We start from the raw sequence: 57,671 nt of genomic DNA, 5'->3' as shown, positions 1-57,671 counted from the left end.
ATGTAAAAGTAAAAACCTTCAACCCTTACACTTTTGAAGCTGAAGTGGTAATCCTGGCTAAAGCCAGAATGAGCGGCTATTTCAACGCCAAAGCCAAGGATATACAGATAGAAGATTACAAGCCTGGAGACAAGTTGATCCCTTACCATGTGGAAGAGGAACTGAAAGGATCAGACCTACTGGGCATGGAGTACGAACCGCTTTTCCCGATCGAGGGAATCAAGTTGCCACATCCTGCCTACACCATCATCTCTGGAGATTACGTGACTACCGAAGACGGTACGGGTATCGTGCACTTGGCCAAAGCATTTGGTGCGGATGACTTTAGAACATTGAAGCACCACAACATTCCAGGTGTGTTTGTGAAGGATGAAAACGGAACAGATATCCCAGTGGTGGACAGACAAGGAAAGTTTCTACCAGTAATAGGGGAGTACTTGGCGGCCAAAATGAAGGAGCATAACATCGCGGCCCATAAGGAATTTGGCGCCGATGATTTTTATGTAAAGAATTACACCAAAGATGATGAGAGTGCCGCGGATTATAAAAACACCGACATCGTCATTTCCATCATTCTAAAAAATGAAAATAAGGCCTTTAAGGTAGAAAAATACGAGCACAGCTATCCACACTGCTGGAGAACAGACATGCCTATCCTTTACTATCCTTTGGAAAGCTGGTTTGTAAAAACCACGGCCTACAAGGAAAGATTGGTTGAGCTAAACAAGACCATCAACTGGATGCCGGAATCGACCGGGATCGGTAGATTTGGTAACTGGCTGGAAAACCTGGTTGACTGGAACCTTAGCCGTTCAAGGTTCTGGGGAACACCTCTTCCGATCTGGAGAACAGAGGATGGCTCTGAGGAAAAATGCATTGGCTCTATCGATGAGCTAAACGCAGAAATCGCAAAATCAATTGAGAAAGGATTTATGAGCGCCTCCCCATTTCCCAATGGGGAAGCGGACCTGCACAGGCCTTATGTAGACGATGTGATCTTAGTTTCTTCCAACGGAGAAAAAATGCTAAGAGAGCCAGACCTAATTGACGTATGGTTTGATTCTGGAGCCATGCCTTATGCGCAATGGCATTATCCATTCGAAAACGAGGATATCTTTAAAGCCAATTATCCGGCTGATTACATCGCGGAAGGCGTGGATCAGACTAGGGGCTGGTTCTTTACCCTGCACGCACTGGCAGTGATGCTATTTGACAGTGTGGCGTTCAAAAACGTAATAGCCAACGGCTTGGTGCTGGACAAAAATGGCAACAAGATGTCCAAACGTCTTGGCAATGCCATTGATCCTTTCAAAACCCTGAAAGAATTTGGACCGGATGCTTTGCGCTGGTATATGCTTTCCAATGCAAATCCCTGGGACAACCTGAAATTCAACCTTGACGGTGTGGGTGAGGTACAGAGACGTTTCTTTGGAACCCTCCAAAACACCTATAACTTCTTCGCCCTGTATGCTAATCTGGACTCTTTCACCTACGACGAATCCAAAAAGATTGCCGTGGCGGAGAGACCTGAATTGGACAGGTGGATCATTTCTAGACTCCAGTCATTGATCCAAGAGGTGGAAAACGCCATGGACAACTATGACGCTACTAAAGCCACTAGAGCTATTATGGGCTTTACCGTTGACCAACTTTCCAACTGGTATGTAAGGCTGGCAAGAAAACGATTCTGGAGAGGCGACCTCAACCACGATAAGCAGGCGGCATATGAAACACTTTATGAATGTCTATTGACTCTTTCCCAATTGATGTCCTCATTTGCACCATTCTATTCGGACTGGTTGTTTAGAAACCTAACGTCCGGAGCCCGTGATGCAGGACAAAGCATCCCTGAATCCATCCATCTTACCGAGTGGAACAAAGCTGATGAGGAATTGATCAATGAGGATCTTTTACAAAGTATGCAGCTGGCTCAGGACATCTGCTCGTTGGTTCACAGCCTAAGAAAGAAGGAAAAACTCAAGGTAAGGCAGCCATTACAAAAAATCCTTGTACCGATCTTGGCTGAAAAAACCAGAACCCAGATCCAGCATGTGGAGGAATTGATCAAAGCAGAAGTGAACATCAAACATATCGAATACATCGATGATACTTCTGGTATTTTGGTAAAAAATGTTAAACCTAACTTTGCTAAGCTCGGTAAGCAGTTCGGCCCTAAAATGAAGCTGGTAGCTGCGGCGATCGGCAAGTGGGGCAAGGATGAGATAGCTGAAATTGAGAAAAACGGTGCCATTTTCATTGATCTGGATGGGGATAAAGTCACCCTTACCTTAGAAGACGTTCTCATTACTTCTGAAGACATTCCGGGCTGGTCTGTGGCTACAGAAAATGGGGTTACAGTAGCTTTGGACGTAACTTTGACGGAAGAATTGAAGCAGGAAGGCATAGCCAGAGACTTGGTCAACAGGATCCAAAATTTAAGGAAAGATATGGGCCTTGAAGTGCAGGACAAGATTAACATCAAAGTCGCTAAGCATGAGGACCATGTAAATCAGGCGTTGGAAAACTTCTCCAAATACATTCAGGAGGAAACTCAGGCCCTGTCTTTGAGTGTAAATGGCAACCTGGAGCAGGGAACCATTTTGGACATGGATGACTTTGAATTAACGGTTAAGGTGGAAAAGGCTTAGGTCTTTTCCGCATTTGATAAAATAAAAAAGTATATTGGCCCTGCATCCCTGAGAAGCACGCAAAGAGACCTTATGAAGTATTTAAAATATTTTGGCATTGCCTTGTTGGTGATCATCATCGACCAGGTGGTCAAATTACTAGTCCACTACCAAATGGATTTTGGTACCCCGGGCCAGATCAAAGTGATTGGCGACTGGTTCAAGCTCCATTACACCACAAACCCGGGCATGGCATTCGGCATGCAGCTTGGATCCGAATATGGCAAGTTGATTCTTACCAGTTTTCGATTAGTTGCCATGTTCGGCATAGGGTATTACTTATATTATTTGATAGATAAGAAGGCTCACGTGGGCTATATTGTCTGCATAGCCATGATCCTAGGTGGAGCCATTGGCAACCTGATTGACAGTATATTTTACGGCGTACTACTTCAAAACGCCCCTTACAATGCACCATCCCCGTGGTTTCACGGGCAGGTGGTAGACATGTTCTACATTGATATTTGGGAAGGCTTTATCCCGGAGTGGGTTCCACTATGGGGAGGCAGCTATACGGCGCTTTGGCCGATCTTTAACGTGGCGGATGCAGCCATTTTTGTAGGAGTAGCCATAATCCTGATCTTCCAAACCCGATTCTTCGAACACGAAAAGGCACAAGCCGAAAGAGATGTAGAAGAAGAAGATGAAGTCCAGAAACAGTTTCTTAAAGAATCTTGATCAAAATAGTAAACCTCAGCAGAAGCTGAGGTTTTTTTATCCCTTATTTTGTCCAGTTTTCTACCCTTATATTTTGAAGGCGATTGAAATGCTTTTCATTATTTGTCACTAAGGTCAAATTATTCCCAATTGCCGTGGCCCCTATAAGAAGATCCAATTCATCAATGGTTCTCCCTTCTTTATTTAACCTTACTTTTTCTTTGGCGTAAATATCCAAACAACTGATTATTGGAAGAATTTTGAATCTGGCTATAAGTCCGTCAATAATAGGCTTATTTCTTTCTGGATTAGAGCTTTTCTCTACACCATATTTTAATTCCGCAACAGTTATTTCTGAAATAAAGAGATTTTCAAATCCTACCAGCTCCATTTTGTCAACTAGCTCATATCTTCCCTTTAAAAAATAAATACAGATGTTAGTGTCTAACAAATACATCCTTATAAATCTTCTATATCACGCTTCGTATACCTATTCGCTCGAATACCCTCAATTATTTCTTCCGCACTCTCTTCCGATTTCCAAGCCCCAAATAAATTCTTCCAAGAATCATCTGTTTTATCCGAATCTTTTAAAGACTCTTTAATTTTATTAATTAAATCAAGTTTGACATCAGGGCCCAAATCTTTAACCATTTTAAAGATGTTTTCCGCCATATCTATTTTATCTGTTTCCATAATCAAACACATTTAAACTACCTTAAATTAACAAATAATTTTGAGATTTAGATTCTTGAATTAATAAACCCTATCTCTTAGGCCCCCAAAAACATTTAAATAAAAAAAAACACCCCGGTTTCCCGAGGTGCTTTCCTAACTAACTCATCTAAATTGAGGATAATCTTAATGCTTGAAATGTCTTACACCTGTCAGCACCATGCTCATTCCTGCGCCATCGCAGAAGTCTATGCTGTCTTGATCCTTAATAGACCCACCTGGCTGCACCACGGCTGAAATCCCTTCTTTGGAAGCAATCTCCACACAGTCAGGGAAAGGGAAGAAAGCATCAGAGGCCATCACCGCGCCGTTGAGATCAAACCCGAAGTGCTTGGCTTTTTCGATAGCTTGCTTAAGTGCATCAACTCTTGAAGTTTGTCCAACACCGCTGGAAAACATCTGGTTGCTATTGCTAAGAATAATTGTATTTGATTTGGTATGCTTACAAACTTTCGCTGCAAAAACCAATGCGTCCTTTTCCTCTTCAGTTGGCGCCTTTTTGGTCACCACCTTGAAGTCTGCTTTGGTTTCGGTCTGAAGGTCCTTATCCTGCTCAATTATGCCGTTTAGCAACGTCTTGATCTGCTTGGTACCTTCCAGTTTGGCCTTCTGCTCAAGTAGGATTCTATTTTTCTTTCCTTTCAGCAGATCCAGGGCATCCTGATCAAAGCTTGGTGCAATAAGCACTTCAAAGAAAAGACTGTTCATCTCCTGCGCAGCAACCAAATCAACCTTTTGGTTGGTAATCAACACCCCGCCAAATGCCGATAAGGTATCGGCAGCAAATGCTTTTTTATATGCGTCCTGAACAGATGACCCGGTGGCCACGCCACAGGCATTGGTATGCTTAAGAATGGCAAAAGCAGTTTCCCCCTCAAATTCAGCGATCAAGTTAACCGCCGCGTCCACGTCCACCAAATTATTGTAAGAAAGCTCCTTGCCGTTCAACTGCTCGAACAGGTCTTCCAGTTTTCCATAGAAATGAGCCTTTTGATGGGGGTTTTCACCATACCTCAAAGCTTTCGCATTGGATTCTGAAACCTTGAGGGCCGGAATTTCCTCTGATTGGTTGAAGTAATTGAAGATATGGGTGTCATAATGGGATGACACTTTAAATGCCTGTGCGGCAAAATACTTCCTGTCTTCCAGAGTGGTCCCGCCACCGTTGGCTTTCAACCTCTCCTCCAACTCCCCATATTGGTCTTTGGAGGCGATGATAGTCACATCCTGGAAGTTTTTGGCTGCAGCCCTGATCAGGGAAATACCACCTATGTCAATTTTCTCAATAATATCCGCATCAGAGGCACCAGAGGCAACTGTTTCCTCAAATGGGTACAAATCCACAATGACCAAATCGATAGGAGGAATGCCATATTCGGCAGCCTGATCTTTGTCCCCATCATTATTCCTACGGTGTAGAATCCCCCCAAAAACCATCGGGTGAAGCGTTTTTACTCTTCCTCCAAAGATGGACGGATAACCGGTAAGGTCTTCAACTGCGGTAACCTGGGCTCCCTGCTCTTCGATAAACTTCTGGGTGCCACCCGTAGAGTAGATTTTCACCCCTTGCTCTTTAAGCAAAGCCACGATGGGCTCAAGGTTGTCCTTATAAAAAACAGAAATGAGTGCGGATTGGATTTTTTTAACAGCCATGTTTCTTTTATTTACCGCAAGGTGACAAAGGTTCTAAACCTTAATCAAGCGGTCTTTTTATTTATAAATAGAAATAACTTAACGCAGTGCCTCTGCGGTTAAATTTTAAGATGCAAAGGTAAAAAAACCAACTCATTAAAGCAGGCTTTCTATGACTTTCGGGAAATATTTGTGTTCTAAGGCATGGACTTTTTCGGCAATGGACTCCGGATCGTCATTTTGGCTAAGTTCCACGCTTTCTTGAAAGATCACCCTTCCCTCATCATACTTTTCATTGACATAATGGATGGTGATGCCAGTCTCAGCGTCACCCGCTTCTTTTACGGCTTGGTGCACCCTCATGCCATACATACCCTTCCCACCATACTTGGGCAATAGGGCCGGATGGATATTAATGATCTTATCGGGAAAATCCTGGACTAGCTGATCGGGTATTTTCAAAAGAAATCCCGCCAGAACAATCAGATCCACGTGCATCTTGGCAAGTTGATCGCCTACGAGCCCTTCCTCCAAATCGGATTTATCGAAATGAAAAGTGGGGATGTCGTATTTTTTTGCTCTTTCAAGCACAAAGGCATCTTTCTTATTGGAAGCCACTACAGCCACCTTGGCCTTTTCGGAATCCTGGAAGTATTGGATGATTTTCTCGGCATTAGTGCCGCTGCCCGAGGCAAGGATGGCTATTTTTTTCAAAACGTAAGGATAAAAAGGTTTATAGAGACAAATTTAAGAAAAATGGGCACAGGAGAGAAACTTATCATCTTTATCTAATATCAAAGCAACCATCTTACAATTTAAATTTTGTACCAATTTTTAAATCAAATTTTGGTAAATTAAAGTAATGAAAACAAAGGGTGAGAAAAATATCCTCAAAGAACCTGACGCCTCATACAGCAGGTATACTTATGCCGATTATTTGACATGGGAAATGGATTCAATGGTGGAACTGATCAAGGGTAAAATTTTCAGGCAAGCTGCTGCACCTAGAAGGATTCATCAAGAGGTGGCCCTAGAAACTGCAAGAAAGCTAGCAGATTTCCTTGATGATAAAGCCTGCAACATTTTCATTGCACCGTTTGATGTAAGGTTGCCAATCAAATCCCAAAAAGCCGAAGACATCACCACTGTGGTCCAACCTGATATCTGTGTGGTCTGTGATCCTTCAAAGCTGGATGATTTAGGTTGCATAGGTGCTCCTGACTTGATCATTGAAATCCTTTCTCCCGGAAATAACCAAAAGGAACTTATTCATAAATTTGATATCTATGAGGAATGTGGTGTAAAGGAATACTGGATAATCCACCCCACAGAACAGACTTTATTGATTTATACCCTCACTGATGGCAAATTCATACCTTCAAGGCTTTTTACCATCGGTCACACGGTGAGTTCAACAACAATCCATGGTTTTCAACTGGATTTAAAGGATATTTTTAAATATACAGAGGGTTGAAATCATAGCCCTTCAATAAGACTTTTTCTTATACGTCTAAGCGTCTGCGTGACCCTTATCTCAAAGAAACGCCATGCTCAAAATCCCCGTCAGCATCAAGATTTTAGCCAGGAGGCTGAGTTGGGTAAAATGCTTCTTCCTATCCGCATAATATATTCTATACATAAAATAAAAAAACAGGATGCTCAAGCCACCAAAGTAGAAATACAGCAGGTCACTGCCCACCTTGAAGGTGACCACAAGTATAGACATCACGAATAATCCCGCAATGGCAAATATCACCTTTTTGGTAGCCCTGAAGCCGATTACAATGGGCAAGGTGCGGCAGCCATGTTTCCGGTCGCCCTGTCGGTCCTCGATATCTTTGATGATTTCCCTGATCAGATTGATGAAAAACGCAAAAATAGCGTAGGTGAGCACATATAGCTTGGTGGTTTGGTAATAATACCCGATGATCCAAATGGCCATCCCTCCCAGCAGCGCCACGGTCAGGTTGCCTATAAAAGGCATTCTCTTAAGTGTGTTGCTGTAAAGCCAGAGCACAAATGCCGCAAAGAAATTGATTATGGCGATCCTGGGACTGACTAAAAATCCAATCCCTATCCCGGTAAAATTAAAGATGGTGTGCAAGGTCATCACTACCCGTCTGCGCATTCCTTTGCCCACCACCACTTCATGGGGCCTGTTTACATAATCAATCTTTACATCGTAATAATCATTGATCATATACCCTGATGCCGTAAGCAAAACAGTGGAAATGATGATAAGATAAAGATTTGGATCTTGAAGTATAGGTATGCCCGTCCGGGTTTCTTCAATTAGGAAATAGGCGGTCAAAAGCTGCGCCAACGCCACTATCAGCAGATTGGCAGGTCTAATGATCTTCCAAAATGCCTCCATCGTAAACTTCTTAGCACGCCGCTGTACTTTCATGCCCGTAAATTACAAAAAACCCTATTTGAATCAGCGGGTTACCAAAATTAAAATATCCAGTAAGGTCCAATCCAAGGCTCACGGATTTGCACGAAAACCAATCACAATTATATAAAAACCCAAGAGGGCTAAAAATAACGCCATTTACTATATGTACATAGTACTCATACAATATCAATTGCTATCAATAATATCCTGACTCACTACCCTATAAATTTCAGCTATGTTTTCATTAAAGGCCAAGAACCTATGGTGATTTTCCAAAGTATCCATATCCTCCCTTTTTGCGGGACCTGTCTGGGCCCGTTTGGCACCGAGTTCAAGGGTTTTGGTCATAGATTCTATGATAAGGGGTTTGAGCATTTCAAAATCCAATCCCTGCCGGTTCATCAACTCCTCGGCAATCCGAACCATGTGGTTGGTAAAATTACTGGCAAAAACAGCCGCAATATGCAAAGCCTGCCTGTCTTTTGATTTCACCACATACTGAAGCGGGGAAATGGACCGCGCCAGTTTCTTGAGTTTGCGCAAAGTATCCGAGTCGTCAGATTCCAGCAAGATGGGCACTTGGTGAAAATCAATTTCTTTGCCTTTGGTGAAAGTCTGGAGCGGATAAAAAATCCCGGTATAGGCTGCAGAACTGTAACCAAGTACCTCCAAAGGAACACTGCCTGAAGTATGCACCAAAATGCTGTCTTCAGGGAGAATGATCTGATCTGCAATATCCGAAATGGCACTGTCACTTACTGCCAACACAAATATTTCGGCTTGGCTATCCGTAAAATCCAGGCTATCCGTAGCCTCTCCCTGGTACACCCGCTCTGTCCACAGTTCGGCTTTGTCGATATCTCTGCCATAAATTTCGGTGATCTCATGTCCTGCATCCTCAAAAGCCGAGGCCAAATGCCAAGACACATTTCCTGTACCTATAATTGCTATCTTGAAATTCATGGTTGAATTTAGGGAATTTTCTGTTGTGAAATACATTTTAACAGCCCCTAGGATGCCAAATTAACTTTAAAACTCGATAAAGAGGTGATAGAAAGAGCTAAGGAGAATGCTCAGGATCATCAGGTGAGTTTGCCAAAAATGGTTAAATCTTATCTTGATGCGCTTACCCAACCAAAAGACCTTCCGACCCCATCCCAACCTACATTCTATTCTCCAGCATATTTGGCTATATGTAAAACCTACTATTCAATAACTATTAAGAATATATTCCTTTAATCCAGCCCCATACCACTAGGCCTACAACCCATTTCCACTTCCAATCCTCTCCGTTAAAATACCGAGTGGAAACGAAGAGGAATGGGAGTGGATACGGAGTGGGTCGGGAGTGGATGGCCTTAAAGCTTCTCTAAGACCTGTTTTTGGGTTGTCGTCAACTCTTCTAATACCACAGCAAAACTTCCCTAAATCCTTACCCTTACCCCAATAAATAACCTCCGGGGACGCCGGAGGTTTTCATTTATCATTTGATTGGAGGTCTATTCCAACCCTTTGTCGCGCATTTTCACAAACTCATCATATCGCCGGTAGATGGCCACTGCAAATCCGATCAACATGAGGATGGTACCTGCCCAAAGCACGTTTATCTGAGGCTTGACCATGGCTTTCATCACCACATAATCTTTCTGGTAGCGATTTACCTTAAAGCTGAATTTGTTCTCTTCAGGGATGATATTATTCAACTCCACCTTGATACCAAGCTCTTGGTCAGTCACGGGAATCCGCCCCACTTGGTTGCCGCTGATGATGAAAATCGGCTTGATCCTCTTTTCTATATCGTTGTCATAAATCAACAGGTTAGCCTGGACGGCAACATCTCCTTCTTTGAGATCAATGCCTTCCACTTCATCCAATACCTCTCCGCTTTCAAAGGTGGTCACAAAATCACTGATGTGAAACTGCTCCCCTGGCGAAACTTCGTAGAACTCATCGTCTTTCCATTCCGGCTCATCATAATCGTTGATGGCAGAAATGTGGGTGTATAGATCCTTTCCTAAAAACCACTTGGAGTCTGGTGAGGATATCAATCCCATGGTAGGGTTTGGCTGCGACATTGGGTAAAGCGTGAATTGATAGTCATCGCCTTTGTAGTACTCAATCTCAAAATAGCTGTTTTCCTCCAGGACAATTTCAACCTTTTCACCCTTCTTATAATAAGTTTTTCCTTTGGCCTCAATGTCCGCCAATGCAATGGCTTCATTTACTTTTTCAGTACTTTGCAGCTTATTTACGCTAACATAACCGGGAACACCCACCACTTTTTTATGACGGCCCCTATAGATTACATCGTATTCCTTCATCTGGATAGGTTTGTTGATCCAAAGAAGCACGTTCTCCTTGTTTAGCTCATCTTCCCAGTCTTTCTTGTAGGTCAAGCCTGACATGTTGGTAGAAATCACCTCGGAATATCCGGATGAGAACATCACCCCAATAAGGATCATCCCCAAACCGATGTGGGCAAGCGAGCCCCCAGTAAGCTTGAAGCTGGACTTTTTCAACAATTGGAAGAGGATGGTGGCATTGGCAACAATGGTAAAGGCACCTGCTACCACAATGACGATATAGCTAAGGTTATAGACTTTGCCTAAGGTAATAATCACCGCAGCGGCTATCATGGCCAAAACATAAGGAACCGTCAAGGCATCCTTCAGGGCTTTTGTATCCATTTTCTTCCACCAGAAAAACTGGCCCACACCTGTCAAGATCGCCAGGGCCACGGCAAACCACAATTGGAATTTGCTGTAAAACTCTTCCTGATCGGCAGGAGGAGCCATGTTGGAAATACCCCCGAAGCTTTCGATGATGGCATTGAAAACCGGTATTGAAGTCGGCAATATTACCTGGAAGGCCATAAGCCCCAATGTGGTGGCACCGATGAAAATCCAAAACTCTCTAGAATATACCGAAGCCTCTTTTTCCGAAGTTGGAATATGTTTCCAATGCTTGGCTGAAATAAAAATGGCTATGAAGAGGAAAAACAATAAGTAGATCAGCAACTGACCAGAGAGCCCCAAGTCGGTAAATGAGTGCACGGAAGTATCTCCCAACACACCACTTCTTACCAAGAAAGTCGCATACAATACCAAAATAAAAGAAGTAATCACCAGCACAATGGAAGTTTTCAAAGCTGTGCTGCTCTTCTTATAAGTGATCATGGTGTGGATAGATGCCACTAGGATCAGCCAAGGCACATAGGAGGCATTCTCCACGGGGTCCCAGTTCCAGTAACCACCAAAATTAAGCGTTACATAAGCCCAGTAAGCACCCATCATAATTCCCATTCCCAAAATAAAGGCGGAGAAAATTGTCCATGGAAGGGCCGGACGGATCCATTCTTTATATCGGCCAGTGGCTAAGCCGCCCATCAGATAGGCAAATGGGATTAATGTAGAGGCATAGCCTAAAAACAACGTAGGTGGATGGATTACCATCCAGATATTTTGAAGCAAAGGGTTAAGCCCTGTACCGTCTTCAGGTACGAAGTTGGGGTCAATGCTGAAGATCGGTGCATTGGATACATCTCTCAATAGGATAAACGGGGAGCTACCGATTTTCAGGTCGCCGATCACTACGCCCAGGATCATGGAAACCAAGAAAGCCTGCACCAAGGCAAAAACGACCATTACGGGTCCTTCCCAAGTTTTATTGGTATGGACGAGCACAATCCCCAATACAACATTCCAGAAAATCCAAAGAATAAAACTACCTTCTTGGCCTTCCCAAAAACTGGAAATCATATAGTGGACCGGCAGGGCACGGCTGGCGTGTGAGTAGGCATAAAAATACTCAAACCGGAAATTATAGATGATGTTGAATAGAATAGCTACTACTGCAAAACTTGCTAAGGCGTGCACATAAAAGGCAACCCTACTGAATTTCCGCCAACTCGCTTTCTCAAGTTCATTAGCCAGGGTGTACTTATAATAAGAAAAGGCCGTCACGATCGAACTTACAAATGCTAAGATCACCATGAAGTGGCCCAGGTTACCAACAAAGGTATTAATCATAATTATATGGGATATGCCTCAGGTTTGGGAATGCCCTGAGATATTTTTGACCAATATTAATTTTAAACTTCCTCCTGATACTTGGAAGGACATTTCATCAAGATCTTGTCTGCCACAAAAAGGTCGTCCCTTTTGTAAGACCCAATTACCACCACCTGTTCGGAACGGTGAAAATCTGCGGGAACAGGCTCGTTGTAAAACACCTTTTGCTCCACACCGTCATTGTCCACCATCATAAAATGGAAAGAGGTCTTGTCCTCCCCCACTTCGATGCCTACCACATTGCCGGAGGTATTTTTCTTCAATTCTCCTACCACGTGGATAGCCTTGTCATTGCCATTGATGGCCATGGTGCGGGCGGTGGTGAAACTCTCATAAGTACTGGCGCTGCCCATCATGGTGATGATGATGACAATTGCGATAGCGATGACGCCAATTCCTAAAATATGTCCTTTTTTCATAATTATACTGGGATATAAAAACCTCTAAAGGCCTCAATTATTCAAATGCTCTTCAAGTTTGGCGATCTTTCTTTCGGTGTTGATCAGATATAGGAGTATGCCCCCCATAATGATTCCGATGATGCCCACTACTACGTAGATTTTACCTTCAGAACGCATCACATCGGCCATTTCGATGCGGTCGTTCTGGTAATCTTCTTCTGTAATTCCGATCTTTTCCTGTGCCACTGCGTTCAGGCTAAAACATAGGAAAAGGATTATAAACCACTTTTGCATTTATACTTGGTTAATAAGTTTGTCTTCTAATTTCCTTTCAATTCTTCTGTACCTTACCCTCACCGTGGCAATCCATGCCCCAAGAAGCGTCCATCCAATGATGGCCGGATAGAAAACCATCCTCAGCTTGCTGTCCAGGTCATAAGCATTAAATCCCGGGTTGCCGCCATTGCCAGGATGAAGGCTGTCGGTGAGTCTTGGAAGAACGAAGATCAATGGGATATAAGCCGCAAAGGCAAAGATGTTGTACACCGCCCCAATACGGGCGCGCTGATGAACATCGGTAAGGGAATTGCGAAGGATGAGGTAAGCAAAATACATCAAAAGGGCTATAGCGGAACCGTTTTGCTTTGGATCACCGCTCCAGTAGTCGCCCCACGTATATTTGGCCCAAAGCATGCCGGTAGCAATCCCCAACACCCCAAAAAGGATTCCTGCAGAGGTGAATTCAATGGCTAAATCATCGTCACGAAGATCCCCTTTGCGGAGATACTTGATGCTGTAATAAACAGCCACCACGAGCATGATGATCATTCCAAACCACATCGTGACATGGAAATACAGAGCCCGGATCGTTTCATTGAGAATGGCCAAACGGGGTACGTCTAAGAGTAGGCCGGCAATCAGGGTATATGCCAGAAGCACAATTGCCAACACTTTCCACCAGTATGCTTTCATTGTATTTGTTTTGCTTACTAATTGCAAAAGTACGGCATAAGTTCCTGATTTCAGCCCTTTTTGGCTAATATATTACCAATCAACAACTTACCATAAATATCTTAATTTTTGCATTTACTTATGGAAAGTATTTAGGGCTATTCTAATTTAAATCTCTAAATCCATGGGAGCAGGAAAATCAATAAAATCTTCTGATTTTGAGTTTACCAGCCACTTTTCTTAATGTTCTTTAAAAATTTTAACAGAAATGAAAATATAATAATTTATTCTACAAATATTTCTAATCAGCTTCGCCAAATGTAGGGAAAGAGAATATAAGCTACCGCAGTGACAATGGCATTGATGGCCAGAAGGGTGATCAGTTTGTCGTAACTCACTCCCCGATCCAGACCATCGATGGCATTTTTCGATATACTGATTGCCATCAAAAGAATCGGGATGATGATGGGAAAACTCAAGATTGCCATAAGGGTGGCATTGTTGCCGGCTTTGGAGGCAATTCCCGACACCATGGTCAGGCAAGCGGAAAACCCAATTGCCCCTAAGGCCAAGTTGACGATAAAGAGCCCCTGGTCCTCCACCGGGTTTCCCAGGATAACAGAAAACACCAAATACCCCAAGAGGGCCAGTACCAATGTGAGAAGGGTGTTGTAAATGATTTTGGAGACGATAATAGCTTCAGGTGATGCGATCATGTAATAATACAGCTGCCTACCCTGATGCTCTTGCACAAAGCTTTTTGCCACCGCATTGACAGCCGAAAAGAGTATAATGATCCAATAAAGGGCATTCCAAGTGGGGATAGAAAGCGCCCCCTGTACGCTTAGGTAGGTGATAAAAACAGCACTGACCACATAGAGCAAAATACCGTTGAGAGCATATTTTTGCCTCCACTCCAGAGTCATCTCTTTTTTGATCAATACGGTTACCTGATTCCACATGGGTGCAAAGATAAGAAAGTACGGGGTGGTGACAAACCAAAAAATTCCCCGCCAAAGGAACAGGACGCCTCCTAATATTTGACCGTCCATATAATAAGCAAAGGAAAAATATTAGCTGACAAAATTAATCATTAGTTTGTATTTGCATGGCTAAACTAGTAGTTTAGCCAACCCCATGTCCGGTTTAAGCTCATTTTGATGAATAGAATAATTTTTACCCTCCTGTTTTTCGGTCTTTCTTTCAGTTCCCTTTTTGCCCAACACATTACGGATGAAAAGGAAAAAGATTTTATCAAAGCCGTCCAATTGCTGGAATCCAGTACCGGAATCAAAGTATTGTTTCGCAAAGATTACCTCAGAAGGCTCAACCTGGAACAGGAACAATTCTCCGTATCCATGGAGTTGTTGGACCAAGTGACGGAAAACACATCCATGTCCTATTTTTTGATTGAAGATGCCTATGCTGTAATTTATCCCCGTGCCATGCGTGACCGGTATTTGGCAGGTCGGGCAAGGCGGAGAGCAGACCCTACGGCTTTGCATCAATTTCAGGGAAGGATAATGGATGAGGAAACAGGCCTTCCCATTCCGGGAGCTTTGATGTACATTCCTTCGATGGAGCTGGGTATCACTACGGATGAGCGGGGGCGATTCAGCACAGATCTGCCGGAAGGTACCCATGTGGCGGTATTCAGTGCCATGGGAAAGGAGACAGAGAGACGAATAATCAGGGCCTACGATCCGGTGGAAATGTCCATTTCCCTTTTTGAATCCATGACCCAAATGGATGAATTTATCGTAACCGATCGTTCGATTGACCACAACGTAAGAAGTATAGAATTGGGAGTAAACAGACTCAACATCAGTGAGCTCAAACTCATGCCTCCACTTTTGGGAGAGGTGGACATCATCAGAAGCATTCAGCTGCTCCCGGGCGTTTCTACCGTTGGTGAAGGCGCCTCTGGATTCAATGTACGAGGTGGTGGTGTAGATCAAAACCTGATCCTGATGGATGGGGCGCCAATTTTCAACCCTTCACACATGTTCGGTTTCTTCTCCATTTTCAATGCCGACATGGTTGAAAATGTGGCCCTTCACAAAGGAGACATTCCTGCCAATTATGGGGGCAGACTTTCCTCGGTGCTGGACGTGACCATGCAGGAAGGTAGCAGGGAGAAAATGAAAGCCGAGGGTGGAATAGGTTTTCTCAGCAGCCGACTGAAACTGGAAGGCCCGGTAAACAAAAACACTACCGTGGCCGTGGCCGGTCGTGTGGCCTATCCCAACTGGATCATGCACCGGATCAGAAGTTCTACTTTGCAGTCTAGCAGTTCCTACTTTTACGATGGCAACATCAAGATCAACCATCAGATCAACGACCGCAACAACCTGAAGCTGTCAGGATATGCCAGTAATGACTATTTCAGAGTTGGCGCCGATACAGCATATAGCTGGCAGACCCATTTGGCTTCCCTCAAATGGTCCAGCATAATCAGTGAAAGCCTTGCTTCGGATCTCACGGTGGCTTATTCCAATTACACCTACAGTGTAGAAGGTACGGGAGCACCGCTTCAGTTTCAGATGCAGTCAGATATCGACTACATGGGTATTGACCATAATTTTGAGTGGAACCAGAGCGACCACGCCAACTTTATCTTCGGCTACAACGTGAGCCATTACGCCATGGGCATGGGAGCCATGGAGCCCACCACGGAAAATTCCACGATTCTACCTGAAGTGATCCCCACCGAAAGGGGGCTGGAAGCAGCCCTCTTCGCCACCTCAGAAATCTTCCTCACCGATAAATGGGCAGCCCAACTAGGGTTGAGGTATTCCAACTTTTTCGCATTGGGCCCCAATGAAACCGGCATGTATGAGGAGGGACAGCCCAGAAACCAAAACACCTTTATAGGAAATAGAACTTACGAAAACAACGAGGTAATTACCCGCTATGGAGGTTTGGAGCCCCGATTGGGAATCCGATTTGCGACCGGCGAAAACAGTTCATTGAAACTTTCTTTCAACAGAAACCTTCAATACATCCACTTACTTTCCAATACCATGGCTTCCGCGCCAGTGGATTTGTGGAAGCTTAGCGACTACCATGTCGGGCCACAGGAAAGTTTACAGTATGCATTGGGCTATTACCAGAATTTCAAGGAAAACATCATTGAAAGCTCTGTGGAAGTATATTACAAAGACTTCCCAAACATTTTGGAGTTTAAGGATGGGGCCACTTTGCTGATGAACCCCAACTTGGAGCAAGAGCTTCTCGGAGGCATCGGCCATGCATATGGCGCAGAGTTTTTCCTGAAAAAACGCCACGGTAAGCTTACAGGCTGGATTTCCTATGGATTTAGCCGTACCATGAGACAGGTTGTGAGTGAATTTGAAGAAGAGACCATCAATCAGGGAGAATTCTTCCCGTCCAATTGGGACCAGCCGCACGACCTAAGCGTGGTAGCCACCTACCAGTTGACCCGAAGACTTTCCTTTTCGGGTAATTTCAACTATAGATCCGGCCGTCCCATCACCCTTCCAACGAGCATTTACACCATCAATGACAATATTGTAATCGATTATAGCCACCGAAACCAAGGAAGAATCCCGGATTATCACCGTATGGATCTTTCTCTTACCTATGATGGCAACCAGAGAAAAAGCAGTACTTACAAGAGTAATGTAACTTTAGCTCTTTACAATGTTTACGCTAGGAGAAACCCGTTTTCCTGGTTCTTCAGCCCCACTGGTGCAGGGACGGTTCCAAGATCTTACCGTCTAGCGGTGATCGGAACGATGATCCCTTCGGTGACTTACAACTTCCAATTTAAGTAAGATGAAAAAGTTGCTTTATACAATTGGGATTATTTGCCTTAGCATGACTTCCTGTATTGATGAGGTCAATTTAAGGACCGAGACTCAGGACACCAAGCTGGTCATTGACGCGTGGATTTCAAATGATCCGGAGATGTCCTATGTCAAGGTATATGAATCCACCCCATTTGTGTCTGGCGATTTTCATTTGCCACTGGAGGATGTACCCATTAGCGGCGCTTGGGTGGAAAACCGGAATGGCTTTGTGACAAGCTTCAGACCGCCGAGTTATCCAAGCCATGGGTTGACAGTCTATTCACCTTTCGAGGAATACGACTTTGAGCCTGGGGATCAATTCAAGCTGATTGTAATTCTTTCAAATGGAGACCGAGTGGAATCTGATTGGCAGGAAGTGCATAATCCAGCAGGTAGAATAGCATTTGATTATGAGTTGTCTTTTCAAACCGTTTTTATAGACAGATGGAACGGGGAGCCCTTTCCCCAACGAAGGGAGTATTGGGATTTCAATGCTAGGATTGAAAAAGCCAATGCGCAAGAAAACCACAATTATTACGTAAAAGCCTCGGGAATTGAGCAGCTTTACACAGCAGGACTAGTGGAAAATTGTACCTGTACTTGCTATTTGTCATACCCAAATCTAAATTATTCGCTTACAGCGGTCAATTCGTCCTCGCCTGCGAGTACTTATACTGTACCCATGGGCCGCATGGAGGCCGGAAGAAATACCCGGTTTTACCTCAAAGCTGATGTTTACTCAGTATCGGAGCAAGCCGCGGCCTACCTTTCCAGCATAGGGGTGCAGCAGACCAATACGGGGAGCATTTTTGACCCCATGCCATTTAAGATTTCTGGTAATCTCCGAAATACAGACAACCCAGAACAAGAAATCTTGGGGCAATTTTCTACAGCCTATCATACCTCATTTGATGAAATGATCAATAGGGCCACCTTATTTTCCGAAAATAGAGATAAGAACATCAAACTCATTTATCCAGCCTCCGTTACAGGGTCTTGCTTAGAGGAATACCCTGAAGCTGACACCAGTCCGCCGGCCCCTTTTAGAATGCAATAGAATGAAGACCTTATGAAATTACGAAAGATAAATATCCTCCCCCTAATTTTCCTTTTGGCTATGACCATGGCAGAAGCCCAGACTTCCAAACCTACAGGTTTTGAAGACATGGCCGAAACTATGAAGATCATGACTAACCAAGACCTCTATTTTGCAGGAGATAAGGTGTGGTTTGGGATGAAGCTGCTCAAAAACCACCATAATTATAAGTACAGCAAACTTTCCTATGTAGAAATCTACGATCCTGAAAACACGATGATCCATAGGGAAATGCTACTTCTGGATGATAAGGAGATGGCCTACGGTGATTTTATCTTACCCGATAATTTGGAACCTGGGGAATACAAAATTTTTGCTTATTCCCAATGGATGACAAATTTCCCCTCTTACAGAATCCCCCAGAAATCTATTTTGGTCACCCAGCTGGGACAGGACCATGAATTGAAAGAAGGCCAGCTCTACTATACCACCAAAGGAGGCGATATGGCAGAACTTACAGTTTTCCACACTTTTGAAACACCTTTAGTAATTGAGGTCGAAGAGTTGGACGGCACGGGCAAGTTGGTGCTGGAGGAGATAGCGCCTTTCGAAATGAAAGATACCAAGGTGATATTTGAGACACCCAAAAGGCTGAAATTTGGAAAGCAAACCATCACCATCCAGCCTGAAAAAGTCAATTTTGACCCCTCCAGGTTTTCGTTGAGTATGATTGAAAAGAATACCCAGGCCACCTATCTGGTAACACATACTGACTTAATGGTTATCGACACGTTAAAAAAAGCCGACTTTTTAGAGAATAAGCTGGCCCTGAAAAGAGAGAATTATACTCGATATCCAGAGTTTCAGATAAGTATTTTTGACAAGGACGACAAGTTGCTAGGCCATCAGCACTTTAACTTGGAAGGCCAAAACAACCTTCAGGTGAATGTAAGTCGTAGCGTTGCCACAGGAAATAAAAGCTCAGCTGTGATAAAGGACGAAGACGCCCAATTTGGCCATGCATTCGCCTGGGTGAAAAGACCAGAACTTCCAGAAGTAGAAAAACTGGCTCAAGTCATAAATGGTCCTCAATGGCATTTGGCAGAAAGAAAGCAGGATTTAAAACAAAACTACTTACTCAGCAGAAAAGAAATTGAGCAAAATGCCAACCCCGAAAAGCAAAAAGATTATTTGCCTCTACTACATTATAACCCTCTAAAAACCAGCCTAAAATCACTTAGACCGGATTTATTTACCTCCAGCTCGGGGGTAAATCTTCCCATGATCGAGGATTATGAGGATTTTGAAATTAAAAGAAGGGTCTTTCATGAGCATTTTGAATATGACACCCGAGTGTCGGTGCCAGTATCCCCTTATAGGGTTGATTTCAGTTACCTGGTCCCCGATTACGAGGGGTATCGGGACATGGAAACATTTTTGAAAGAGATAGTCCCTCAGGTGAGGATCAGGGCAGATAAGGACGGGAATACGGAAATCCGGATGTTTAATCCAAATATGGACAAGGTACATTTCAAGAATCTTCCCCTACTGATGATCGACCTCCACAGGGTAGACGATCCCGATTTCCTGCTCAATTATGATTATGCGCAAATTGAACGGGTGGAAGTAATATTCCTCAGAAACACCATCGATGAAACCAACTTGGGAAGCAAGGCGGAAAACGGGGTTTTAGCCCTTTTCACCAAGCAGAATGATTATAAGATCAAGCACAACCCCGATGCATCCAAATATATTCTAAGGGAGCTAGAGGTCTCAAGGATCCCGGCAGGCAACGTGCCCCACTTAGAGGCCAACTCAAATGTGGCCCTGAGCAAGCCGCAGTCTTGGAACCCCAGTATAAGACTGACTAGGGGACGCTCAAGAATTAATTTCCAATCCTTGGAGGAGCCTGGAAAACTCCAAGTAGAGGCCTATTTCTTCAACAATGCCAATTGGGGAAGAAAATTTAACCAGGTAAATGTAAATTGACCCCACTGATGAAGTACAGGATTATTTGTGCGCTGCTGGCCATCCTTGTTTTTGGCTGTATTGATGAAGTTCATATACCTAACGATCAAATAGAACCTAAGCTGGTGGTGGACGCATGGGTATCTGATGATTGGAACATGTCCTATGTGAAGATATATCATTCCGCGGTGTTTCAGTCGGGAAGTCGCCATCTACGCTTTGGCCATCCCAAAGTGTATGAGGTTTATGTAGAAAACCAGAATCATGAAAAAACCAGCTTTGTCTACATGGGCCAAAGCTCCTACGACCGAGAGCTGAAATTCCAGCCAAGACCCGATTGGGAATTCCAGGAAAGTGACCGGTATCGATTAAATGTCATCATGGAAAATGGGGACCATATACAATCTGAATGGCAAGCGGTGATGCCAAAGGTCAATATTGGCAGATTTGAGGAAGACATTGTGGAACGGACAATATTCATTACCCCACTCAATGGCAACCCCTTCCCCCAAAAACACCATTACCTTAGGTTAAGGGTAGATATTGAGGTGGACAACCCGCACAACGGGCACAATTATTTTGTAAAAACAAGAGGGATTGAAGAACAGGCCACCATAGGGGAAGGTGACTTCTGCACTTGCACCTGCTTTCAAGAAACTGACAATATAATGGGGTACTTAAACATTCAGCATGCGCCCAACCTGGGCAGCTCGGTAGCCCAGATTAATTTTGCAGAAATGACTTTATTTCGATTGACCCGGTTTTACCTTGACCTGAATGTATATGCAGTCACAGAACCAGCCGCGGCCTATTTGAAAAGAATTTCCGATCAGCAGACCAGCACCGGAAGTATATTTGACCCCATGCCTTTCAAAATCACTGGCAACCTGAAGAATCTCACAAATCCTGAGGAGGAAATATTGGGTAACTTCTTTACGGCAAACAGCAGTAGAAAGGAAGAAATGATAAGAAGAGTGGAGTATCATGCCAAATACCGGCACCTTAATATGCGTAGAGAGAGCCCGCCAACCGTGGAGTCCACCTGCCTGGAGTATTACACGGACAGTTATACCGAAATCCCAATTCCGTTTAGAATGCGATAGGCTGCATTAATGCTTTTTGCACAAAAATAGTCTGGGCTTGCCATCTGAGGTGGTGGTTCCAATCAGGAAGTCATCGCCTCCATCCTGAAGCCTAAACTTCTTCTTGATCTCTTCGGGCTTGAGAGGATAGTTGCGGGTGCTGATGTTTACTTTTCCGGAAGGAAAAAATCGTTTGAATACCTTCCTGTCTGGCTTTAGCTCCTCCACCACCTGAAACACTCTGCCCGGAATGGATTCTGGCAAAGTAGAAGAGGTATACAGATGGCTATTTGGGTGCAGTTTGGCCAATCCAAAATGTTCGGAAAAGGACTTAAAGCCACCAGCTTTCATAATGGAGGCATTGGGCTCGATGATATATTTTACTACTGTCCCAAAAGAAGCTTTAGCATTTTCCTCCTTGGGAAAATCGAATTGAAAAACCTGTTCCCCATTTCCGGTCAAGTTGATGCAATTGATAATGGGTGCCTGATCTTTGGCAGCGGCTTGCCTTTGGACCAACACCACTTCCTTCACCTCATTTTTGACACTAATCACCATTACCTCATTCACTTCTGGCAATTCGTCCAAAGCCGCCTTGATGTCGAGCATGGGACTGGTTTTGATCATGATGTTGTTGGCGGATTGGGAAAGTAGCTCCCAATTTTCGACCACATCTGGCTCGCAATCGCTAAGTTTATAAAGCTTCTGGTTGTGGTCTCCTCTCCTGGCGGGATCCAGATAGATCCAGTCAAAGACTGAATTTTCCAGCCTCAAATTCTCTAGGCTATCCCCAGTGACGCATCGGATTTTTTCCCCGGCCAACAGGCTGAAGTTGTGGCTGGCTATCTCGCCAAGGGCTGCATTTCTTTCCAAATAAACAGCCTCCTCAAAGTGCTCTGATAGAAAATAAGTATCGACGCCGAAGCCACCCGTCAGATCAATGAGTCTTTTTCCCTTTAGAAAATCAGCTTTATATTTTGCGGTAATTTCGGAGCTGCATTGCTCCAGTGAAATGCTTACCGGAAACAACAAACGCGGATCGCTGGCCCAAGTGGGCAATTTGCTTTTCACCTTTTGCCTGGCGGCAACCTGCTGCACGGCAAATTTCAGGTCAAAATCAACCTTGTTTTGATATTTTAAAAGCAATTGTGCAGGATCCTCATGGAGATGATCCTGCACAAAATTCTGGATTTGCTCTATGTTTCCTTCAGAAATCTTCACTTACACCAAACTGTGGTCTACCAAATACTGGGCGATCTGCACCGCATTGGTTGCCGCACCTTTTCTCAAGTTATCGGCCACTACCCACATGTTAAGGGTATTTGGCTGAGATTCATCTCTTCTCAATCGGCCCACAAACACCTCATCCTTTTTGTGCGCATTCAAAGGCATGGGATAGACATTGTTTTGGGGATCATCCTGCAGGATCACTCCTGGGGCCTTGCCCAGCAGATCACGCACCTCATCCATTTCAAAATCCTGGTGGAATTCCACGTTCACAGACTCAGAATGTCCGCCCATCACGGGGATCCTCACCGTAGTGGCGGTTACCTGGATGTTGTCGTTGCCGAAAATCTTCTTGGTCTCCTTGATCATTTTCATCTCTTCCTTGGTGTAACCGTTTTCTTGGAATACATCAATATGCGGGAGGACATTCAGGTCAATTTTGTGCGGGTACACCATTTCAGGTTCACGCCCCTCTCTCTCGGCCATCATTTGATCCACGGCCGCCTTTCCGGTACCGGTTACAGACTGATAAGTGGAAACCACGATCCTTTTGATGCCGTATTCTTCATGCAATGGGGCCAGGGCCAACACCATCTGGATGGTGGAACAATTTGGGTTGGCGATGATCCTGTCGTCAATGCGCAATGTTTTGGCATTGATTTCAGGCACCACAAGCTTTTTGCTTGGGTCCATTCTCCAGGCCGAACTGTTGTCAATTACAATGGTGCCCGCTTCAGCAAACTTAGGAGCCCAGTCCAGAGAAGTACCTCCACCAGCGGAAAAAATCGCAATATCAGGCTTTTCAGAAACCGCCTGGTCCAACCCGATGATCGTGTGCTCTTTTCCCTTATAGGTGATCTTTTTGCCCACAGACCGCTCGCTGGCCACAAGCAGCAACTCGTCATATTTAAAATCATGATTGGCGATAACCTCAAGAATCTCAGAGCCTACCAATCCGGTGGCACCCACTACAGCTAATTTCATTTGCCTATTGCTTTTGTTATTAAGTATTAATTATCTTTATATAATGCGAACCTTTTTAGGTGTATGGATTTGGTTTGCTTTTTCCATACTAGGTTTTACATTTTTTTCCAAAACCGATTTTTTCACAGGTACTCAGGATTTTGAAAGCAACTTTGAGATTACCAGCCATCCTGAGGAGTTTTTGCCATATTGGTCAGCTAACGACGTAAGATCGACAGCCGCCAGGGTTTTCCAAGCCAAAGGAGAAGGAATCAACCTTTCCAACGCCTTGGGGATTCAGGTCATCAGCACCTTTGACGCTGAAATATTCATCCAAACCTCCTCGGCCCACTTGCTGGACCCTGTGATTACTTTTCAAGCCAAAACCAAGCAGAATGGTTCCGGAAACCGTCCTGTATATCTGTACTATTCCTTCTCCACAGGACTGGATGCGCCCTTTTCTGCTCCCCTTCAGGTGGGCGATGAGGCATCTTTTCCAAACCAAAACACTGAGTATAAGGAATTCGAGGTCAAACTTACGCAGGAATTTTCAAATGTTGAAAGCCTATGGGTGAAGTTGGAGGCAAAATATGGAAATGGCTCGGGGACAGCGGCCAGATTATTTATAGATGAGTTCAGTATACAAGAGGCAGGAAGTGGCAACGAACCGCCCAGTGATGATGAGGAAGAAGAGAAAGCCCTGCAGCTTCTTGGTGTTAAAAACTTTTCTTCCCATGCCTTGGAATTGACTTTTTCATCTGAAAACATACCTCATGATGCTGGCAGCTATTCATTAAACAATCTTTACGGCAATCCTATTGAAGTTGAAGTTGAGGGGCCTAAAGTTAGGTTGAAATTTGAAGACTACCTTTTTTCAAATGAGTATACGCTGAACATTAAGCAAGAAAACCTTGAACTCATCTTTAAGTTCAAGCTGCTGACTCCCACACCAAAAGGGGCAATCTTGATCAACGAGTTCATGGCCGACCCAAACCCCAAATCCCTTACTCCACCCCAACCGACCTTTCCCATCGGATCAACGGATGAATATATAGAGCTGTATAATCCAACTAACCGAGAAATCAGTTTGGATGGGTATACTTATAACAACAGGGAATTGGAACAGACAAAAATACCGGCAAAGTCACATGTAATTTTAGTCCCCATGGCCAAAAAGGAGCTCTTTGAGCCCTACGGCAAAGTGGTTGGGATAAACAGTTTCCAGGCCCTTCCCAATTCCAGTGGCAACATCGTATTGAAAGACAAGCTGGGTTATTTGGTAGATAGCCTCACTTATGATCTTTCCTGGTATAAAAACACCCAGAAAGCCAACGGGGGCTGGTCTTTGGAAAGAATCAACCCGGAACTTAACTGCTCCGACAAGGAAAATTGGACAGCCTCCACTGATCCTAGGGGAGGATCGCCAGGAATCATAAATTCAGTTTTTGATGATAGGTTAGACCCAGATGTATTTTATATACTTGACCATTCATTTCAGGGGGATACCCTCATTGTGTTTTCCTTGAGCCAGCCAATAATAGAGGTGGGAGGAGTGACTATTAAAGTCAATGGACAGCATGCTGCCCTTAAGGATTGGGCAGAAAGAAGCATTGCCATCACCACAGGACGGCCTTTAGAAAGTGGCAAAACCTATGAAATAATCTTTGAGGGATTGATGGACTGCAATGGCAGGCAGCTGAGAGAAAAGCGGATAGAATTGTTGTTTGACAATTCGTTACCAGTGTTAAGGAGGATCAGTCCGATCAGCCCCACCACCCTAAACCTTATTTTTGACAAAAATTTAGGGCCGGTGGACAAATCAAACTTTTCCATCAGAGAAAGTCAGCCCCTTAGTGCTACAAAACTGGACTCCAATCGTGTACAGTTAATATTGGGACAGCCGCTGCGGATCGGGGAAAGTGAAAAATTGTATTTAAATAATGTTTCCGATTCTAGGGGGAATGTAAAAAAGACCCAGCAGTTTGATTTTCTACTCGACGACCAGACGGACTCGGTAATTGTAAAAAGCCCCTATTCCCTAGAAATTAGGTTTGATCAAGGCATTCATCCCAATTCAATCAAACCGCAAAACTTCTGGGTAGACAGAAATACCGGTCCTCCCATTGCTGCTTTTGCAGACCATGAGGATGAAAAGCTTATCCATTTAGTATTTGACAAAAGCCTCCCACAGAACAACCTGACCTGGCTCCAGATGGAAAACCTTCAGGATAAAAACAGGGAGTATATTTACACCCTTGCACGGTCCTTTGTAAGGGACATGCGGGCGATTAATGTTGCACAAGTTCTGGCGCCCAATGATTCCACGCTGTTGGTGACATTCAATAAGCCTTTGCTTCAAAACAAGGCAGAAATCCCAAATCATTACACGGTTGACAATGGCATTCAAAATCCCATTCGGGCAATCCAAACCAGCCCTACCGAAATTGAGCTGGTATTTAGGCAAAAGTTCAGTGTAGGCAAGGAATACCGTCTTTCCACCATCGGTCTGGAGGATGTATTTGGTGTCACTATGTCTAGAACCGTAAATACCAATTTCATTTACGACCTAGCTCCGCCTAAAATCATTAGCCATCGTTTTATTTCCCCTTTCGAATTAGCTGTAGAGTTCAACAAAGGGGTTCGTCCTTACCATCCCGACCAGGTGAGCTTCGGAGGTATTTCACCCATTGAAATTTTCAAGGTGAACCCTAGCCAATACTCCTTGCTATTCCAAAATCCCCCAACCAAGCATTCTCTACTGGAACTTTGGGATATTTCTGACTTATTGGACAACTCTGCGGATTATTTGTCAGTCGATTTGGGAGAAAACATTTTGGCTATCGGAAATGCGGAAATCTTGGATCCAAGAGTGGTCAAGCTTACTTTTTCTGATTTTCTGGACCCAAAAACATCCATTTTCCCAGAGCAGTATCTCATCCAAGGATTAAGCCCAATCAATGTGATTTTCGAGGAAAATGGATATGAAGTCTCCTTACAACTCAGGGAGGAAATTAACCTGGGTGATTCGGTAAAAGTGGTGATTTCAGCATTAAAGTCGAAGGACGAAACCCCATTCTCAGACCTCCAAGTTGAACTCATATATGATGATGGGGTGCATTTCGTAGAAATTCAGACGGCACATAGTCTTGCCCTACACCATTATGCGCCCATCAATTTAATAGAAAACAACCATTTTAAAATGGAAGAAAGTGATATAACTATCCAGGCGTTTAGAAACCAAACTACTCCGGAGCTCACCCACTTGATCCTATCAAAGCCTTTGGAAGAAAGCCAATCATACAGTCTGATAATTCCCAGAAGGAAAATTGATGAAAGGAATTTCCTGCCCGCTTCACGTAGGCAAATAGTTTTTGACCGCACCCCGCCTCGCGTAGTGGCTGCTGAGGCCTATCTGGAAAATGAGGTTATGGTGACTTTTGATGAGAACCTTGACCCCATCATGTCGACGGTGGCCAACCATTACCGCTTGGATAATTCAAGCCCGGAAGCTGTAATTCAAACAGAAAACCCAAACCAGGTCTTGCTGCAGTTTGGATTTAACCTAGAAGACGGTAAAAAATATGAGTTGTTTGTTTTTCGAGTAGAGGACCTTAATGGCAATGCTATAGAGGGTGATTACTTCACTTTTACATTTGAAAAGCCCTATACCCCTGCATTCAAGGAGCTTGTAATTAATGAGGTGATGGCTGCTCCAAAAGAAGGGCAGACCCTGCCCAATGCTGAATATGTGGAGCTTTTCAACTCTGGTAGTCATCCGGTGCAATTGGCGGGCTTTCGTTTGGCGAATTCCAGAACCTCAACTGTACTTCCAAGATATGAACTGCAGCCCGAGTCGTATATTATCCTTTGTCCCCAAAGCCAAGCCAGCAATTTCAAACCTTTTGGACCTACCTTGGGCCTTTCCAACTGGCCGGCTCTACTCAACGGTGGAGATGAGGTGAAAATTTACAATCGATCAGGTCTAGTTTTGGACAGCTTGGAATATCAAACGTCCAGTTACGGAGGAAGTGAATTTGCCTCAGGCGGTTACAGTCTGGAAGTGGTAAACCCATTTCAAAACTGCCATAGCCTAGCCAATCTCCGGCCTTCAAGTTCGCCCAATCGGGGCACTCCTGGAAAGCAAAACGCGGTTTTTGACCCAACTCCCGATCGCACCAGCCCAGAGGTTATTCATTTGGTGGTACCTGACTCACTTACGGTTTCCCTAACTTTTTCCAAACCCATGCAGGAAACACTCTATGAACAAATATTTTCAATTGAAGAAAAAGATATCCAGGAGGTAAAGTTCGCAAACAACTCCCGAACCGAAGTAATGATTACCCTAGCCACGCCATTGGATAGAAATGTAAAATATAGCCTTGCAATAAAGAACTTCAGGGATTGCATGGGAAATGGTTTGGCCTCACATCACGAGCTTCAGATACTCCTACTTCCCGGAGAGGCGGTTTTGGGAGATGTGATAATAAATGAAGTTCTTTTCAACCCCCTTACGGGAAGTCCCAAGTTTGTGGAGCTCCACAACACTTCCCAGCAATACCTAAACCTCAAAAACTGGAAGCTTGCCAATTTTGCAAATGGCGAAATTTCCAACAGAAGGCTTATCAGTGCCCAAGATCTGATACTGCCGCCCCAAGAATTTTTGGCCATCACTACGGACAGCAAGCAGCTGCTTCAAATTTATCCCAAAGGAGGGAATCTCCTTGAATTGGCTAGCCTTCCAAGTTATCCTATCAGGGAGGGGACGGTGATACTTATGGATGCAGAGGAAGAGTTTATAGAGAGGTTTGACTATCATGAAAAAATGCACAATCCCTTACTCAAGGAAGTGAAGGGGGTTTCTCTAGAAAGGCTACAACCCATTGGAGAAGGGAACAATCCGGAAAATTGGCAGTCAGCGTCAGGGAATATTGGCTGGGCAACACCCGGCTTCAAAAACTCCCAAAATCTGGAAAGTAGCCCCACCAAGGATAGATTCACGATCAGTCCTGAAATTTTTGCTCCAGACGCTTTGGGCCTGCAACCTTTCACTAGCATACATTACCATATGGATGAGCCGGGTTATTTGGTCAGTATACAGATATTGGGCATCAATGGGCGCCTGATCAGGGAAATTACCCAAAATCAGGTACTGGGTCAAAACGGCTTCTACATCTGGAATGGAACCGACGAGCAAGGTGTCAGGCAACGTCCAGGATATTATATTATTTGGATACAACTGACGCACCCAAAAGGAAGAGTAGAACAAATTCGTAAAACAGTAGCAATAGGAAGTAAATTGCGGTAGAACCATATTTGTATAATCGGGGTTTTATAAGTAACTTCAACCGTTCACCACAAAGCCCCTATACAGTTATGAGTCAAGACCTTATCACCAAAACGTTAAAAACCTATTTCATCAAAAAAGGCAAGAGTCTAAAAGTAATTCAGAGATACTTGAGCGTTAAGTACCGCATGCACATTGAGGAAAAGATCCTCCGCAAGCGGTTGCAAGACCTTAGGGTCAATTAATGGGATAAAAAAAGCCCGAAGCAATAAATTTTGCTCCGGGCTTTTTTTTCAGGATTCGGTCCTTCCTCTGCCGAGTCAGGCAGGCTCCGGTCTCTGGTCCCTTCTCACAAACCCTCATCTTCATCATTATAAATAAAGGTTTTTCCTTCACCCCTGGCCTTTATGAATCCGCGGTACATACCAGCAGAGTTAAATGGCATGGTGATGTTGCCTTCACGGTCGATAGCGATGATTCCACCCTCACCTTTTATATCCACCAGTTGTCTGTTGACCACATCATCGGCAGCATCTTGTAAGGATTTGCCTGCATAGCGCATTTGGGCGGCAATTTCATGAGCCACTACGGTTCGGATGAAATACTCCCCGTGGCCAGTGGCAGACACCGCGCAGGTTTCATTGTCGGCATAAGTTCCCGCCCCGATGATCGGCACATCACCCACACGTCCGTATCTTTTGTTGGTCATCCCCCCAGTGGTGGTGGCAGCGGCAATATTGCCCTCCTGATCTACAGCTACAGCTCCAACAGTTCCAAACTTCCTGTCCTTAAAATAAGGATCCTCAAGTTCCAACTGAAGGATTGCAGAGTGGTCAAGCTGCTGCTTTTCGGTGTCCTTGATCCGCTGAAGCTGCTTGTAGCGTGTCTCGTCCCTGAAATACTCAGGATCCACGATTTCCAAGCCCTGCTCCTCAGCAAATTTCTCCGCTCCTTGGCCCACCATAAATACATGGGGGGAATCCTTCATCACTGAAAGAGCCGCCGTGATGGGGTTCTTTACTGTTGTAATGCCTGCTACTGCCCCGGCATTCTTGTCCCTACCGTCCATAATGGCCGCATCAAGTTCGTTTTTGCCTTCATTGGTAAATACCGCGCCTCTGCCTGCATTGAACAATGGGCTGTCCTCCATCACTTTGACGGCTGCGATCACCGCGTCGATGGCCGTGCCGCCTTCATCCAAAACTGCATATCCGGCCTCCAGCGACTCTTCCAGTTTGGCCCGGTATTCCTTTTCCCGCTCAGGGGACATGTTTTCCCGCTTGATTGTTCCGGCCCCACCATGGATGGCCAAAGCCACTTTGTTTTTTCGCTCATTTCCTGCCTGCTGGGCCTGTACCGGCTCAAAGACAAAAAATAAAAGCAAAAATAAATTGAAGAACAAACTGTATTTTTTGATCATAATTCTAGAATTTTATTAAACCTTTGGGTATCAATTTTGCGTTAATTAACATTAAAGCTACGTATCACTATTTTTAGCTTTCAAGGCTTCAAGATAATCAAATATCCAATATTTTTGATTTTAAAAAGTGAAACGTATTTTAGGGAACTTTTTAAACGGTCTTTAGCTGATTTAAAAGAATTAAATTCATTTTAACGTTACGATTATGAGTCAAGAAAAAACATCCTACTCAAAGGAGGAGCTCAAGGAATTCGAAGAGTTGATCAACCAGAAGCTTAAGGTCGCAAAAGAGGAGCTCAATATGCTCAAGGAGACCCTTAGCAAAAGGAATGACAGTGGCACGGACAATACCGCCTCTACCTCCAAACTGCTTGAAGATGGTGCCGATACCTTGGAGAGGGAAAGCTTAAGTCAGCTAGCCGCACGTCAGCAGAAATTTATCATTAACCTGGAAAATGCGTTGGTAAGAATCAAAAACGGCACCTATGGCGTTTGCGTGGATACCGGCAAGCTCATTTCGAAAGAAAGACTGAAAGCTGTGCCCCACACCATGCATTCCATCGAAGCCAAATTAGCCAAAAAGTAACATTGGAGTTTTTACATAAGCATATCGAAGCACTGATATTCTGCTCCCCAAATCCGTTAGGCGTTGCCGAAATCGGGAAATGCCTAACGGAAATGTTCGAATCGGATGTACCGAAAGAACACATTGAGGATGCCATAAAGGTGCTCCAGCAAAAATACGAACACGACGATTACTCCTTCGGGTTGGTCAACCTGGGCGGAGGTTTTCAATTTTTGACCAAACCGGCCTATCAGTCGAGTATTTCTATTCTTCTCAAACAGCAATCCACCAAGCGTCTTTCCACTGCCCAGATGGAGACCCTATCCATCATTGCCTACAAGCAACCCGTCACCAAGGGAGAAATGGAGCAAATCAGGGGTGTGAACTGTGATTATTCCGTACAGAAGCTTCTCGAAAAAGAGCTCATCACCATCAAAGGCAAAGCCGAAACCGTGGGAAAACCCTTACTCTACGGCACCAGCGAGAAGTTTATGGAGTATTTTGGCATCAACAATATCAAGGACCTTCCCCAGCCGAAAGATTTCAGCCAAGATGACAATCAGATAGGGGACCAAAAAGATTAAGCCCCACCCTGCAAAATCCCCCAATTCCTCAGTATCTTTGCAGATTGAATTCATCTCAGGTGAACTTTCAGGAATGAAAGCTGTTATGGCTTCAATAAATTAAATCAAATTACAGCAGTGATGTTGCAACAATTCCCGGCACCTACAGAGGGCTGGGTTTAAGGTTGGTGACAGCAATATCCTTGTGTAGGATAATCTAACCGTATTAAAAATGAAAAGGAACAACAGAGGGGGACAGGGTGACAAGAAGTATGGACGCTCAGATTCATCAAAAGGCCAGTATAAAGGCAGCAACCCTAGAAGCGACCGTGAGGATTCTTCCAGACCAGCAAGACCGTCATCCGGCGGCAAATACAAACCAGCTCCAAGATCAAAATTCGAAAAACCCACATCCCGTGGCAAGTACGGAGAAAACAAGCCGCAGGAGTTTGGTGAAAATCCATTCAAGAAAGATAACCCTTTAAGAAAGGGCGGCTTTGGGAAATCTGACAAGCCATATGGCAGAGAGGAAAGAGATTCCGAAAGACCAAAAAGAGATTATGACAGGCCTCGTCGTGATTTTGACAAATCCGACAAGCCTTATGGCAGAGGTGAGCGAGATTCGGAAAGACCGAGAAGGGATTATGACAAACCACGTCGCGATTTTGACAAATCCGACAAGCCATATGGCAGGGGTGAGCGTGATTCCGAAAGGCCGAGAAGAGATTATGACAAGCCAAAAAGAGACTTTGGCAAGCCAAATAAGGACTTTGGAAAGTCCGAAAAGCCTTACGGAAGAGGAGAAAGAGATACTGATAGGCCAAGAAAAGATTATGACAAACCGAAGCGGGATTTTGGAGGCGAAAGAAAGCCCTACGACAAACCTGAGCGCGGTGATTTCAGAAACTCTGACGATTCAGCCGAATATAAAACTGTGTATAAAGGTAGAGGCAGAAATGAAAAGCCTCAGTTTGAAACCGTACGCAAAGACGAATACGAGCAAAGCAAGCGAAAGAGCTTCAAAAAGCCTTTCTTTAAAGAAAAAGGCAAAAGAGTGGAGCCTACGGAGCAGAAGCCAACATACAATTTCTCGAAGTTTGAAAAGAACCACAGAAAGCATGAGGCTACTGACGAGATCCGTCTGAATAAGTACATTGCCAACTCGGGTATCTGCTCAAGAAGGGAAGCTGACAGCCTCATCGAAAAAGGCCAAATCAGGGTAAACGGCGAGGTGATCACCGAAATGGGTTATAAGGTGCAGCGAAAAGACCGCATCACCCTGAACGGTAAGCCTATAAATCCAGAAAAACCGGTTTACCTCTTATTGAACAAACCAAAAGATTTTATCACCACCACGGATGATCCGTTGGAAAGAAAAACGGTGATGAACTTGGTACACAATGCCTGCGAGGAGAGAATTTTCCCTGTGGGAAGATTGGACCGTAATACTACCGGTTTGTTGCTATTCACCAATGACGGGGATTTGGCTGCAAAGCTTTCCCATCCATCCAGTGAGATCAAGAAAATCTACCAAGTGACTTTGGACAAGCCTTTATCCAACAAGGATGCGGATGATATAATGGAAGGGTTGACTTTGGAAGACGGCCCAGTAAAGGTGGACGACCTGCAGGTGCTGTCCAAAGACAGAACTATCCTAGGTTTGGAAATCCATGTTGGAAAGAACAGGATCGTAAGGAGGATTTTCGCACATCTTGGATACGAGGTGACGGCACTTGACAGAGTGATGTATGCCGGATTGACCAAGAAGGATATTCCAAGAGGAAATTATCGATTCTTGAGCGAGAAAGAAGTGATCAATCTCAAGTATTTCAAATAAAAACAATTGGAATTGAGCGTATAGCCAATTATATTGGTGTTTTTATTTCCCACCGAAGATTTAGTTTTATAACCTTTTAAAATCGAAGTTTAAAAATAGATATATGCCTTATTTATTCACCTCGGAGTCTGTTTCTGAAGGACATCCGGATAAGATATCGGATCAAATTTCCGACGCACTAATCGACAACTTCTTAGCATTTGACCCCAGATCCAAAGTCGCCTGTGAGACTTTGGTAACCACCGGACAGGTAGTACTTGCCGGAGAGGTCAAATCCGAAACCTACCTAGATGTACAAAAAATCGCCAGAGATGTAATCAACCGAATTGGTTATACCAAGGGTGAATATATGTTTGACGGAAACAGCTGTGGTGTATTTTCGGCCATCCACGAACAGTCTCCCGACATCAACCAAGGGGTGGATCGTACTACTCCAGAGGAGCAAGGTGCGGGTGACCAGGGGATGATGTTCGGTTATGCTACCAAGGAAACCGAAAACTATATGCCTTTGGCACTGGATATTTCTCATAGGTTGCTCAAAGACTTGGCTGCCCTGAGGAGAGAAAATAAGGAAATCACCTATTTGAGACCAGATTCTAAGGCTCAGGTGACCATTGAATACAGCGACGACAACGTGCCTCAACGCATTGAAGCCATTGTGGTTTCTACGCAGCACGATGACTTTGCTGAAGAAAAGGAAATGCTCGAGAAGATCAAGCAGGACATCATCAACATTTTGATCCCAAGGGTTAAAAACCAGTTGACTCCAGATCTCCAGAAACTTTTCACCGACAACATCAAATATCACATCAACCCTACCGGTAAGTTTGTAATCGGTGGACCGCATGGTGATACGGGATTGACGGGCAGAAAAATCATCGTGGATACCTACGGTGGAAAAGGTGCCCACGGCGGAGGCGCATTCTCCGGTAAAGATCCTTCAAAAGTTGACCGTTCAGCAGCTTATGCCACCAGGCATATCGCCAAAAACATGGTTGCTGCGGGACTTGCAGACGAGGTATTGGTACAGGTTTCCTATGCAATCGGTGTGGCTCAGCCAATGGCGATCTATATCAACACGTATGGCACTGCCAAAGTGGATATGACTGATGGCGAAATAGCCAAGAAAATAGAATCTATCTTTGACATGAGGCCTTATGCCATTGAGCAACGCTTGAAGTTGAGAAACCCCATTTATGAGGAAACAGCCGCTTACGGCCACATGGGTAGGGAAAGCGAAGTAGTGACCAAAAAATTCTTCTCCCCTGATGGCTCTTCCATCACCTTGGATGTGGAATTGTTTACTTGGGAAAAGCTGGATTTTGTTGATAAAATCAAAAAGGAGTTTGGTCTTTAAGACTAAAACTGACTTATAAATAAAAAGCGGCAAATTAGCCGCTCTTTTTATTTTTTCACGCTTTTATCCTCAGGTTTCAGGTCCTAGATTTGGCCGTGAAAAAGGAACTCTGCGAAACTCCGTTAAAACTCAGCGGAACCCTGCCTGCGCAGGCAGGTCTGTGTCCCATTTCTTTCCGCGAAGTGGTTTTTATACCGTTTCGGTCTTCTGTCTCTTAAAACATCTCCTCAATCAATTCTGTATAAAATTCTTTCACCTCTTTGCCAATGGCCCTCACCTGTTGGGAAATCAAGCTGGTTTCGGTTTGGCCGGGCACCGTGTTTATCTCAATGAAGAAAAACTTTCCGGTTTCATGCTCCAAAAAGTAGTCAATCCTCACCGCCCCTTTGCAATTTAACTTTTCATAAGCCTTTGCCACTATTCTTCTCACGCGCTCCACTTCTTCCTCATTCATACGTCCAGGGGTGATCTCTTCCGTCACACCTGCCGTGTATTTGGCCTCAAAGTCAAAATACTCCTTGCTGCTCACAATTTCAGTAGCCGGGAGTACGGTGGTTACCCCTTTGGCGGTATAAATCCCAATCGAAAACTCCCTTCCAGAAACAAACTCCTCAACCAACACCTGTTTATCTTCTGCAAAAGCCTTATCCAATGCCTCCTGAAGTTCCTCTTCTGTTTTTACCTTACTCATACCAATGGAGCTTCCCCCATTGTTGGGCTTGATGAACAGGGGCATACTTAGCTCATCCTTCACCCGCTGGGTATTTGCCGGACTGTTGGCAAAAAGCTGTAGGGATTTGGCCACGTTCAGTTCTGGGATGTCATCCACGATGGCTTTTGTGTAGCCTTTGTTCATGGTGATGGCCGAGGTCATCGCATCGCAGGTCGTGTAGGGCAGGCCTATCATATCAAAATATCCGGCCAGCTTGCCATCTTCTCCGGGAGATCCATGAAGAATGTTGAAGACGCCATCGAAAGTGATCTTTTCTCCATCCACCAGGATGGAAAAGTCATTCAGGTCCACAGGATGTTTTTCTCCAGAGGGACTTTCATAATACCAGTCGCCCGGATAGATCAGGATCTTAAATACGTCATACTTGTCCCTGTCAATGTGTTTTTCCACCACAGCGGCACTTTTGATGGATATGACAGACTCACCGGTAAAGCCTCCCGTGACCAAGGCAATCTTCTTTTTCATAGACCTTTCATTTGGAAGTTAAAATTAAAGGGGATTTTGGAAAGCGCAAGGTCATCCATATAAAAAACACCCCCCACTTCCCCCATATTTATTATATTGTAGCCGAAATTCATTTAACAAACCCTATGTACGATAAAAGAACCGCATACCCCCTGCTGATGGGGCTGCTATTTTTGTTGGCCGGCTTTTCCACCCAGGCGCAGGACAAAAAGCAGATTACGTTAGAAGATGTTTTTAAAGATGCCAGATTCAGCCAACAGTCCGTCACGGGCATCAATTGGATGAAGGACGGCCAGTATTACACTTCCCTTACCCGCAAGGGAGGCTACCCGAGAGTAGTCAAGATGAATATCACCACCGGCGAAGAGGAGGAAACTTTGCTCGACGGAGCCAAGCTCGAGGTCAATTTCGCCAATTTCTCCCTTAACAAAGAGGAAACCAAAGCACTCATTGAGTCTGATATCGAAAGAATCTACAGAAGATCCTCCAAAGCTGTTTTTCACGTAGTGGACCTTGCCTCTGGGGAGAAGCAGGTGCTCATGGATGGTGAAAAGATCGGGTATGCCACCCTTTCGCCAGACAACACAAAGGTGGCTTTTGTGAAAGACAACAACCTGTATTGGACAGATCTTTCCACCAACCAGACCACCCAGATCACCCACGACGGGAAAGACAACGAAATCATCAACGGTGCCGCTGACTGGGTGTATGAGGAGGAATTCTCCATGGCAAAGGCTTTTGACTGGTCGCCTGACGGGAGGAAAATAGCTTTCATCAGATTTGACGAAAGTGAAGTCCCTGAATTCAACATGCAGGTGTGGGGTGAGCTATATCCCCAGGACTATGTATTCAAATATCCTAAAGCCGGTGAGAAAAACTCTGATGTCAGCATTCATGTGTATGACCTGGAGGAGGAAAAAACCGCTAAGATGGATGCCGGTGAGGAAAGCGACATCTATCTGCCAAGAATCTACTGGACGGGGCAGAATAATACCTTGGCATTCTTGAGGCTAAACAGACTTCAAAATCAGCTGGACCTTTTCTATGCCGATGCCAAAACTGGCGGCAGCGAGGTAATCCTCACGGAGACCGCTGACACTTACGTGGACATGGATTACAATGACAACCTACTTTTCTTGGAAAACAACAAAGGCTTTATCCGAACCAGTGAGAAGGATGGTTTCAAGCACATTTATCACCATGACAGTAAAGGAAAAGAAATCCGCCAGATCACATCCGGCGATTGGGAAGTGACCCAAATGGTGGGCGTGGATGAGAAAAACGGCGAGATCTATTTTATCTCCACCGAAAAATCCCCAATGGAGCGACACCTTTATGTCATCAACCTTAACGGTAAAGGCAAAAAACTGCTAACCCCAGAAGAAGGCACGCATAGGGTAAACATGAGCCGTGATTTTAAATACTTCGTGAAATACCACTCCACGGCTGATTCTCCCCTTATCGTAACATTAAATCAGTCAAGCGGCAAGGAACTGAAAATGCTGGAAGACAACCAGGACTTGCGTGACAAACTGGAAAACACGGCCATGCCAAGCAAGGAGTTTTTTGACTTTCAAACTGTCGATGGCACTACTTTGAATGGTTATATCATCAAGCCGGTAGACTTTGACGAGAGCAAGGAATATCCGGTTTTGATGTATGTATATGGAGGCCCCGGTTCGCAGAATGTGACCAACAGCTGGGGAGGTGTGAGAGACTTCTGGCATGCCTACCTCACCACTGAAGGTTATATAGTGGCCTGTGTGGATAACCGCGGGACCGGAGCCAGAGGCCGTGATTTCAAGCATGTTACTTATGCCCAACTTGGCAAGCATGAGACCGAGGACCAAATTGCCGGTGCTAAACACCTGGCAAGCCTACCGTTTGTGGATGCCTCCAGAGTCGGTATTTGGGGCTGGTCATATGGTGGATACATGTCAAGCTTGGCCCTGATGCAGGGCAACGATGTTTTCAAGGCCGCCATTGCCGTGGCTCCTGTGACTACATGGAGATATTATGACACCATCTATACCGAAAGATACCTGCAGACCCCTCAGGAAAACCCTGAAGGTTATGACGATTTCAGTCCCATCAACCATGTAGACAAACTGGAGGGCAATTATTTGTTGATCCACGGTACAGGTGATGACAACGTGCATTTCCAAAATGCAGTGGACTTGGTAGATGCCCTCATAGGTGCCGACAAGCAGTTTGAGTCATTCTACTACCCTAACCGCAACCACGGTATTTATGGAGGAAATACCACCTGGCATCTGTACAACATGATGACTGATTTCATCAAGAGAAAGCTTTGATTACTTTGATTTAAAAAATAATGTGTTAAAGAGAACCTTTTAATGGGGTTCTTTTTTTGTTTAAAGCAGAATCTTTCCTTATAGCACTTTAAAATTTGCAATATTTCATTTGCACAAAATTGAATATCAAATGATAATTTATTAATTTAAACCTCTAACCTTATAACCACTTACACCATGAACACCAAATTCCACACTTACATCCACACCCTAAGCTTTGTGCTGGTGGTTTCCATTGCCGTATGGGCCACAGTGATGGGCACTCTGCAGACTAAAGACTTATTGACCTACCTGATTTTGGTGGTGGCTTTTCTGGAAGCCTTCAGCCTATGGGCAGGCAGAAAAATCCACTCCGAGGCCCACACTTCCTATAAATTAGGCTTGCTGGCCAGTTTGATGATTCTATTGGGAATAAAAAGCATGCTTCCTGCCTTTTTCCCTACCCTAACTGTCACCGTGCTTTCCATTAATTTTGTGTACAATTTCTACATTTCCAACAAGCGGGTAAGACGAGTACAACCCCGTGCCAAAAAACGCCTGAAATTCAAATAAGGATTTTGAAGGGCATAATTTTTGAGCAAGGGCATTGATACGAATGCCCTTTATTTATTTTATGAAAACAATCCTTACCCTACTATTGATTACCCTACCCTTTTTGGGCATGGCTCAGGAAAAACTCAACCGCCTAGTCCAAGAAAGAGAGCAATTACACCAGCAATGGAGGGAGTCTGAAGGCCAAAAATCAGGCATCTTTGGCAACCGCACCAAAAAGGATATGATCCAGACCAACGAGTGGATGGAACGCATCATCCAAAAGGACAACCAAATCATGAACGAGCTCAAGATGCTGGGAGAAATTCAACGGGTAGAAGTCATCCACGAAAAGGATGATTATAAATATATTGCCCAAAAGCAGGAACAGGACATTGGCCGATTAAAAAGAGCTTTGGCCGATATGGAAAACTCTGTCCAAGAAAAAAGAGAGGACAAGCGCACCTATGAATGGACCACCCTGATTTTCTTCATTACCACTTTAGTATTTGGAGTTTTGTTTTTCCGAAAGCTTAGGAGCTAATCTATCATCCCATCTTTGGCCGCCCCGGCGCATCTCTTCCATTTTAAAATTGATAACTATACGTTTTTACCTATTTTTGTACCTATGGCAAAACAAGAACAAACACAAGAAATCGCTCAACTGAAAGATATCATTGCCCATGCAAAGGAGTATGGGTTTGTCTACCCTTCTTCTGAAATCTACGACGGCCTTCAGGCTGTGTATGATTACGGGGCATACGGGGTGGAGCTGAAAAACAACCTCAAGCGCCTGTGGTGGGAAACCATGACCAGGCTTAACGATAATGTAGTCGGAATCGACTCCTCCATCTTCATGCATCCTACTACCTGGAAGGCTTCAGGCCACGTGGATAGCTTCAACGACCCCATGATTGACAACAAGGATAGCAAAAAGCGCTACCGTGCCGATGTGTTGATCGAGGAGAAGGCAGCCAGATTGGAAAAGGAGGGCAAGCTGGAAGAAGCCCAGCAGCTACTGGCCGCTATGGGCCGACTGCTTGAAGCCGAAGATTTAGCGGGTGTCAGAGACCTGATCATCAATGAGGAAATCAACTGCCCTATCTCCGGTACCAGCAACTGGACAGAGGTGAGACAGTTCAACTTGATGTTTTCTACACAGGTGGGTTCGGTGGCAGAGGATAGCTCGACGATCTACCTAAGACCTGAAACCGCCCAGGGGATTTTTGTAAACTTCCTGAATGTACAGAAAACAGCCAGAATGAAGGTGCCTTTCGGTATCGCCCAGATCGGAAAGGCTTTTAGAAATGAAATCGTGGCCCGCCAGTTCATTTTCCGTATGCGAGAATTTGAGCAAATGGAGATGCAATTCTTTGTTCGCCCAGGCAGCGAAATGGAGTGGTACCAGCAGTGGGCCGAAGCCAGGGTTAAGTGGCACAAAGCCCTGGGGATTCCTGAGTCTAAAATCAGAACCCACGACCATGAGAAGCTTGCCCATTATGCCAATGCAGCCATGGATATCGAGTACGATTTCCCATTTGGGTTCAAAGAGGTAGAGGGTATTCACTCCCGTACTGACTTTGACCTGAAGCAACACCAGGAGTTCAGCAAGAAAAAGCAGCAGTATTTCGATCCTGAGGTGAATCAGAACTACATTCCTTATGTGATTGAGACTTCGATCGGTGCGGACAGGTTGTTTTTGATGACGCTTTGCAATGCCTTTGTGGACGAGGAAAAAGATGGAAAGTCCAGAACCTACCTGAAATTCCACCCGGCCATCGCTCCGGTGAAAGCGGCTATTTTGCCTTTGACCAAAAAGGATGGCCTACCGGAAAAAGCCAAGGAAATCGTAGATGCTCTGAAGTATGATTTCAACATCATTTATGAAGAGGCCGCTTCCATCGGAAAGCGCTATACCCGTCAGGACTTGATCGGGACCCCATTCTGTATCGCCGTGGATCACCAGACCCTAGAAGACAACACCGTCACCATCCGTCACCGCGACACCACCGAGCAGGAGCGAGTTGCCATCAGCGATCTACATGGCAGGCTTGGAGAGGCTTGTAGCTTTAGGAGGGTTTTTGAGAAGATTTAAAAAAAATCCGACGATGAGATGACTGATGAAAGAAAAATTCAAAGAGACACAGCTTGTCCCGAGGAGCTTTTCGCGGATCGGGAGAGTTTCGCAGAGTTTTAAAAGGAGGTTCTCAGAGCTCCTTCTCGGAAAATATAAGAATTTAGAAAATTTAGGACGTGACAAAGGAAGCTGAGTGAATCCGAAGGGAAGCAAAATGATAAAAAAAGCCCAGGAGATCTTCCTGGGCTTTTTATTATATCCTTTTTATTTTATTTACATTTTCCTGTAATTTTAGCATACAAACCAAGATAATAGCTGGAGCCTGTTATGTTAGTAAATGTAACAGTCCCTCCAGTTTCAGTCATTCTTATATCATCGAAATCATCTCTTTCCAATTCCAAAATGGCAGAACTACTATAGAATGCTCCCCACTCATCGAAGGAATAGGCAGGGTCCAAAACGGTGAATGTTACATCAACTTTATAAATCGCACCACCAGGCCCCGTATTTGTTCTACTTCTTTGATAAACAGCTTGTCCAACAACATTTGAACCATCCATTAATTCAAACTTATCAGACTCAAAATCTAGTATACCTTCTCCATTATTATTTCTAGTTACACTTCTAAACCATGTATCAGTACAGGCAACATCACAGGGTTGGATTTCATAAGACATATACATAGACCAATTACCTACACCTTCTGGGTTAAATCTTCTCCCCTGTCCCCATGCAGATTCTTTCTTATACTCAAGAGCTTCCGTCATTTCTTCGTTAAATTTAGTTACATGAATAAGCTCTGCATGTACCGCTATATCAAACTCGCCAGCTTTTATTAATTTTTCCCCTATTTCTAACTCAAAAGTATATTCCTGATTAGCATCAGTGTAGTCAGGTGTGATAGATTCTTTGATGGGAAATTGACCAGGTGCGGGATTGATGATTCCTTTCTTTTGTTTACCTCTAGGATCCGCTAAAAAGTCAGTCTCAGCTTGGCCAAATAAACCATGGATTTTATGGATAAACCAATTACTCTCAGTTATACTTACCGTAACATAGAATTTTTCATTATCGTTGAAAACTGCAACTTTACCAACAGATTGGCTCTGTCCAACTATCAAATCTCGAATCATAGGTGTACCACAAGCATTGTAACCTGTTCCAACCCTCAAATTTGCATCAGTAGTGTTAAATTTTACTGCAATTGCTTCCTGAGCCTCTTTAAGGTCCGAAGCCTCAAAAGTTTCAACATTGCTACACGAAAAAAGTAGCGCGGCGGACATCAGCGTCAGAAATCCCTTCTGCATACTGATAAAAGTGTTTCTTATCATGTTTTCAAAGAATATTATTAAAGAATAATAATGGGTTAAAAATATGAATAAATCCTGAACAAACAAGCTCAACTGCAATTATTTTTATTCAAAATCCATTTTTATGTATTATTTTGCAAGAATGATTATATCAACCCTATCCAAGAACCATTGCAAAATCGCTAACCAACAGTCGAATTTTCTAATCAAAATAAAAAACCTGCCCCAATTAAGGAGCAGGTTCAAAGTGTATGGGTTTGTGTGGTTTATTATTATTCGCAAGTTTTAATCACTGATCTTCCTGCTTGGTTCAAAAGATTTCCGTCACCTTTTACATTGAAAGTAGTGGCAAGGTTGGCACCGCAATCACCGATGAGCTCAAGCTCAAACGTAATCGGCTCACAGGCAGTCAGGGCTCCGTTCCACTCGATAGCGTTGCCACCGTTTCTGGAGCTCCAAGCTTTACCATCCATGGACTTATATGCTACACTTTGAGCAAGTGTCATGGTTATTCTGCCGTTTTCCTCCGTTTCTGACGGGATCAAAGTGAAAGTAAACACATCACCGTTTCTTTCTACAGTTAGGCTATCTTCACAGCCATTGTCATCGCATGGCATCACGATCTGGTAAGCACTCGCATCTAGCACCAAGCAGTTACCTGGAGCACAGGCACCGTGGCCCTCACCGGTTCTTCTTATTTCAAAAGTTTTCATGGAAGCAAATTCCTCGTGGGTTACTTTCATAGCGTGAGCACCATTCTTTTTGTTTACTCTTTCACCGTTGATGTAAAGGATAGCAGTGCTGCTGGTAAAGTCAAGGTAAACAAACTCAGTATCATTGCTTACATTTAAGCTTACGGTCTGCTTGTTTTGGTAAGCACCACTGAATGTAACGGCAGAAGACACGTTACCTTCAAAACATGCTTCCTGAACAATAGCAGAAGATCTCAATACGGACATGTCTTCAGCTTCAAACGAATCAACTTGGCTACAAGCAAAAAGTAGCGATACGGACATCAGTGCCAGAAATCCCTTCTGCAGTCTGATAAGGTTATTTTTAATCATTATCTCAAAGAATTATGGCTCAAATATATGATCAAAAACTTATTTGTCAATATCAAATGCATTTATTTTTATTTAAGACGTATTTTCAAGTATATACACCTAAATAGGTTAAATTAAATTTCTCTATCATTTATCTTGAATTATTTAGAATTTCTATTGGGAATGTGCTAATTCGCAAGTTTTTCGAACAGAAAAAAAAAATCCATGTTATGTCATCATGAGTAAAAAATCCATAGTAATAGGATCTGGAATTGCGGGATTAGCGGCCGCCATCAGACTACAAACCAAAGGTTTTCGTGTACAAGTTTTTGAGTCCAACAGTTTTGCGGGAGGCAAGCTTTCCGAATTTCACCTCGGGGAATACCGATTTGATTTTGGCCCCTCGCTTTTTACCCTGCCGGAAGAAGTTGACGAACTGTTTAAGATCACGGGTAGGGATCCAAAAGATTATTTCGAATATGTACGGCTGCCTGTCAATTGCCATTACTTCTGGGAAGACGGTCAAAAGCTGCATGCCTACGCCAATACCGATAAGTTTGCCGAAGAGGTGGAAACCAAGCTGGGCGAGCCGGCCAAAAAGGTCAAGAGCAACCTGCAACACTCCGCTTACCTCTATGAGAGGCTTGCACCTTTATTCATGCACAGATCCCTCCACAAAGTGAATACCTGGACAAATGGGGATGCCCTCAAAAGCTACTTCCAGCTCAACAAACTAGGCTTGTTTGACACCATGAACGGGGCCAATGCCAAACAGTTTGACAACCAAAAGCTGGTCCAGCTCTTCAACCGCTATGCTACCTATAATGGCTCAGACCCTTACCAGACACCAGCCACGTTGAATATCATTCCCCACCTGGAGTTTAACAAGGGGGCATATTTTCCCAAAAAAGGCATGCATGACATCACCGCCAGCCTATATAAGCTGGCAGTCGATATTGGGGTGAATTTTCAATTTGACAGTCCAGTGGAAAAAGTACTGGTGGAAAAAGGCATCGCCAATGGGGTAGTGGTGGCAGGAAAAGAGCATAAGGCAGACCTGGTGGTGAACAATATGGACATGGTCAATGCCTACAAAACCATCCTCAAAGACCAAAAGCAACCCAAAAAGCTTCTCGAACAGCCCAAATCAAGCTCTGCCATGATTTTCTACTGGGGAATCAAGCAGCATTTTCCTGAACTCGACCTTCACAACATCCTTTTCAGCCAAAATTATAAAGAGGAATTTGACCATATATTCAAAAAGAAATCCATCTATGAAGACCCCACGGTCTACATAAACATCACCTCCACATACAAGGCCGATGATGCTCCTAAGGGGTGCATGAACTGGTTTACTATGATCAATGTGCCCAATAATCAAGGGCAGGATTGGGATGAGCTGATTTCAGAGGCAAGGAAGAATGTGATCCAAAAAATAAACCGCACCTTAAATACTGATATAGAAGCCCTGATTGAGGTAGAGGAAATTGTAGACCCAAGAATCATAGAAAGCAAAACTTCCTCCGCACAGGGGGCCCTTTATGGAAATAGCTCCAATAATAAATATGCGGCTTTTCTGCGGCACGCCAACTATTCCTCCGAAATCAAAAATCTTTATTTCTGCGGGGGTTCGGTACACCCCGGTGGGGGCATACCGCTTTGTCTACTTTCTGCTAAAATTATGAGTGAAATGATTGCTTAAGGTTCCACAAGAACCTTATAGCTTTCAAATAGCCCGTATACGTCTTCCACGTAATTTACCGCCACATGTCCTTTGGCGTAGCCACTCTTCACCACCGGGTCGCGGTAAATTTCTGGATTGGACTTCTGCTTCAGAAAGATGGCGACATTATCCCATTCGCTTGGATTATAGCCGTCTTTAAGGGCAAGTCTCCAGGCATCATCCACATGGCCATGGCCTACATTATAGGAAGCCAGGATAAACTTGATTCGCTCATTGACTTCCGGTACCCGCTTTTGCCAATACTTATCCAGGTACTTGAGGTAGTTTACGCCGCCCATAAGGCTTTCAAAGGGATCGTTAGGGTCAGACACCCCGAAGCGCTCCAAAGTCACCGGCATGAGCTGCAAAAGGCCAGAAGCACCAGCATAGGATATTGCCTCGGTATCGAATCGGGATTCCTTGAAAATCAAAGCTGCCAAAAGGCGCCAATCCCAGCCGATTCCTTCAGCGGCTTTTTTGATCATTTCATCATATGCGGAGATTCTATTCCCGCTGATAGAGGAAAAGGGGCTGTTGCTTCGGAAATAACTATTGGTTTTGTTGACAAAATATTTATCGTAGAGAATGGCCTGATAGGAGGATTTGTTAAAAGTGGTCAACCACTTGTTTACTCCGGCCAACAGTTTGGTGGAGTTGGATCTTACCGCCCAGCCCACCTTGCTGGCAGGACTGACCTCCAAGGATACATCCAGCTGGGGGTAATAGTTGGAATTTACGCTGGCCACATCTTCATCCACTACGGTGAAATCAATATCTTTTTGAACTACCAGGTTCACCAATCCTTCTGAATCGTAAGGCATCTCCTTGATCCTAAAATCTAGCTGCAGGCTGTCTTTCCACATCTGAAGTTGCTTTTTGTACACAGCTCCTTCACGCACATGAACCGTTCTTCCTTCCAAATCCTTCAGGTCCTGAACCGTACCCTCCTCCCCATTGCGCTGAACAAGCACGGTACGGATTTCATTGGTGGCCTTGGTGAATGAGGCCAAGTCGGTGCGATCTGCGGTCTTTTCGAGATTGATGGCAATGATATCCACCTTCCCCTCGTTCAGTTTCCTGAAAGCCTCATCTATGTCAGAGGCCACGAAGATTTTTAAATTTACACCCAGATCCTTGGAAAGGTTACGCAGCATTTCATACTCATAGCCCATCCTGCGGCCTCTGTAGATGTAGTAACTTGTAGAGGTGTTGTCGACGATGGCGCGGATAAAGCCCCGCTTTTTAATCTCGTCCAAATCCAATTCCACCGTATTTTCCCAAAAATCAACCTGCTTTTCTACGTGCTGTTTTTTGCAGCTCAGCAGGGCGACGGTGGACAACAAAAATATAATGACTCTTGTGAGTAATCTCATACGCATCCTGAATTTCAGGCTTTGGTCCGTTGCAATATTAGCAATAACAAAGCAATCCACCAAAAATCAAATATTGTGCTAATTTTATTTTGCGTAATCAGACTTCACCTAATAATATTAAAAAACCCGCTGATTTTAGATTTCAACGGGTTTTTCATTTTAGTAAATTGTCTCTTGGGGATTCTGAAAATAAATTTTCCCCGAGAGCCGCATCAACTCGATTTCTGACTCTTTTATATTATACACAGCCTCGATCAATCGGCTCTCGGCCTGCAGCCTGTTGACCTGGGCATCCCTAAATTCAAGGTAACTGGCAATTCCCAATCTAAACCTTTCCAAGGCTATCTCGGAGTTTTCCACGGCTACTTCATAGTTCTCCCTCTCGATCTCCAAAAGGCGCTTGGTATTAGTATAGATATTATAAGAACGGTGTAGATCTGACTTCATCTGGATCTCAAATTGCTCCACGGCAAACTGCTGGTTTCTTTGCTGGACCCTAGCCTGCTGGATGCGCCTATTCAGGGCAAAACCGCTAAACAGGTTGATTCCAACGGTGGCACCGGCAGTAAAACCGTCAACCCTGTTTTCTGCCAAGAATCCAGCATCTGATTCCATAATTGAATTATTATAAGCACCAGTAATAGTTAAATAAGGTAATCTAGCTGCTCTTGCCTCCCTTAATTGGAGATACGCAACGTTTTCCATTCTTTGGGTTGCCAAAAGCTGCTTGTTATCCGTGTAGGCATTTTCCACCAAATCACCCAATCTGATGTTTTCCTGAATGGTGATCGTATCATTTACCACAAACTGTACATCGGGATCTATGGCCAAAATCTCATTCAGGTTAATTCTAGTTGTTTCTATAATCTGCTCCTGGTTTACAAGTGCTGCCAAATCCGCATTGTAATCGACTTGGGCAGCCAAGAAGTCCCTTTTTGATGCCTGCCCAAACTCATATTGAGCTCTTGCTATATCCAATCGCTCTTCAGACAATTCAAGAGCCTTGCTCAACACATCATAGCGCTGCAACTCCAAAACAAGCCTGTAGTAAGAGGTGGCAATAGTGGCCACGGTGTTTTCAATCACCACCTTGGCTTCCAAGTCAGTCACTTCGGCCAGTTTGCCCAACCTTTTCAAAGCCACCACCGCTTCAGGCCTGAAGCCATAAATCGTGGCCATGGTAAAGTTTCGGTTGTAGGTTTGAGCACCAGGTATTATTCTTGGATCAGGTTCAGAAAAAAACCTCTGTTCAGTATCTTCATTTCTATATGTTCCTGTATAAGTAGCATCTAAACTAGGAAGCAAAAGACTCTGCCCCAACTGGCGGTCGTATTCTGCAATTTCAGTTTCGTTGATGGCAATCTTGACTTGGAAGTTGTTATCTAATCCCAATTCAATTGCTTTCTCAAAATCCAGCTTTTCCCTTTCTTGCTCTTGGGCAAAACCGGGAAAGGCAACAATCAATAGCGCAAGCGCCAAACAAAAAGATTTATTCATCAAACTCTGGCTAATCTACCTTCTTTAGATGTCAAATATGTATATACTGCAGGGATTACAAATAGGGTCAAAATGGTTGAAAAGGCCATACCCCCTATTACCACCACACCCATAGGCACACGGCTCTCAGCTCCTGCTCCCAAGGCCAGTGCGATAGGAAGAATCCCCAGAATAGTGGAAAGACTGGTCATCAGAATCGGCCTGAATCTCGCCCCTGCTGCTCCCACGATTGATTCATATACGGTCATACCCTGTGCTTTCCGCTGGTTGGCAAATTCCACAATCAGGATCCCGTTTTTAGTCACCAGTCCAATGAGCATAATTATTCCGATCTGGCTGAAAATATTTAGGGTAAAATCAAACATCCACAGCGATACCAACGCACCACATAGGGCCAGCGGTACGGTAAACATGATGGTCAATGGATCAAGGAAGCTTTCAAATTGGGCGGAAAGGACCAAATAGATCAATACCAGCGCAAACACGAAGGCAAAAATCAAACTGTTCGAACTCTCCCTGAATTCTTTGGAAAGGCCTTCCACATCAGTACTATAGCTTTCATCCAAAACGTCAGCAGCAATTATGTCCATTTCATCCAATCCGGATCCGATGGTATATCCAGGGGCAAGCCCCGCAGATACGGTCGCACTTACAAAACGGTTGAATCGATAAAGCTGGGGTGGCGTGCTTCTTTCGGTGATGCTTACCAGGTTATCCAACTGAACCAAGTCCCCGTTGGAGGATCTAACATACAGCGTTTGAAGATCAATCGGGTCATTCCTGTCTTCTAACTGCATTTCGCCCACCACTTGATATTGCTTACCGTTCATGATGAAATAATCAAAACGCTGCCCCGAATAAGAGAGCTGAAGCGCTCTGGCGATTTCCTGGACCGAAACTCCGATGTTTCGCGCCTTTTCTCTGTCAATCTCTACTTCAATTTCAGGTTTGGTAAACTTTAAGTTGATATCGGAAAAGCTGAACACCTCACTGTCATTCACCCTATTCATGAATTCAGGGATCACTTCCTTGAGTTTTTCCAATGTCTGGGCCTGAATTACAAACTGCACCGGCAATCCACCCCTTCTATCCCCGATAGATTGGGGCTGGGTGGCAAAGGCCCGCACGGCCGTCTTGTTCTTTAATATACCGGAGACCTGATCGAAAACCTCCTGCTGGGTGCGCTCCCGCTCGGTAGCCTCGGTAAGCATTATTCGGATAAAACCGGAATTTGTACTTGCAGTACCAAAGCCCGGAGAAGTCACGGATATAAAGCCAGATCTTTCAGGTATTTTCTCATCAAACTCCAAGGTAAGCTCATCGATTACCCTGTCCATAAACCCAAAGGTGGCACCCTCGGGGCCACTTAAGTTTATCCTCATTTCACCCCTGTCTTCCACTGGGGCTAACTCTGTGGGGATGGTGTTGAAAAGCGCATAGATGATAATGCCCATGCCGGCGATGATCACAAATCCTACCCATCTGACTTTCATAAAGCCCACCAAGGCTCTTTCATATTTCTCATTCAGCCAGACAAAAATGGGCTCTGTTTTCAGGTAAATCCAGTTGGGCTTGTCTCTTTTGCGCAGCAATCGGCTACTGAGCATTGGGGTCATGGTCAAGGCCACAAAGGATGAAATAATCACCGCTCCGGCCACCACGATTCCAAACTCCCTAAACAATCGACCTGTGGTTCCCGTCAGGAAAATTACAGGCAAGAATACCGCTGCCAAGGCTACAGTAGTAGCAATTACAGCAAAGAAAATCTCCTCTGCTCCCTTAATAGCCGCAGCCATGGGTTTTTCCCCTTTCTCGATCCTGGTATAAATATTCTCCAGCACCACAATGGCATCATCTACCACCAATCCGATGGAAAGAACTATACCAAGCAAGGTCAAGACATTGATGGAAAAATCCATCAAATACATGATGAAGAACACCCCAATCAGTGAAATCGGAATCGTCAGCACAGGTATAAAGGTAGTCCTCCAATCCCTCAGAAACAGGAAGATGATCAATACCACCAGAATAAAGGCGGTGAAAATGGTCTGCTGCACTTCGCTAATAGAGGAGCGGATGTATTTGGTGGAATCAAACCCGATTCCCAATTTCACATCCGAAGGCAGGTCTTTCTCTATAAAGGCAAGCCTCTTATAAAATTCATCTACAATTTCAATATTATTACTTCCCGGCAGCGGCACTAGTACTACCCCCACCATAGGGATGCCGTCCCTTTTCAACACAGTCCGCTCATTGAGAGGCGCGAGCTCTGCCCGGCCAATATCCTGAAACTGAACGATGTTATTCCCATCATCCTTGATGATCATGCGGTTGAATTCATCCGGGGTGGCAAGTCTACTTTTGGTTCGAACCGAAAGCTCAATAGAGCTCCCTTCAATTCTACCGGAAGGAAGCTCCACATTTTCACTCTGCACGGTGTTTAGCACGTCCGTCGGAGTGATCCCATAGGAAGCCATCCTCAAGGGATCCATCCGCAACCGCATAGCATATTGCTTTTCTCCCCAGATCTGGACCGTACTTACCCCAGGAATGGTCTGCAATCTTTCTTTGAAAATGTTATTGGCAAGATCAGAGAGTTCCAAAAGATTTCTTCTATCACTCTGCACATTCAGGAACACAATCGGCTGGGAATCCCCATCGGCTTTGGAAACTACCGGAGGATCTGCATCGGGTGGGAGATTTCGCTGGGCGCCGGAAACCTTGTCCCGAACATCATTCGCAGCTGCCTCCAGGTCACCCCCTACATCAAATTCAACGGTGATGTTACTCGTACCGTCGTTACTGGTAGATGTTAGGGATTTGATCCCAGAGATACCGTTAATGGCCTCTTCTAGGGGCTCGGTAATTTGGGCTTCGATTACGTCGGCATTGGCACCCACATAGGTGGTGCGCACGTTGATCACGGGAGGGTCCACGCTGGGATACTCTCTCACACCTAAAAATGATATGCCTATTATCCCAAACAACAGAATTGTCAGGGAAAGCACTATGGCCAATACCGGCCGTTGAATACTTATCGTGGATAAGCTCGCCATGATTTAATTGATTTTTGTGACTTCTACGGGCATTCCCGTCCTTACTTGCAACACTCCCGTAGTCAATACCAGGTCTCCTTCATTGAGCCCTTCCAATACCTGTACTTTCCTTTCGGTACGGGTACCGATCGAAACTCTAGCTTCCTCTACTACACCATCTCTGGCCACAAAGACTTTATAACCGTCCAACTCCGGAATAATGGACTCTGCCGGAACCATCAAAGCATTTTCCTGCACATCTAGATTTAACCTTACCCTTACAAACATTCCCGGCAAATACCGTCTTTCCCGGTTAGGACTCTCGGCCCGTAGCTTCAGTGTTCGGGTAGCCGCATCTATGTTTGGTTCTATTGCATACACTGTCCCCACAGACTCCCCTTCTGAGGCATTGGTGGAGAAGTGAACTTTTGAACCTGTCTTCACCCTGTTGGCATAGCGCTCAGGGATAGAAAACTCGATCTTAATGGGATCAATGTTGACTATGCTGGCTATCATGTCTGAAGAACTAATGAAGCTTCCCTCCGAAACCTGCCTCAATCCCAAAACTCCATCAAAAGGAGCCCTGATCACCGTTTTGCGAAGCTGGGCATCAATCAACTGGATGTCTGCTACATTAGTATTAAACTGATTTAGGACAATATCATATTCCTCCTGAGAAATTGCCTCCCTGTCCAAAAGCTGCCGCTGACGGTTTTCTTGGCCTTCAAAAAGCTTTTTTTGGTAATTCAACCTCTCTGCCTGGGCCTTCAATTCATCATCGTTGAGGTACAGCAAGGGGGTGCCTTTCTTTACGTATTCGCCTTCCTTGAAATTGACCCTTTCGACCAAGCCAGAGATTTCTGGCCTTAGGCTTACCATTTCATTGGCTATGATTGAACCAGTAAGGTTCAGGTTGTTTTCCAGTCTTTCAGGCCTTATCTCTACCACATTTACGGGCAAATTGCTGCTCTGACCTTCAGCCGCCTGGGTTTCCGGGTCGGCACTCTCTTGAAACATCTCTAATCTGGGGTAAAAAAACAGCCCCGCTATCACTAAAACAATGACTACAATTAAAGTGATTTTCGTTTTTCTATTCATTCTTGAACTTTATGATGGGCTGCCCTCAAGGCCGCCATTTAGGAATTCTAGTGTTAACCGGTTAAAGGTTTGGGGCTGCTCCACATTTACGACGTGCCCACATTGATGCACGATCTGCAGGAAAGCGCTCGCATGATCCTTTACGATTTTTTTGACAGGCTTAAGGAACATGAAATCCTCCTCGCCCATAACATATAGCGTGGGTATCCCCAGATCTTTTTCCTTGAAGTACCTAAGCAGAGGATTTACTTCTCCGGTCAGTTTAAACCAGCGGATAAACTCTTTTTGACAGAGCCTTTTGGCCTCCCTCACAAAGAGGTTTCGGGATTCCGAATGCCTTTTTCTAGGCATGATCACCCAAGCAAATAAACGATAAAGCCACATATAGGGGATTACGCTTTTGAAAGTATTTCCTAAGCTTACCAAAATCCGGCTTTTCACATTCAGCCTGGTTACGGCCCCGGCCAGCACCATGCTTTTGACCCGCTCAGGTGCCATTTCCGCAAGTTGTCTCACCAGAATGGTCCCCAATGATACCGCCATGAAATGTGCCTGTTGAATTTTCAGGTGGTCCAGCACCTGGATGATATCCTTGGTGACAGCAGGAAAAGTATACTCCTCCTTCCATAAGCTACTTAGCTTGTTGGCAGACCTCCCGTGACCTCTCAGGTCGATCAACAGCAAATTGTAAGATGCTTTAAACTCCTTGATTTGCTTATACCAAATAGCCGACGAGCCGCCGGCGCCATGGATGAGCACAAGCCATTCCTGACTGGTAGGATGCTTATAGGATTTGTAATACAATAGCTGTTTATTATCAGTCATTTCAGACAATTATGGGGAACTTTATCTGATAAGTAAAGGGCAAATTACCTGATAAAGTTCGGAGAAAAAATAAAATAAACACAGGTGGCAAAAGTCAGCTATCAGCGGTCATTATGGTTTAAGGGTTTAAGGCCTGTGGCCCTGATTAAAGGATTAAGGGGCACAGTGCACCCCTCAATCCTTAATCCTTTAATCTGTTAATCCTTTAAACTCATTTCAACCCTCCGGTCATATCCTCCGGCTTCACCCAGGCGTCAAACTGCTCGTTGGTCAGCAGGTCTAGGGCGAGGGCGGCTTCACGGAGGCTGGTGCCTTCCTTGTGGGCTTTCTTGGCGATTGCCGCCGCATTTTCATACCCGATATGTGGGTTCAAGGCAGTAACCAGCATGAGGGAATTTTCCAAGTGGCGCTTGATAAATGGCGTATTGGGCTCTATACCCACCGCACAGTTGTCGTTGAATGAAACGCAGGCGTCACCGATCAACCTTGCAGACTGCAACAGGTTGTTGACCATCATCGGCTTGAACACGTTGAGTTCAAAATGACCATTTGATCCACCTATAGACACCGCCACGTCGTTACCCATCACTTGGGCACACACCATGGTCATGGCTTCTACCTGGGTTGGGTTTACCTTACCCGGCATGATAGAGGAGCCAGGCTCATTTTCAGGGATTAGGATTTCCCCGATTCCGGATCTAGGGCCGGAAGAAAGCATCCTGATATCGTTAGCGATTTTCATCAAGCTTACCGCAAGTTGCTTAAGGGCGCCATGCGTCTCCACGATCGCATCATGAGCGGCGAGTGACTCAAATTTGTTTGGGGCGGTTACAAATGGATGTCCTGAAAATTCAGCGATTTTCTTGGCTACCAGCTCAGAATACCCTTTTGGAGTATTTAATCCGGTACCTACAGCGGTCCCTCCAAGAGCAAGCTCGGAAAGGTGCTCCAAGGTGTTTTTCAACGCCTTCAACCCGTAATTCAACTGCGCCACATAACCAGAAAATTCCTGTCCCAGTGTAAGTGGAGTGGCGTCCATGAAGTGGGTTCTACCGATTTTCACCACATCCATGAATTTGTCTGACTTATCTTTTAAGGTGTCTCTCAATTTTTCCACCTTTGGGATAGTCGTCTCCACTACCATTTTATAGGCAGCAATGTGCATGGCAGTGGGGAAGGTATCATTGGAAGACTGTGACTTGTTCACGTCATCATTTGGGTGGATCTTCTTTTTCTCATCCTCTAGGCTTCCCCCAAGGTTGACATGTGCTTTATAGGCGATCACCTCGTTGGAGTTCATGTTGGACTGGGTACCGGAACCAGTCTGCCACACCACCAATGGGAATTGGTCATCCAGTTGGCCGTCCAAGATCTCATCGCACACTTTCCCGATGGCCTCCGCCTTATCCTGGGCCAACACGCCCAATTCGGCATTGGTGAAGGCCGCGGATTTTTTCAGGATGGCAAAAGCCCGGATAATCTCGATTGGCATCCTGTTTTTTTCACCACCGATTTTGAAATTATTAATGGACCGCTGTGTCTGCGCTCCCCAAAACTTGTCGGCTGGCACCTCAACAGGCCCCATGGTATCTTTCTCTATGCGGTATTTCATGAAAATTTTATATTTAGGTTATCGTATTTATTCGGCGTGCTAAATTACGAAAAAAAATTTGGGTACTAAGAAATGGGTACCAAGTACCAGGTACTAGGTACTAAGTATTTCTAGGACAGAAGTGGTTTCTGCATTTTTGGGCTTGTTTTGATATTGGGTGCCATGAATACTCGTGGGTGCTGCTGCCGAAGTTTACTTCATTTTTCATTATTCATCATTCGACATTCATTATTGGGATACCCAGTACCAAGCATTCCAGGTCAGACTGGCATTCAGCCATTTGGGCCATGTTTTGATATTGGGCGTCTCCATTACAGACGGGGGGGGTAGTGAAAAAATAAACTTCGTGCTACTTCTTTTAAACTTCGTGCCCTTAGTGACCCATTTTCTTCCGCGAAGAAGCTCTATGAAACTCCTTTTAAAACTCCCCGTAACCCAGTGTCCCTTTACCTTCCGCAATAAAGCCTTTCCCGATACGCTCCGCTACTCGGGACAAGTCGTGCGACTTTTAAACTTATTCGACTTGGTGACCCCATTTTTTTATTCGAGAAGAGTGCTTTGTGAAACTTCTTGTAAACTTTGTGCCCTTCGTGGCCAATTATTTCTACAAAAATATCAACAACAACATCAATACCGCCAAAGCCACCGCTACCCACGCATACGCCTTGTTTCGTTGTGGAAATTCAAATTTGCATATGGGGCAGATGGCTTCTTCATGCTCTACGGGCATGGCGCAACCAGGACATTCTTTAGTATTCATGCGTAAGGGTATAAAATCTTCTCATTCAATTGATTTTGCAATATGCTTAAAACAGTTACAATTCGGCAGTTTCTCGCTTTTTTATTCTTTAACATGCAGAAATATCCTGACAAAATACAACGCTAACCATTTTATATAATATTCTTTCGTCCCTAAATAAAATATAAGTAAATTTGCAGGAAATATTTTTGTATGATTTTATTCTTAGCTACCTTAACCGCCTTTTTCTTCGGGTTCTTAGTTACACCGATCATTATATTTTTCTTTAGAAAAAATAATGTATTGGACGCCCCGGGAGGAAGGAAGATACATAAAGGAATGATCCCCTCGATGGGCGGAATTTCCATCATGTTGGCCACATTCATCGGCCTGGCCACCTGGTTGTCCCTAGACCAAATGGCGACTACCCGGTATTTTCTAATCGCCATGGGCATCATGTTTACCTTGGGCTTAAGGGATGATTTGGTAGAACTCACCGCTTTGCAAAAACTTATCGGACAGTGCATTGCTGCCTTTTTGGTCATCGGCATGGCCGATATCCGTGTCACCAGCTTTTATGGCTTCCTGGGCGTTTACGAAATCCCATTGGCAGTCAGCTACTTCCTGACTTTCTTCACCATCATTGTATTGACCAACGCTTTCAACCTCATCGATGGACTCGATGGTCTCGCTGGCACGATAAGTACTATTACCCTCACCTTTTTAGGCTGGTGGTTTATCACCGCAGGCATGCTTCCTTACGGTATCATTGCCTTTACCATGGTGGGTGCGATCTTGAGCTTCCTGCTTTACAACTGGCACCCGGCCAAAATCTTCATGGGTGACACCGGCTCCCTAAGTATCGGTTTTGTTCTTTCAGTGTTGGTGATTCTCTTTATTGATAAAAACGGCACTATGCTAGGCGCGGAAGGTTTCAAATTCAGTGCTCCGATCGCTTCGGGTGTGGCTTTGCTTATCGTCCCGATTTATGACACGGCAAGGATCTTTACCAAAAGAGTGCTAAACGGCAAGTCCCCACTGGCACCGGACAAGAGCCACGTACACCACTTCCTGATGAGAATGGGCCTTAAACATGACCAAGTGGCTTACGTTTTGGGCGGGGTCAAATTATTGTTTATCGGCTTGATCTTCCTGGGACAATCCTACAACGACCACGTCATGCTTCCGATCGTGGTGTTAAGTGCTGTTTCTTTGGGCTTGGTCTTGGACCGATACACCCTTATCCAGATTATCAAAATCAACAAAACCAAGCCTACGGTACTTTCCACTAGAATCACCAAAAAGGCCTACAAGAAGCCGGCTCTTTCTAAAGAGGTACTGGATAGGGAGAAGTTGAATATGAATTAAAAAATTGTACTAAGTACAAAGTACAATGTACCAAGTACACCGTAGGACTGCTGCTTTTTTAAGCCTATTTTGATGTTACCCACATATTTACCGCTGAACGTTGTCCCAAGGCTGTGCCTTGGGACTTCGAAAATTGAGGCCGGCCTTTGCCGATAGGCAGGCTGTGCCTCAAGACCTCATCACCCACGCAGTGGGCTCCCGCAAATACTTCCGCCGCGAATACCTGGTACCTTGTACCCCTAAATAGTACGCTTAAGCGCTTCCTTCAAACTATCCCTCCAATGAGGAATTTCAATCCCTAACGCCTGCTTAATCTTCGTCTTATCCAACACGCTGAAATGCGGCCGCTGGGCTGGAGTGGGGTATTGGGCAGAAGGGATAGGCTTTACTTTAACTTTGAGGCCAGCCAAATCAAAAATGCTGTGTGCAAAACCGTACCAGCTGGTCACTCCTTCATTGCTGAAATGATAGACCCCGGCAGGAATCCCTCCCCGGTCCACAATCTGGATGATCGCCTTGGCAAGATCCCCCGTATAGGTGGGCGTACCGATCTGGTCGGCCACCACATTGAGTTCCGACCGCGTTTCTGCAAGCCGCAACATGGTTTTCATAAAATTATTGGCATAGCTCCCATACAGCCAGGAAGTCCTCAAGACCACGGCATTTTTGGCTGTTTCCAACAATGCTTTTTCCCCATCCAATTTCGTTTGGCCATATACACCCAAAGGACTGGTAGCCACATCTTCTTTGTAGGCGATGTGAGAAGTCCCGTCAAAAACAAAGTCTGTGGACACATGGATGATGAGCTTGTCTTTCGCCAGTTCAGCAAGATTTCTCACCCCATCCACATTTATCGCTTTTGCCATTTCTTCATCCTCCTCAGCTTTATCCACAGCCGTATAAGCGGCACAGTTGACAATGATATCGGGATTGACTTGCTCGAAAAATGTCTCGAGCTTTTCCCTATCGGTAATATCCGCCTCCTGGCTTGATGCAAAAATCCAATCCCCATCATGTCCAGAATCCCTCACTAGTCCCTCCAACTCCTGGCCCAACTGACCCTTACCACCTGTTACTAATATTTTCATATCGTTAAAGTTTTAAAGAGCCACAAAGGCTCCAAGATACCAAGATTTTTTCTTTGCGCCTCCGCGCCTTAGTAGCTTTACTCTGTGAAATCCGAGTAATCTGTGTTTTTTTTTAGCCACAAAGATTCAAAGACGCTAAGTTTATTCCCTTTGCGCCTCCGCACCTTGGTGGCTTTACTCTGTGAAATCCGAGTAAT

The 57,671-nt window shown here is 44.6% G+C and carries 44 protein-coding genes and 1 pseudogene (1 of these 45 running past the window's edge); 20 read left to right on the top strand and 25 right to left on the bottom strand.

From position 1 onward, the window contains the following. Together ileS and KIH41_RS12845 are read left to right on the top strand one after the other, a co-directional pair. Nucleotides 1-2,648 carry the 3' portion of an isoleucine--tRNA ligase gene (ileS, locus tag KIH41_RS12850; RefSeq protein ID WP_214162712.1) on the top strand. Its footprint begins 739 nt before the window's first position, so the window shows 2,648 of its 3,387 coding nt (coding positions 740-3,387); the start codon falls outside the window, past its left edge; its stop codon occupies nt 2,646-2,648. Between the two features lie 72 nt (nt 2,649-2,720). Continuing rightward, nucleotides 2,721-3,365, top strand: a complete 645-nt coding sequence (locus tag KIH41_RS12845) for a lipoprotein signal peptidase (protein WP_213944537.1) — start codon at nt 2,721-2,723, stop codon at nt 3,363-3,365. A 43-nt stretch (nt 3,366-3,408) separates the two neighbouring features. Here the strand turns inward: KIH41_RS12845 and vapC are convergent, their stop codons facing one another. The 4 genes from vapC to purN form a co-directional block, all read right to left on the bottom strand. After that, nucleotides 3,409-3,801 carry a type II toxin-antitoxin system tRNA(fMet)-specific endonuclease VapC gene (gene vapC / locus KIH41_RS12840; protein WP_213944536.1) on the bottom strand — a complete coding sequence of 131 codons (393 nt, stop codon included), beginning with the start codon at nt 3,799-3,801 and terminating at the stop codon, nt 3,409-3,411. A 2-nt stretch (nt 3,802-3,803) separates the two neighbouring features. Then, nucleotides 3,804-4,040 (bottom strand): hypothetical protein, encoded by a 237-nt coding sequence (locus KIH41_RS12835; RefSeq protein WP_213944535.1) that lies wholly within the window; start codon nt 4,038-4,040, stop codon nt 3,804-3,806. Nucleotides 4,041-4,205: 165 nt separating this feature from the next. Next, the gene (gene purH / locus KIH41_RS12830; protein ID WP_214162636.1) at nt 4,206-5,732 is read right to left on the bottom strand and encodes a bifunctional phosphoribosylaminoimidazolecarboxamide formyltransferase/IMP cyclohydrolase; all 1,527 of its coding nucleotides are present in this window, start codon (nt 5,730-5,732) and stop codon (nt 4,206-4,208) included. A 135-nt stretch (nt 5,733-5,867) separates the two neighbouring features. Then, entirely contained in the window at nt 5,868-6,425 is a 558-nt protein-coding gene (gene purN, locus KIH41_RS12825) for a phosphoribosylglycinamide formyltransferase (RefSeq protein WP_213944533.1), read from the bottom strand. A 148-nt stretch (nt 6,426-6,573) separates the two neighbouring features. On the opposite strand from purN, the gene KIH41_RS12820 reads away from it, so the two are divergent. Then, entirely contained in the window at nt 6,574-7,185 is a 612-nt protein-coding gene (locus tag KIH41_RS12820) for a Uma2 family endonuclease (protein WP_213944532.1), read from the top strand. Nucleotides 7,186-7,245: 60 nt separating this feature from the next. On the opposite strand, the gene KIH41_RS12815 is transcribed toward KIH41_RS12820, so the two are convergent. Both KIH41_RS12815 and KIH41_RS12810 read right to left on the bottom strand, forming a co-directional pair. Then, nucleotides 7,246-8,118, bottom strand: coding sequence for a geranylgeranylglycerol-phosphate geranylgeranyltransferase (locus KIH41_RS12815; RefSeq protein ID WP_213944531.1), 873 nt, complete (start codon nt 8,116-8,118; stop codon nt 7,246-7,248). A gap of 174 nt (nt 8,119-8,292) precedes the next feature. After that, nucleotides 8,293-9,069, bottom strand: a complete 777-nt coding sequence (locus tag KIH41_RS12810; protein WP_214162635.1) for a Rossmann-like and DUF2520 domain-containing protein — start codon at nt 9,067-9,069, stop codon at nt 8,293-8,295. 63 nt (nt 9,070-9,132) lie between these two features. Here KIH41_RS12810 and KIH41_RS18150 point away from each other — a divergent pair. Continuing rightward, nucleotides 9,133-9,345, top strand: a pseudogene (locus KIH41_RS18150) (DUF6364 family protein); the annotation flags it as partial. A gap of 260 nt (nt 9,346-9,605) precedes the next feature. Here KIH41_RS18150 and ccsA read toward each other — a convergent pair. From ccsA to KIH41_RS12785, 5 genes are all read right to left on the bottom strand, one after another. After that, on the bottom strand, nt 9,606-12,134 hold the full coding sequence (ccsA, locus tag KIH41_RS12805) for a cytochrome c biogenesis protein CcsA (RefSeq protein ID WP_214162634.1): 2,529 nt from the start codon (nt 12,132-12,134) through the stop codon (nt 9,606-9,608). Between the two features lie 62 nt (nt 12,135-12,196). Next, nucleotides 12,197-12,595: a cytochrome c maturation protein CcmE domain-containing protein gene (locus tag KIH41_RS12800; RefSeq protein WP_214162633.1), complete on the bottom strand. Its 399-nt coding sequence runs from the start codon at nt 12,593-12,595 to the stop codon at nt 12,197-12,199. A 33-nt stretch (nt 12,596-12,628) separates the two neighbouring features. After that, nucleotides 12,629-12,871, bottom strand: coding sequence for a CcmD family protein (locus KIH41_RS12795; RefSeq protein ID WP_214162632.1), 243 nt, complete (start codon nt 12,869-12,871; stop codon nt 12,629-12,631). Next, nucleotides 12,872-13,576, bottom strand: a complete 705-nt coding sequence (locus KIH41_RS12790; RefSeq protein ID WP_262897965.1) for a cytochrome c biogenesis protein — start codon at nt 13,574-13,576, stop codon at nt 12,872-12,874. 257 nt (nt 13,577-13,833) lie between these two features. Continuing rightward, complete coding sequence (locus KIH41_RS12785) at nt 13,834-14,490, bottom strand: heme exporter protein CcmB (RefSeq protein ID WP_213944525.1); 657 nt, start codon at nt 14,488-14,490, stop codon at nt 13,834-13,836. A 198-nt stretch (nt 14,491-14,688) separates the two neighbouring features. Between KIH41_RS12785 and KIH41_RS12780 the strand changes: the two genes are divergently transcribed. Genes KIH41_RS12780 through KIH41_RS12765 form a run of 4 tightly spaced genes read left to right on the top strand, consistent with a single transcriptional unit; the run spans nt 14,689 to nt 21,447 of the window. Continuing rightward, nucleotides 14,689-17,325, top strand: coding sequence for a TonB-dependent receptor (locus KIH41_RS12780; protein WP_214162630.1), 2,637 nt, complete (start codon nt 14,689-14,691; stop codon nt 17,323-17,325). Between the two features lies 1 nt (nt 17,326). Continuing rightward, nucleotides 17,327-18,397, top strand: coding sequence for a DUF4249 family protein (locus tag KIH41_RS12775; RefSeq protein WP_213944523.1), 1,071 nt, complete (start codon nt 17,327-17,329; stop codon nt 18,395-18,397). A gap of 12 nt (nt 18,398-18,409) precedes the next feature. Continuing rightward, entirely contained in the window at nt 18,410-20,365 is a 1,956-nt protein-coding gene (locus KIH41_RS12770; protein WP_214162629.1) for a hypothetical protein, read from the top strand. A gap of 8 nt (nt 20,366-20,373) precedes the next feature. Further along, nucleotides 20,374-21,447 (top strand): DUF4249 family protein, encoded by a 1,074-nt coding sequence (locus tag KIH41_RS12765; protein WP_214162628.1) that lies wholly within the window; start codon nt 20,374-20,376, stop codon nt 21,445-21,447. 6 nt (nt 21,448-21,453) lie between these two features. Here the strand turns inward: KIH41_RS12765 and KIH41_RS12760 are convergent, their stop codons facing one another. Together KIH41_RS12760 and KIH41_RS12755 are read right to left on the bottom strand one after the other, a co-directional pair. After that, the gene (locus KIH41_RS12760; protein WP_214162627.1) at nt 21,454-22,647 is read right to left on the bottom strand and encodes a THUMP-like domain-containing protein; all 1,194 of its coding nucleotides are present in this window, start codon (nt 22,645-22,647) and stop codon (nt 21,454-21,456) included. Next, nucleotides 22,648-23,637 (bottom strand): aspartate-semialdehyde dehydrogenase, encoded by a 990-nt coding sequence (locus KIH41_RS12755; RefSeq protein WP_213944519.1) that lies wholly within the window; start codon nt 23,635-23,637, stop codon nt 22,648-22,650. It abuts the gene before it with no gap. A 43-nt stretch (nt 23,638-23,680) separates the two neighbouring features. Between KIH41_RS12755 and KIH41_RS12750 the strand changes: the two genes are divergently transcribed. Together KIH41_RS12750 and KIH41_RS12745 are read left to right on the top strand one after the other, a co-directional pair. Beyond that, nucleotides 23,681-28,921 carry a lamin tail domain-containing protein gene (locus tag KIH41_RS12750; protein WP_214162626.1) on the top strand — a complete coding sequence of 1,747 codons (5,241 nt, stop codon included), beginning with the start codon at nt 23,681-23,683 and terminating at the stop codon, nt 28,919-28,921. Between the two features lie 68 nt (nt 28,922-28,989). Continuing rightward, nucleotides 28,990-29,145, top strand: a complete 156-nt coding sequence (locus KIH41_RS12745; protein WP_213944517.1) for a hypothetical protein — start codon at nt 28,990-28,992, stop codon at nt 29,143-29,145. Nucleotides 29,146-29,249: 104 nt separating this feature from the next. Here KIH41_RS12745 and KIH41_RS12740 read toward each other — a convergent pair whose 3' ends face one another. Beyond that, entirely contained in the window at nt 29,250-30,320 is a 1,071-nt protein-coding gene (locus KIH41_RS12740; protein ID WP_213944516.1) for an isoaspartyl peptidase/L-asparaginase family protein, read from the bottom strand. Nucleotides 30,321-30,525: 205 nt separating this feature from the next. Here KIH41_RS12740 and KIH41_RS12735 point away from each other — a divergent pair, with 205 nt between their 5' ends. From KIH41_RS12735 to metK, 4 genes are all read left to right on the top strand, one after another. Further along, entirely contained in the window at nt 30,526-30,906 is a 381-nt protein-coding gene (locus tag KIH41_RS12735) for a TraR/DksA family transcriptional regulator (RefSeq protein ID WP_213944515.1), read from the top strand. A 2-nt stretch (nt 30,907-30,908) separates the two neighbouring features. Further along, a complete protein-coding gene (gene scpB / locus KIH41_RS12730; protein ID WP_214162625.1) occupies nt 30,909-31,469 on the top strand; it encodes an SMC-Scp complex subunit ScpB in 561 nt (186 codons plus the stop codon). Nucleotides 31,470-31,680: 211 nt separating this feature from the next. Then, on the top strand, nt 31,681-33,285 hold the full coding sequence (locus KIH41_RS12725; protein WP_214162624.1) for a pseudouridine synthase: 1,605 nt from the start codon (nt 31,681-31,683) through the stop codon (nt 33,283-33,285). A gap of 103 nt (nt 33,286-33,388) precedes the next feature. Next, nucleotides 33,389-34,642, top strand: a complete 1,254-nt coding sequence (metK, locus tag KIH41_RS12720) for a methionine adenosyltransferase (protein WP_214162623.1) — start codon at nt 33,389-33,391, stop codon at nt 34,640-34,642. Nucleotides 34,643-34,856: 214 nt separating this feature from the next. On the opposite strand, the gene KIH41_RS12715 is transcribed toward metK, so the two are convergent. Then, nucleotides 34,857-35,840 (bottom strand): D-alanine--D-alanine ligase, encoded by a 984-nt coding sequence (locus KIH41_RS12715; RefSeq protein WP_214162622.1) that lies wholly within the window; start codon nt 35,838-35,840, stop codon nt 34,857-34,859. A 125-nt stretch (nt 35,841-35,965) separates the two neighbouring features. Between KIH41_RS12715 and KIH41_RS12710 the strand changes: the two genes are divergently transcribed. The 4 genes from KIH41_RS12710 to KIH41_RS12695 all read left to right on the top strand — a co-directional run bounded on the left by KIH41_RS12710 (nt 35,966) and on the right by KIH41_RS12695 (nt 40,781). Next, a complete protein-coding gene (locus KIH41_RS12710) occupies nt 35,966-38,155 on the top strand; it encodes a S9 family peptidase (RefSeq protein WP_214162621.1) in 2,190 nt (729 codons plus the stop codon). Between the two features lie 177 nt (nt 38,156-38,332). Continuing rightward, entirely contained in the window at nt 38,333-38,707 is a 375-nt protein-coding gene (locus KIH41_RS12705) for a hypothetical protein (protein WP_213944509.1), read from the top strand. Nucleotides 38,708-38,768: 61 nt separating this feature from the next. Beyond that, entirely contained in the window at nt 38,769-39,230 is a 462-nt protein-coding gene (locus tag KIH41_RS12700) for a Clp protease ClpB (protein ID WP_213944508.1), read from the top strand. 84 nt (nt 39,231-39,314) lie between these two features. Beyond that, nucleotides 39,315-40,781 carry a glycine--tRNA ligase gene (locus KIH41_RS12695; protein WP_214162620.1) on the top strand — a complete coding sequence of 489 codons (1,467 nt, stop codon included), beginning with the start codon at nt 39,315-39,317 and terminating at the stop codon, nt 40,779-40,781. Nucleotides 40,782-41,032: 251 nt separating this feature from the next. On the opposite strand, the gene KIH41_RS12690 is transcribed toward KIH41_RS12695, so the two are convergent. Together KIH41_RS12690 and KIH41_RS12685 are read right to left on the bottom strand one after the other, a co-directional pair. Next, nucleotides 41,033-42,166 carry a hypothetical protein gene (locus KIH41_RS12690; RefSeq protein ID WP_214162619.1) on the bottom strand — a complete coding sequence of 378 codons (1,134 nt, stop codon included), beginning with the start codon at nt 42,164-42,166 and terminating at the stop codon, nt 41,033-41,035. 179 nt (nt 42,167-42,345) lie between these two features. Beyond that, nucleotides 42,346-43,137, bottom strand: a complete 792-nt coding sequence (locus KIH41_RS12685; RefSeq protein WP_214162618.1) for a hypothetical protein — start codon at nt 43,135-43,137, stop codon at nt 42,346-42,348. A 217-nt stretch (nt 43,138-43,354) separates the two neighbouring features. On the opposite strand from KIH41_RS12685, the gene crtD reads away from it, so the two are divergent. After that, the gene (gene crtD / locus KIH41_RS12680) at nt 43,355-44,818 is read left to right on the top strand and encodes a 1-hydroxycarotenoid 3,4-desaturase CrtD (RefSeq protein WP_214162617.1); all 1,464 of its coding nucleotides are present in this window, start codon (nt 43,355-43,357) and stop codon (nt 44,816-44,818) included. On the opposite strand, the gene KIH41_RS12675 is transcribed toward crtD, so the two are convergent. The 7 genes from KIH41_RS12675 to KIH41_RS12645 all read right to left on the bottom strand — a co-directional run bounded on the left by KIH41_RS12675 (nt 44,815) and on the right by KIH41_RS12645 (nt 55,039). After that, nucleotides 44,815-46,212 (bottom strand): MltF family protein, encoded by a 1,398-nt coding sequence (locus tag KIH41_RS12675; protein WP_317194950.1) that lies wholly within the window; start codon nt 46,210-46,212, stop codon nt 44,815-44,817. The two genes, crtD and KIH41_RS12675, sit on opposite strands and share 4 nt — an antisense overlap. A gap of 159 nt (nt 46,213-46,371) precedes the next feature. Beyond that, on the bottom strand, nt 46,372-47,709 hold the full coding sequence (locus tag KIH41_RS12670; RefSeq protein WP_214162615.1) for a TolC family protein: 1,338 nt from the start codon (nt 47,707-47,709) through the stop codon (nt 46,372-46,374). Continuing rightward, the gene (locus KIH41_RS12665; RefSeq protein ID WP_213944501.1) at nt 47,709-50,765 is read right to left on the bottom strand and encodes an efflux RND transporter permease subunit; all 3,057 of its coding nucleotides are present in this window, start codon (nt 50,763-50,765) and stop codon (nt 47,709-47,711) included. The genes KIH41_RS12670 and KIH41_RS12665 overlap by 1 nt, the downstream gene beginning before the upstream one ends. Before the next feature lie 3 nt (nt 50,766-50,768). Further along, complete coding sequence (locus KIH41_RS12660) at nt 50,769-51,842, bottom strand: efflux RND transporter periplasmic adaptor subunit (protein ID WP_213944500.1); 1,074 nt, start codon at nt 51,840-51,842, stop codon at nt 50,769-50,771. 9 nt (nt 51,843-51,851) lie between these two features. Next, entirely contained in the window at nt 51,852-52,667 is an 816-nt protein-coding gene (locus KIH41_RS12655; protein WP_213944499.1) for an alpha/beta fold hydrolase, read from the bottom strand. A gap of 211 nt (nt 52,668-52,878) precedes the next feature. Then, entirely contained in the window at nt 52,879-54,279 is a 1,401-nt protein-coding gene (fumC, locus tag KIH41_RS12650; protein WP_214162614.1) for a class II fumarate hydratase, read from the bottom strand. 604 nt (nt 54,280-54,883) lie between these two features. Then, nucleotides 54,884-55,039 carry a hypothetical protein gene (locus KIH41_RS12645; protein WP_213944497.1) on the bottom strand — a complete coding sequence of 52 codons (156 nt, stop codon included), beginning with the start codon at nt 55,037-55,039 and terminating at the stop codon, nt 54,884-54,886. Nucleotides 55,040-55,231: 192 nt separating this feature from the next. Between KIH41_RS12645 and KIH41_RS12640 the strand changes: the two genes are divergently transcribed. Beyond that, nucleotides 55,232-56,386 carry a glycosyltransferase family 4 protein gene (locus tag KIH41_RS12640; RefSeq protein ID WP_213944496.1) on the top strand — a complete coding sequence of 385 codons (1,155 nt, stop codon included), beginning with the start codon at nt 55,232-55,234 and terminating at the stop codon, nt 56,384-56,386. Nucleotides 56,387-56,625: 239 nt separating this feature from the next. On the opposite strand, the gene rfbD is transcribed toward KIH41_RS12640, so the two are convergent. Continuing rightward, nucleotides 56,626-57,474: a dTDP-4-dehydrorhamnose reductase gene (rfbD, locus tag KIH41_RS12635; RefSeq protein ID WP_214162613.1), complete on the bottom strand. Its 849-nt coding sequence runs from the start codon at nt 57,472-57,474 to the stop codon at nt 56,626-56,628. Between the last annotated feature and the right edge of the window lie 197 nt (nt 57,475-57,671).

It is taken from the genome of Litoribacter ruber (assembly GCF_018500185.1).
In the GTDB taxonomy this organism is placed as follows: Bacteria; Bacteroidota; Bacteroidia; order Cytophagales; family Cyclobacteriaceae; genus Litoribacter; species Litoribacter ruber.
This window is presented reverse-complemented; position numbering and strand designations above follow the sequence as displayed.

What these genes read in the sequence shown, in the direction of transcription:
- KIH41_RS12755 (WP_213944519.1), bottom strand. Translation starts at nt 23,637, where the DNA reads ATGAAATTAGCTGTAGTGGGTGCCACCGGATTGGTAGGCTCTGAGATT.
- KIH41_RS12785 (WP_213944525.1), bottom strand. Translation starts at nt 14,490, where the DNA reads ATGTGGAATCAGGTAACCGTATTGATCAAAAAAGAGATGACTCTGGAG.
- KIH41_RS12745 (WP_213944517.1), top strand. Translation starts at nt 28,990, where the DNA reads ATGAGTCAAGACCTTATCACCAAAACGTTAAAAACCTATTTCATCAAA.
- KIH41_RS12705 (WP_213944509.1), top strand. Translation starts at nt 38,333, where the DNA reads ATGAACACCAAATTCCACACTTACATCCACACCCTAAGCTTTGTGCTG.
- KIH41_RS12820 (WP_213944532.1), top strand. Translation starts at nt 6,574, where the DNA reads ATGAAAACAAAGGGTGAGAAAAATATCCTCAAAGAACCTGACGCCTCA.
- KIH41_RS12845 (WP_213944537.1), top strand. Translation starts at nt 2,721, where the DNA reads ATGAAGTATTTAAAATATTTTGGCATTGCCTTGTTGGTGATCATCATC.
- fumC (WP_214162614.1), bottom strand. Translation starts at nt 54,279, where the DNA reads ATGAAATACCGCATAGAGAAAGATACCATGGGGCCTGTTGAGGTGCCA.
- KIH41_RS12655 (WP_213944499.1), bottom strand. Translation starts at nt 52,667, where the DNA reads ATGACTGATAATAAACAGCTATTGTATTACAAATCCTATAAGCATCCT.
- KIH41_RS12715 (WP_214162622.1), bottom strand. Translation starts at nt 35,840, where the DNA reads ATGAAAAAGAAGATTGCCTTGGTCACGGGAGGCTTTACCGGTGAGTCT.
- KIH41_RS12665 (WP_213944501.1), bottom strand. Translation starts at nt 50,765, where the DNA reads ATGGCGAGCTTATCCACGATAAGTATTCAACGGCCGGTATTGGCCATA.
- KIH41_RS12675 (WP_317194950.1), bottom strand. Translation starts at nt 46,212, where the DNA reads ATGAGATTACTCACAAGAGTCATTATATTTTTGTTGTCCACCGTCGCC.
- ccsA (WP_214162634.1), bottom strand. Translation starts at nt 12,134, where the DNA reads ATGATTAATACCTTTGTTGGTAACCTGGGCCACTTCATGGTGATCTTA.
- KIH41_RS12795 (WP_214162632.1), bottom strand. Translation starts at nt 12,871, where the DNA reads ATGCAAAAGTGGTTTATAATCCTTTTCCTATGTTTTAGCCTGAACGCA.
- KIH41_RS12640 (WP_213944496.1), top strand. Translation starts at nt 55,232, where the DNA reads ATGATTTTATTCTTAGCTACCTTAACCGCCTTTTTCTTCGGGTTCTTA.
- KIH41_RS12645 (WP_213944497.1), bottom strand. Translation starts at nt 55,039, where the DNA reads ATGAATACTAAAGAATGTCCTGGTTGCGCCATGCCCGTAGAGCATGAA.
- purH (WP_214162636.1), bottom strand. Translation starts at nt 5,732, where the DNA reads ATGGCTGTTAAAAAAATCCAATCCGCACTCATTTCTGTTTTTTATAAG.
- KIH41_RS12700 (WP_213944508.1), top strand. Translation starts at nt 38,769, where the DNA reads ATGAAAACAATCCTTACCCTACTATTGATTACCCTACCCTTTTTGGGC.
- KIH41_RS12740 (WP_213944516.1), bottom strand. Translation starts at nt 30,320, where the DNA reads ATGATCAAAAAATACAGTTTGTTCTTCAATTTATTTTTGCTTTTATTT.
- metK (WP_214162623.1), top strand. Translation starts at nt 33,389, where the DNA reads ATGCCTTATTTATTCACCTCGGAGTCTGTTTCTGAAGGACATCCGGAT.
- KIH41_RS12725 (WP_214162624.1), top strand. Translation starts at nt 31,681, where the DNA reads ATGAAAAGGAACAACAGAGGGGGACAGGGTGACAAGAAGTATGGACGC.
- KIH41_RS12660 (WP_213944500.1), bottom strand. Translation starts at nt 51,842, where the DNA reads ATGAATAGAAAAACGAAAATCACTTTAATTGTAGTCATTGTTTTAGTG.
- KIH41_RS12810 (WP_214162635.1), bottom strand. Translation starts at nt 9,069, where the DNA reads ATGAATTTCAAGATAGCAATTATAGGTACAGGAAATGTGTCTTGGCAT.
- KIH41_RS12815 (WP_213944531.1), bottom strand. Translation starts at nt 8,118, where the DNA reads ATGAAAGTACAGCGGCGTGCTAAGAAGTTTACGATGGAGGCATTTTGG.
- rfbD (WP_214162613.1), bottom strand. Translation starts at nt 57,474, where the DNA reads ATGAAAATATTAGTAACAGGTGGTAAGGGTCAGTTGGGCCAGGAGTTG.
- KIH41_RS12800 (WP_214162633.1), bottom strand. Translation starts at nt 12,595, where the DNA reads ATGAAAAAAGGACATATTTTAGGAATTGGCGTCATCGCTATCGCAATT.
- vapC (WP_213944536.1), bottom strand. Translation starts at nt 3,801, where the DNA reads ATGTATTTGTTAGACACTAACATCTGTATTTATTTTTTAAAGGGAAGA.
- KIH41_RS12695 (WP_214162620.1), top strand. Translation starts at nt 39,315, where the DNA reads ATGGCAAAACAAGAACAAACACAAGAAATCGCTCAACTGAAAGATATC.
- KIH41_RS12835 (WP_213944535.1), bottom strand. Translation starts at nt 4,040, where the DNA reads ATGGAAACAGATAAAATAGATATGGCGGAAAACATCTTTAAAATGGTT.
- KIH41_RS12710 (WP_214162621.1), top strand. Translation starts at nt 35,966, where the DNA reads ATGTACGATAAAAGAACCGCATACCCCCTGCTGATGGGGCTGCTATTT.
- KIH41_RS12765 (WP_214162628.1), top strand. Translation starts at nt 20,374, where the DNA reads ATGAAGTACAGGATTATTTGTGCGCTGCTGGCCATCCTTGTTTTTGGC.
- KIH41_RS12770 (WP_214162629.1), top strand. Translation starts at nt 18,410, where the DNA reads ATGAAATTACGAAAGATAAATATCCTCCCCCTAATTTTCCTTTTGGCT.
- KIH41_RS12685 (WP_214162618.1), bottom strand. Translation starts at nt 43,137, where the DNA reads ATGATTAAAAATAACCTTATCAGACTGCAGAAGGGATTTCTGGCACTG.
- KIH41_RS12735 (WP_213944515.1), top strand. Translation starts at nt 30,526, where the DNA reads ATGAGTCAAGAAAAAACATCCTACTCAAAGGAGGAGCTCAAGGAATTC.
- crtD (WP_214162617.1), top strand. Translation starts at nt 43,355, where the DNA reads ATGAGTAAAAAATCCATAGTAATAGGATCTGGAATTGCGGGATTAGCG.
- KIH41_RS12670 (WP_214162615.1), bottom strand. Translation starts at nt 47,709, where the DNA reads ATGAATAAATCTTTTTGTTTGGCGCTTGCGCTATTGATTGTTGCCTTT.
- KIH41_RS12780 (WP_214162630.1), top strand. Translation starts at nt 14,689, where the DNA reads ATGAATAGAATAATTTTTACCCTCCTGTTTTTCGGTCTTTCTTTCAGT.
- KIH41_RS12750 (WP_214162626.1), top strand. Translation starts at nt 23,681, where the DNA reads ATGCGAACCTTTTTAGGTGTATGGATTTGGTTTGCTTTTTCCATACTA.
- KIH41_RS12775 (WP_213944523.1), top strand. Translation starts at nt 17,327, where the DNA reads ATGAAAAAGTTGCTTTATACAATTGGGATTATTTGCCTTAGCATGACT.